Raw genomic sequence first — 45,368 nt, 5'->3', positions numbered from 1 at the left:
TAGCCGAAAAAGTGTACAAAAATAGAGTGCCGGAAATATTGGTGTGAAAGACACACCGAGAAAAACTTGACACATACATTAATAATGTAACATGTTTTCTTTTTTATCAAAAAAGGGTATACTGGTAATAGAAAATGAATACATTAAAAAAAGACCAAAGGTGCGCTAACACCTTCAGTCTATACAATAGCTAGGTTCCCCCCCCAAGGGGATCGACACGTATACGAGAATAAAACCTACCCTCTAACGAGCCGGAAACTCAAGGGTAGGTTTTATTTTTTACTGTTTTTTTCTGACATAATTGCAACTATTAACGCTCCGAAACTAATCATTAGCATTAATCCTTCTGCAACTGTCATTAGCATCACCCCCTTTCGGGAGTGTGCCAACCATCCTTGAGTTAACCTATTCAGCTATTGTCCTATAATTATAACATTTCCAATGCTTCTAAATCGACCTAGAATGAAACTACTTTTTAATAGCTTCGCCATTCTATTTCATGAATAGCGGTAAATTCCCATTGAAGATATACAACCAATAATATCCCAAACGTTGATTTACCACACTTTTTGCACCTCTTTTTAACGATATTACATACTCTCATTTCATAGGCGGCATGATGTGGATGCCCCTCAAACCCTCGTATAGAAGAATTTTATGTAAGAAGTTAATATTTTTTAGTACCCTTTTGATGTCATTCGGGCAGAGGGTCACTTGAAAACGTTCATTTCTTTATCAAGAATGCTTTTTAGTTTTTCTCCACATTCATGACTGCAGATAACAAATAGCCCGTCTTGTCCATTTTTCTTAGCTTCGGAATCGGCTGTGGTAACAATCATCGGGACGCTTCTATCAATTTCTCTTAAGTAAACAGGAATGATTTCCCCTTCTTTATTGGAAAAATCTTCATCCCCTCATTAAATTTTACTTCCAAGGCACTTAATGGATCGTTATCGCCAATTTTCTTATTACACCAGGCACAGTTGAACATGTCGTATCTCTCCTCTCCAAAATAGTTATTTTCACCATGGACACTTTTAATTTTATTTTAAAACTTATGACTATTATTACCAAGTTTTAAAGGCATAAGACCGTTCACTTGGTAGATACGGATAGAAATAATGTTATTAAAAAAGAACACTCCTGTAAACGATGACTGGTTGGTCTTTCTTAAAAAATTGACGCATAAAGTTTGTCAATAAGTATTGTATTTCATGTACATTACTGATAAAATAGTCCTAGGTAATAATGAATATTCAGAAAGGTTGCAAGTCATTGTTCACTTCGTCTATTATATTAGAAGACAAACAAACTTATACGGATCATGACCGTTTATTTAAAGAGCTCATTCAAACATTCTTTAAAGAGTTCATCGACGCATTTTTCCCCGATTTATTCCCGAAAATTGATTTTACCACTGTAAAGTTCCTAGAACAGGAGGTTTATACAGATATTTTAAAAGGTGAAAAAAGAAGAATAGATATACTTGCTGAGGTTAAATTACAAGAGGAAGAACAGCTAATCCTCATTCATATTGAGCCACAGGCAAGTTATCAAAAGGAATTCAATGAACGAATGTTTATCTACAGTTCCCGCCTCTATGAAAAATTCCGCAAAACAATCCTTCCAATTGCCGTTTTCAGTTATGATGACAAGAGAGATGTACCAGACATTTTTACTACGGAAATCTTCCATTTCCAAGTTTTCCAATTTAATTATCTTCAAATTCATTTAATTAAAATGGATTGGCGAAAGTTTATTAAGATGAACAATCCTATAGCTGCGGCTTTATTAAGTAAAATGGGGTATACTAAAGATGAACGCATTCAAGTCAAATTAGAATTCTTAAGAATGATTAGTAGAATGGAATTGAATCCGGCAAGAATGGATCTCTTATATGGTTTTTTCAATACTTACTTACATTTAAACAGTGAGGAGGAAGAGCAAATGAGCGAAGAAATTGCAAAATTTCCTAGAGAAGAAGCTAATCGGGTACTACGACTTCCGAACTCGTATTATGAGAAAGGAAAGAAAGAAGGAATTGAGGAAGGTATAGAAAAGGGTATAGAAAAAGGTATAGAAAAAGGTATAGAAAAAGTAATCTATAAGATGCTTCAAAAAGGATTACCAGAAGAATTAATTGCTGATGTGTCGAATGTACGAGTCGAAGAAATCTCAAAGATGAAAGAAAGATGGGACTTTGATTAGATTAAAGGAAGTTGGCAGACATCATAGCCAATAGATAGAGAAGGAAATTTAAAACGTCATTGCTATGGTGTCAGTCACTTAAACCGCAACCATGTAAGTGTAGTGGGGGAGAGGCATCAAAAATTTCCTTTAGCTCTTACCCACTTATAACCTAGCAAACCTGAAAACCTCATGTCCTCTGTTTTTGAACTACTTCATTCAACCTTGATTTATCACCGAGAATCCCCTTTTTTATCCATTCTGTTTCAAACAAAAACCTTTCCATAAAATAAACTTGAAAGGGGTGATATGTAAAAAATCATTTGTTACGACGCTCTAGGCTATGTATATTGTTTCTAGTTTATTAGATTTAAAATTAAAAAGGAGGACTTTTCATGGGTCATGATATTTTAGGATACAATAAAGCTGGAGAGGCAATTGCTTATGCACGTTTTAGCATGGGAAATTCTAATGCTACAATACTGTACGATTTACTTGATTCCATTGATTACCATGCAGGAGTTAGTGGGACAGGCGCCGTTACTACTTTTTCAAAGCAACAAATCGAAAAAGCTTTGCATGCTTATAAACAACAATACGGTAATGATGTTCCCAGTTCGCCGAAGGGTGATTCCTTGGATCTAAAGCAAATCCAGGATTTTCTATCAAACTGTTTAGAGGAAGCACAAAAGGAAAAGAGTGTAACCGTCTTTTTTGGTTGATGTTTTTCAAGGTTGCTTATTAAACTCCTCCATGTTCACCCTTATAACTGCTACGAATTTAAGTTCCCCAGAATAAATGGAAATAAAATACTACTCCTGTCAAAAAAGTGGATGGGATGGCCTTTCTAAAATAACTCCTTTATCCATACAAAAAATATGGAAGTTTCCTCTAGTATGGACAGGGAACACACACATAATTATTACATGAATTTAAAAAACTTTATTATAGAAGGATGTTTCCGTACAACTATTTATCTTGTCGGAAGCATCCTTTTTTAACTTACCAAAAAGTAAAAGCAGCTTCATTCGATTGAAATGAAGCTGCTTTAATAAGGAAATTCTTGTTTAGTTAGTGGGCAGCTACGTGTCCATGATGTTTGTCGCTCAGGCATTTATCCAATAATCTTTGGCTATACCCTAACGATACTTGAATAATTGGACCAAGTGCAAAAGCCATAATAACGGTACCGATTCCGAAAGGTCCACCTAATAAAAATCCAACTATCGCGACGATTACTTCCATGACAGTACGTGCAACCATAATACTACAACCAAATTTCCCCACTATTAATAACATTAAGCTATCCCGCGGGCCTGCACCTAGATTAGCAGAAATATAAATGCCTGCACCAATAGCTAACAACACAATTCCAAGAATAAAATCAACAAACTGCATGGAAAAGGTATGTGGGTTTGGTATGACCCAGTTGAAAAAGTCGATAAATAAACCAACAAAGATCATATTCATAAAGGTTCCGATTTTCGGGAACTCGTGTAAACCAATGGAAGAAATAGTAATAATGATAACTCCCATAATAATAGACCAAAGTCCAATGGATAGTCCGAAGTTTTTGAACAAACCAATGTGCAACACATCCCATGAACCTACACCAAAACGTTGCCCTTTGACCGTCAATGCAACTCCAATTCCCATAACCATAAGACCTACAAAAAAGAAAAGCCACTGAATGCTAGTTCCCTTTTTCATCAAAATCCCTCTTTCTTTTGGTAAAACAGAAAAGCCATTTTATGTATAAACATAAATGGCCTCTTAATCAACTAATCTATTATAACAGTTTTTTACTAATTTGCTAAGAAAAATAATTAGTTCAAGCAGGGAAGGCTTATAAAATATTTTCTTCCTTGAAAATGCTATAAAAGATATTTTATTAGAGTCAATTTTTGTGATTGTACAATTGAGAAGTCAAGACACTAATGAATTGGAGGACAGATGTTCATGAAACGAGTCTTGAGTTCGTTAACATTTTCCAGACTGATAGTTATAATTGTACTATGTGTAAAATAGTTCTCGGGGATTTGAAACAAAATTCTAGAAAAAAAAGAAAAGGCGCTCTATCATAAATGTATGCTGACCGGCAAATACATTTGAAAGAGGCCTTTTCATGAATACAATTATATCAAAAATTAGCGAATTATTAAAGGGTGCAAATGACTTAATGAGTTTGAAGAACAAGTTTAAATTAGTATATATGATCTCCTTACTACAATTTGAGCTTGAAATATTGGAAATAAACTGGTATCCTTTCCTTTGTATGAAAAGCAGGGGAAATCATGCGAATTTATTTATTTTGAATTTTCTGTAATATCATTCTCTTTCTATAATATAATACTCTTAGAGTAAGTTAATATTGTGGTAGACTTTTAGGGACTTCTAGTGAATATGCATAACTATTATAGTATAGCTAGTAATCTTAATTTAAATTAAAATAGTATTTTTGTAGATTATATTGGAGGATTTAATTTTTATGGCAAAAGGAAAAAAAGGACTATTTCTACGATCATTAGATAGAATTGAAGTAGTTGGAAATAAGTTGCCACATCCGGCAACATTATTTGCAATTTTGGCACTTCTCGTTATACTACTATCAGCAGCTTTGCAACCATTGGGAATTAGCGTCGAACATCCTGGTGAAGAAGGAACAATGGTAGAAATCAAAAATCTTTTAAGTGCAGAGGGAATTCAATATATTTTCACAAGCATGACAGATAACTTCATTGGCTTTGCTCCTTTGGGTGTTGTACTGTTAACAATGTTGGGGATAGGAATAGCTGAACGCACTGGACTCATTAGCGCGCTATTACGAGGTTTTGTGTTGTCTGTACCTAATAGATTCATAACGTTAGGACTAGTTTTTGCTGGTATTATGTCTAGTGTGGCGTCTGATGCAGGATATGTTGTATTACCACCACTTGGTGCACTTATTTTTGCGGCACTTGGCAGGCACCCACTTGCAGGACTAGCAGCGGCGTTTGCGGGGGTGTCTGGAGGATTTAGTGCTAACTTATTATTATCTGGTACGGATGCTATGCTAGGGGAGATGACCATTGCGGCTGCTGCAATCATTGATCCTGCATACGCAGAGACAATGAACATAGCGATGAACTGGCTGTTTATTGCCGTTTCGGTATTTGTATTAACATTTCTTGGTGCTTGGGTAACAGAACGTATCGTAGAACCTAGACTTGGTGCTTATAAAGGCGACCAAAAGGAAGAATTGGAATCCCTTCAACCAATTGAGAAAAAAGGTTTAATCTGGGCTAGTATATCGGTAGTTGTCGGCGTTGTGCTTGCATCATTGCTTGTAATACCATCCAACGCACCGATGCGCGGTACAGAAGGGGATGCAATGGCTCAGATTATTCAATCGCCATTTATGAGTTCATTAGTTCCGATTATCGCTATTTTGTTCTTTATCCCTGGCCTTACTTATGGAATTGTTACGAAATCTATTCGCAGTGATAAAGATGTTGCAAGCCAAATGTCAGACACGATGGCATCTATGGGAACATTTATCGTTTTAGCATTCACTGCTGGACAATTTGTGGCATTTTTTAATGAAACGAATATGGGATTAGTATTGGGAGTATACGGCGCGGAACTACTAGGTAGTGTTAACTTAACTGGAATTCCGTTAATATTGCTGTTCATCCTAATTGCATCTGTTATTAACTTGTTTATCGGAAGTGCTTCTGCAAAATGGGCAATGATGGCACCGGTTTTTGTACCAATTATGATGCAGCTTGGATATTCTCCAGAACTGACACAAATGGCGTATCGTATAGCAGACTCTTCTACAAACATTATTTCACCATTGATGACTTACTTTGCGATTATTATCGCTTTCGCACAGAAATATGATAAGAAGATGGGTATTGGTACCTTGGTTTCTACGATGGTTCCATATTCTATGTTTTTCCTAATAGGCTGGACAATTATGCTTATTATCTGGATGTTATTAGGTATCCCACTTGGACCAGGTGGGCCATTGTATTATCATCCATAAATTTTAAAAAGCATTGCTTCATATGAGGCAATGCTTTTTGTATAAGGAGAGCATAAGATATTGGCTAAGTGGTCTTTCAAAAGAACTTAATGCCTAGAGATCCTTTTTAAAATTTAAAGGTTATACTCCTTAAGCATTTCGTTAATCGCAAATGCAAACCCATTATCATTATTTGTTTTGGTTGTATATGTACATAGTTCCTTGATTTCCTCAGCTGCATTTCCCATTGCTACACCACGTCCAGCTTGGAGAAGCATACTTTTATCATTCAGATTATCTCCCAAAGCCATAACGTCCTTCATTTGTATACCCAACTTATTTGCTAGATCCTTCAGAGCTGTACCTTTTTGCGCTTTTGGATGATTGAATTCAAGATTCAATGGGCCTGAAGAAGTAATAACCGTTCCTGGTTCATCTTTTAGTTTCTCATAAGCTTCATTTAATTCTCCTTGTTGATTAGCAAAGCTTAGAATTTTGTACACCTTTATATCCTGGCTGGAAAGTAACTCCTCAAAATGATTAATAAATTGAACATTTTCATCTTGAAAACGTTGTTCAATGAGTTGTTGAATATCCTCTCTTTTGGAATCAGCATGAGCTGTTTGTAGAACATGGGTGATGACTTCCATGAAATTCTCACGACTAAGCGAATAGATACCATAATTTGTAAATACTTCAATATACATATCAGCCTTTTGGCAAACGGATATGATTTTCTGACAAACAGGAAATTCCATGGTTACTTCATGTATTAACTGCCCATTAACATCAAAAGTATTAGCTCCATTTAAACAAATAAATGGGCATGATAGTCCTGTAGATTGAAATGGTTTGTTAGCCGCATCATAGGATCTTCCCGTTGCTACAACAAACTGAATCCCCTTTCCCTCAATCTTTTTAATTGCTTGTAAATTATCTTCACTAATTTCCCCTTTTTCGTTTAAAAGTGTTCCATCTAAATCTGACGCAATTAGTTTCATTGTTGTGACCCCATTTATTTAGTATTGTACATTTACTATAACTTAAATTATAAGGTGTTTTCCAACTGAGCGAACTGGAAAGTGAAAAGTTATTGGACTAAGGAATTTGATATAGAATGGCTAAAAGAAGAAGTGGTAAAAAAGACTAGAAGAAATGTTTTAATTTAAAAAATGTTAAATACTATTTCTTGATATACTGTAGATAAGTAAGTATGAATCGGAGGGTATTGCCATGAAAGATGAAACTTTACGTAGTGGATTTCGAAATTAGGAAGAACTAAGTATGACCCAGGAACAATATCTTGCTTATGAATCACGTTTGAATCGTATAAAAGACGAAGAGGCTGCCCAGCGTGAGGCGGAACTTCGATTACAAGAAGCAAAAGAGAAAGCTATAAAGGAAGGTAGACAGAAAGGCCTGAAAGAAGGAAGAGAAGAGGGGAGAAAAGAAGGAATACGGAAAGGTGCGGAGGAAGAAAAAGAAGCAATAGCTCGCCGTCTTTTAAAAAAAGGGTATGACAGTTGGTGAGGTAATAGAATTTACTAAAATAAGTAAAGATAGAGTTAAGGAAATTCAACAGGCATTGGAAAAATAAGGTGCGATTCAATTGGATCGGTTTACCTATCTCCTATATTCGTGGTCCCGTTGTGAGGTAGAGCCGAAAGGAAGCTGAAAAAGGCTTTCCATAAGTTAAATCAATTTATGGAAAGCTTTTTACTTTTAGCTAGACCCAAGCTTTAATGATATTTGGGATTGAAACTATTAAAAAACCCCATACTTAATAGATTCCCCGCTTCAGCTAATGCGGGGAATCTCGTTTGGATTCATGATCGCTCTGTACTTAGTTATTAGCATTCACTTATGAGATATCGGCACTCGCTTACGGTATATTAGTATTCCTTATATTCATATTAAGATATCAGCACTCGCTTACGGTATATTAGTATTCATATTAAGATATCAGTACTCGCTCACGGAATATCAGTAATCATCACAAGATATCAGCACACACTTACGGTATATCAGTAATCATCTCAAGATATCAGCACCCGCTTACGAGATATCAGTAATCATCACAAGATATCAGCACACACTTACGGTATATCAGTATCCATCACAAGATATCAGCACACACTTACGGAATATCAGTAATCATCACAAGATATCAGCACACACTTACGGTATATCAGTAATCATCACAAGATATCAGCACACACTTACGGAATATCAGTAATCATCACAAGATATCAGCATACACTTACGGTATATCAGTAATCATCACAAGATATCAGCACACACTTACGAGATATCAGTATTCATACCAAGATATAAGCACACACTTACGAGATATCAGTAATCATCACAAGATATCAGCACTCACTTAAGGAATATCAGCATTCATACAGAAAACCATTAAATCCACTTTCACTATTAAACAAGGTCACCTAAGTTTAGTCGCTTTCATCAGTTTTATCTGATTCAACAACCGTAAATGGGCGCATCATCTCGTAATCTTCGTGCTCTAAAATGTGACAATGCCATACATAATCCCCTGTATATGGAGCGAATCTCATAATGACACGGGTTATTTCTGCTGAATGTGCTGCTACGGTATCTTTCCAACCTCGTTCATTTGGCTCTGGTGGTCTTGCTCCTCCTGTATAAACAATTTGCCCATTCGACTGATAAAGATCGAGATTGAAAGGACGGCGGTCTAAAATTTGAAATTGAATTAAATGGATATGAATGGGATGGGTGAAATTAGTAATGTTCATAAGAGACCAAATTTCTGTCGTTCCCAATAGTGGCAATTCTGTCACAGGGTCCATCCACCTCTTATTATTAAGGAGAAGCAACGGTCTTCCCCATTCATCTGTTGTTCCGTTTAATTTTAATGTTCTAATTGCCGTAATTTTATTGCCTTTTAAGGAGGGGATAGGTGCTAGATGCTTTGGAATACGATGTCGATCATCTTCTGAAAGAGGCAAACGTACCCTAAATTGCATGATGTCATCTGTTTCGTCTTCTGGATCAGCATTTGGACCTAAATCATTCTTTAAAATGATTGTTTCTCCCTCATATTTTGAAAAGTCAATAATAACATCAATACGTTCTGCAGGCTCTATAGATATCTTTTCAATTTCTATCGTTTTTGAGAGTAATCCTCCATCTGTACCAATTTGATAAAAAGGCTGCTCAGAGTCGAGGTACAATTGATAGGCACGGGTATTGGAAGCATTTAAGATACGTAGCCGATATTTTCTTGGCTCAACCTCCAAAAATGGCCATACTTTTCCATTTACAACAATTTTATCACCAAGAAAGAATGGTGTAATCGAGGGGTTTGGTAAATTTTCTGGTGGGTTATTTGGTTGGCTAGGGTAAAAGAGTGAACCATCATTCTGAAAAGAACGATCTTGAATGATGAGTGGGATTTCGTATTTTCCTGCTGGTAATGAGAAGGATTGCTCTTTCCTGTCTCGAATAATATACATACCCGCAAGTCCTGCATAAACATTCAGTCTCGTAATACCCATCGCATGGTCGTGATACCATAATGCAGCTGCCCGTTGGTGATTTGGGTATTCATAGACTTTCCTTTTAAAAAAAGGCCCCACCTCTTCAAATCCATTTGTGAACCACGCTTCCGGGTAACCATCACTATCAGAAGTGGTTTCACTACCATGCAAATGAGTTACGGTTCGGACTTCCGGTAAATTGCCTCCAAGTTCATGAAAGATAGATTGATCAATGGGAAGTAGATGTTTTTGTGGGAGATTGTTGATCCATTTGACTTGAATAGGATCATTTCGCTGAACCTCGAATGTAGGTCCTGGAAACTGGCCATTATACCCCCACAAACGAGTCGGTGGTAAGTCTCGATGTAGTTTTTGACTGAACTCTTCCATGGTTACTTCATAATAAGCACCGCTTTTATCCTTGTTAACAGGCTGTAATGTTTCAGGGATAGGAAGTGAATCAACAAATTTGGTAAGCTTAGGACTCATTTTACTATCTCCTTTCTAGTCTCCTATATCAGATTATGATAAGTGCCCCGAAATGGAATAGGCATATATAATCGGTTAACAAAGATACAGGGAATTAGATTCGACTTAAGGAAACTGGGAAAGAGGTATAAATCAAAACGCTAACTCAAATCGCATTTCGAGGTTGCCTGTCCACAGGAAAATATAAAATTTTTCTCTAACAATTTATTTAAAAAAACAACAAGATTCATCGTATCAGCCGACACGATGAATCTTGTTGTTTATACGTTATGAGTCCAATTGTTTTAGGATACTTTATTTTTCACCGCTTAATTCTACTAGAATTTTAGCTTGTGATTTATCATTTGTTAATGCTTCAAATCCCTTTTCAACAATGTCATCTAATTGAATTTGATCTGTAATAATTCCTTGTGGTTTCAATTGTCCAGTTCCCATTAAATCTACTGTTTGTTGGAAACTTGTTGGTGTGTAAGCGATAGATGATGTTACTTTCACACCTGTATTGGTTAAATGCATTGGATTCCAATCAATAGAACGGGCAAAAATGGATACGATGACCATGGTACCACGTGCTTTGGTTGCATCAATAGCTTGTTTGAAAGTTGGTGCGACCCCAGCAACCTCAAAGCTAACATCAACGCCATCAGGCACTATTGCTTTAATGGCTTGTACAGGATCTGTTTCTCCAGAATTGATAATGTGAGTTGCCCCTAATTCTTTTGCTTTTTGCAAACGAGTTTCTGATAAGTCTAAAGCAATAATCTTACTTGCACCAGCTGCTTTTGCGGCAATAATGGTTAGCAACCCGATTGGACCAGCACCAAAAACGGCTACCGTGTCACCAAGCCGCATGTCTCCTTCTTTAATCGCTTGCACTGCAACAGCTGTCGGTTCAACAAGTGCTCCATCTTGCAATGTTAGGGTTTTAGGTAGGGTATAGACAGCACTTTCTGGAACATTTACATAGGAAGCAAATCCCCCATCACCATGCAATCCAATAAAGCTAAATCCATCATACGGGTCTAAATCTTCCGGTTTGTTGCCAAAGGTTAAGGTAGGATTGATCACTACACGGTCCCCTTTTTTATAATTGGTAACATCTGATCCTACAGCTTCCACAACACCAGCAAATTCATGTCCCATTGTTAATGGCGCTTTTTCACCAGTCAAAGGATCATTTTCTTCAGTTGGGATGAATACAGGTCCTTCTTCATATTCATGTAAATCGCTACCGCAAATACCTGCCCATGCAACTCTAACCTGAATTTCATCTGATTGGAGTGCTTTCGGTTCCACATTTTCTACACGAATATCTTTTTTTCCATACCAAACTGCTGCTTTCATTTTAAAACCCCCTAAATAATCTAAGTGCATGTTAAAAAGGATTACTATCTTTCTACAACTCTATTATACCAATTTACTCACTATTTCACAAGTGAAAAACCATTTTTTTGGAAAGTGTGAGAGTAAAATATTCCCAATTATGGGGATCTGGTTAATCGCACGCTGTAAAGATTTGTATAAGTGCCACTAACCATCGACTTCTATAAACGGGGACTTTCCTCAGCCCCGGAACTATTTTTTGATTCGTAAAGTAATGGAACCGGAATGACTAATAAAAAAGCGGTCCGTGTCATGAAAAAAATTTCAAAATGGATGAATGAAAAAAATTACAGCAAGGATGATTATCAAGATTATTTTGAAGAAGTAATAGATTTATCAAAAGTTGGAAAGCATGCTCAGCTAATCCATCAACAAATTTTTCAGATTTACAATACGAAGATATCATCAATAGTTCCTTTTTAGTAAATGAGATAGAGAGAGGGAAGTTATGGCTAGAAGATGATTTTGATGGTACTGAGGTGATAGGTCCAGTCCTAGTTACAAAGGGAATTTCTGATTTATGTCAGGAAGGTTGAAGAATAAATATGGAAATCGGTAAAACGTCTAAAGGCTGGTATATTTTAAGGTGTGGAAATGTGTATCGTTATTAAAAGGTGGTATAGCGTCATCCTAATACCACCTCATCAAAATTATATATATGTGGTAACTTTGTTCTTAAACAATTGAAAGTCCGTGATAGATTTCTTTGCAAGCTGCATCATGATCATATCATCCATCGGGGGATTATGTAGACCGGCTCGAACATCGCGATAATAACGTTGTAGAGGGCTTTTCTTAGATAAACCTCGTGCACCAACTACCCTCATGGCTAAATCAACTATTTTTATTGCCTTATCCACAACAGATACTTTGGCTGCGTTAATATCTATTGCCATCTTTTGGCGAACTGCTTGACCACTTTCGTCCCATTTTCTTGATATACTGTATAGAAAATTCTCTGCTTCTAACAGATAAAGCTCTATTTCGCCTAATTTTTGCTTCACGTTCGGTAATTCTGAAATAGTTCCTTTAATACTGTTCGGAGAGTAGGTAGTGGCGAATTTCACCGCTTCTTCCTGTGCTGCTTTAGCAATCCCCAAATAACATGCCGGTATATGTAATATCCACGATGCAGGTTGATTATTGGAGTCTTCACGGTATTCTACTAAGTCATCATCATTCACTTGAACATTTTCTAAAATAAGATCATGACTACCAGTTCCACGCATGGCGATGGAATCCCATGTTTCGTCGATGGTTACTCCTGTAATGTCACGTTTGATGAGAAAATGGCCAATTTTATCTGAACCTTCAATGGAAGCAGCAACTACAAAATAATGTAGTGCAGGTGCTAAGGTTGTAAATGTCTTTCTGCCATTAATCTTCCATCCAGAAGCATTTTTTACGGCAATTGTTTCTGGTTTGCCTCCACGTTGAGGACTTCCAGTTGCAGGTTCCGTAATCGCATGGTTAATTAGTGCGCCATTAGTAATAACATCCTCCGCAAAATCTGTATATTTTTCTTTCTCCCAGCTATTATTTTCCCCATTATGTTTCGTAAGTCCCATATGCCAGCCAATAGCCAGTGCTGTTGAACCATCAGCTTTAGCGATTGTTTCTTGGTATTTTAACATTTCCGTTAAAGTGATTCCGGGTCCCCCGTATTCTTTTGGAATCGTAAGCGTGTGATAAGCAATTTTCTTTAAATCCTCTATATTTTCGAATGGAAAACTTGCTTCATTGTCATGTTTGCTTGCACGTTCTTTAAAAGGCTCCACTGTTTGTTGCAGAAGATTCTTTCTCTTTTCAAATGAATAAAGTTCTGTAAGTTTCAATTATATTCCCTCCGATATATTGTATCCTGAAATCTTGCACGCGGGCGCTGATACTGCGTGAAGTATCCTGATATTTTGCTCACGAGTGCTGACATCTCCATGGTGTTTACTGATATCTTACACACGAGTACTGATATCTCCGTGGTGTTTACCGATATCCTAAACACGAGTACTGATATCCCGTGTTTAAGATTCATAATGAAATGGTTTACTGCTGAATAGGAAAAGCCCTCGTCTCAAGAAGATGAGAGGAGGGCAGAAATGGACATCATTCCGGGCGACCTATATTTACTCATCTCTAGAATACTAAGTATTCTTCTGAAATTAGCACCATACAAAAATTTGCTGGTTGCTGAGACTTCATAGGGTCAGTCCCTCCGCCTCTCTTGATAAGAATCCTGATATGTTTACTTTGTATAATTGTAAGTATATATAGTAGATAAGTCAATGTTTTTTTAAAAGTGCATCTAATTCAATATTTATTTGTGGTTAGTTTAGGATATTTATAAGTTGCGACTAACCATCCGTGAGGGCTGAAGAAAAACCCCCACTGATGGAAGACTTCTATATAGGTGTTATTGGCGCTTGTTTATTTGTTTCAATCGTTTCGATAAATGTTCTGATTGTTGAAGTTAAGAAAGTATCGGCTCTTCTTATAAAGACTGTTTTAATCTTACTATATTGATCTGGAAGAGTATGACACTGGATGAGCCCATTTTCTTCAAAATGGGTAGTTGCTGACCTTGGAACAAATGTAACGCCAAGTCCCACGGCAACACTACGAAGGATGGTTTCTAATGTGCCGAATTCCATTACCTTTTTTGGAGTAATGTTTTGGTCTCTATACCAGGCTTCTAAGCGTGCTCGGTATCCACAGCCTTCACTAAAGCATAAGAACGGTTCCGCTTTCAAATCCTCTAACGTAGATGCACGATTATCTGAAATTAAAACAAGCTCCTCTTGAAACACTTCATGTGATATAAGATCTGGGTGAAATTCGGATTCTGTCACGAAGGCTCCGTCCAATTTATGATTTAATACTTTTTCTTCTAAGGTTTCTGTAACTCCGGTAACTACCGACAAATCAACATTTTTATATTTCTTTATATAGTTTGATAAAATTTGCGGTAAATGAATGACGGTTTCAACGGTACCGATTTCTAATTTTCCAGACGGTTCCTTTTTACTTTGAACGGCTTTCTTCATTTCATTAGTTAACAATAAAATTTGGTTACAATAATTCAATAACTTTTTTCCTTCTGGTGTTAGACTCATCCCACGCCGATGTCGGTTAAATAAAGGGGTATTCAATTCCGTTTCAAGTTTATGAATCCTCGACGTAATATTCGATTGCACATAGCTGAACTCTTTGGCTGCCGCTGTAATCGTTCCTTTTTCGGCTACTTTCTGAAAAATCTCTAAGTCCTTAAACTCCACTATTTTGCCCCTTTCCTATTTTCGTATTTTAATTGTATGATATCACGATTAATGATGGAAATCATTATTATTATTCATTTTACAAGATAACAAAAATCATAGAATATGAGAGTAGATCATTTAGTTGAAGGGAGCAAAGGGGAATTGAAAAATAGTGTGTTGTTAGGGGCTTTTTTGTGTTTTATTTCTGCAGTTTCATGGGGTGCAATGTTTCCTGTAGCACATGGAGCTTTCCAATATATGGATCCTTTCTATTTTACAATCATTCGTTATGTATCTGTTACGATTATTTTGGTACCAATACTATGGTGGAAAGAAGGAAAAAAGGCTTTTCGATTGGAAGGAAAAGGTCTTCCATTATGGTTTTTTGGCACAATGGCGTTTACGGTTTATAATCTTTTTATCTTTTGGGGGGAGGATTTATTAGGTGAATCAGGTATAATGGTAGCATCCATTATGGAATCATTGATGCCGATGATATCCATTGTGATTGTTTGGATGCTCTCTAGAAAGAGTCCCCATCGATTCACTTTATTATGTGTGCTACTGTCATTTATTGGTGCAGTATTAGTAATTACGAAAGGGGATATTCGATCCTTTCTTGGTGCAACAAGTGATTTTGTCCCATCCATAATTATTTTCATTGCAGTAATTGGTTGGGTCGTTTACACGATGGGTGGAAAGGAATTTAGCGGTTGGTCTGCTTTACGATACTCCACGTTAAGCTGTTTACTTGGAACGGTCACAGCGACTCTTATTGTCGTAATGGCGACGTTATCTGGGTATATATCCTTTCCATCGGGGGAAGCTGTGATATCAGCAAGCCCACATTTATTGTTTATGATTATATACCCTGGTGTCATTGCGCTAGTTGGCTGGAACATTGGTGTGAGTATACTATCACCATTAAATTCGTTGTTGTTCATTAACTTTGTTCCCGTTACAACACTCATCATTTCGGCATTTCAAGGTAATCAAATAACGATGTTCGATATTCTTGGTACGGTCTTTATCATCGTTTCCCTCGTGTCCAATAATATATTTATAAGGATGTTACAAAAGAAAAAATCAAATCGGCACGTTCAAACTAATTTGCGGGAAAGTTTATCTAACTAATGAACAAATTCCTTTTTCAAAAAAGCGTTTTGGAACAAAGTATGTACTTTGCTCTGAAGCGTTTTTTTGTTATTTCCACCCCAAGTCTTCTGAGAAACACAGTTTTCTCATTTGAAACTTTTCTTCCAATCTCCCGTATAAATAGGTACTATTAAATCAGTGAAAGGTGGAAACAATCATGAGCATCTTAAAACGAATACGTACGATTTTAGCAAGTCATATAAATGTAAAAATGGAAAATCTCAAAGATCCGGAAAAGGAAATAAATGCATATATAAGAGAAATGGAACGTGATGAAAGAGAAATCAAAGGACAGACTGATGCTGCAGTTGTTTTGATGAATCGGGCAAAAAGGAATCTTCACGAATGTCAAACGGAAATGAACAAAATGGAACGTTTTGCAGCTAAATCATTAAAAGCCGGGGATGAAGACAAAGCACGTCAATTTTTAGAAGAAAAGCTGAGCTTAAAGCCAAAATACCATGAATATGAAAAGCAATATGAACTAGCTTCCATTAAAGTAGAACAAATGAAGCTGGCGCAGGATAAACTTTCCGAGGATGTAGCGGAACTTTCCAATCAACGTGATGCGATTGTTGGGAAGCTAGCAATGGCAAAGAGTAAAAAACAAAGGAATGAGACTGGTCTATCTCCATCAAACGTTCGTTTAACTACGTTTGATCAACTGGAGGAAAAGGCGAATAGGGCTTTAGCCGAGGCGGAAGCACTAGAAGAGTTAAGAAATGGACTAGATGCTGACATGGATAGGCTTGTGTCACAATATGATAAAGGTATGGATATAGATAAAGAAATGGAAGAGTTAAAAAAGAAAGTAAAGTAATTTAAAGGGGGGGAGAGTCGTGTTAATTCATTATAAATGTCCTAATTGTGGAGATGATATGGCTTTTGACAGTGAATCTGGAAAACTAACTTGTGGAAGTTGTGGACGAACGGATTCGATAGAGGATTTTTCCGATGAATTTATTTCTACAAGATTCTCTGACGAGGAAGCGAAAGAGTATGTCTGTAATAACTGTGGAGCGGCCGTCATTACGGATGCTGATACTTCCGCAACAACATGTAGTTTCTGCGGAGCTGGGGTCGTTTTAGCGGATCGTGTTTCTGGAAATCTTGCACCGGATAAAGTGATCCCATTCCAAATTAGTAAGGAAGAAGCGAGGAATGCATTTAAGAAATGGTGTAAGAATGGTAGACTGACACCTAAAGGCTTTATGAGCGCTGACCGAATTAAAGGAATAACAGGAATTTATGTCCCATTTTGGCTTTATGATTTACATAGTATTGCCGATGTGAAAGCAAAGGCAACAAAGGTAAGAACCTATACACGAGGTGACTATATTTATACCGAAACAAAGTACTATGATGTTAGGCGTAAGATTGATTTAACTTTTAATAAGGTACCAGTTGATGCATCAGAGAAAATGACTGACGACTTAATGGATAAGTTAGAACCGTATGATTATGGAAGTTTAAAGGACTTTAAAACACCCTATTTAGCAGGATATTTAGCTGAAAAGTATAATTATGATAATAAAGATTTATTTCCAAGGGTGAAGTCAAAGGTAAGTGAATATATTGATAAACATATCGGTTCTACGATAAGTGGCTACTCTTCCGTACAGTATAAGGAAAAGCATGTGGACACTCGAGAGAGAAAGGCATCTTATGTCCTTCTTCCTGTATGGATGGTTTATTATGATTATGATAAACAGGAACATACTTTTGCGATGAATGGTGTTAATGGAAAGGTTGTTGGAAAACCTCCATTAAGTATGGGGAAGGTAGCGGCATGGTTTGGTAGTATTGCAGGTGCTACTTTTATGATGGCCAAGATCATCACCTTTATTATTGGGGGGGAGATTTGGTGAATAAGCGGATCTTATTACTAACTAGTATTCTTTCTCTTTTTCTTATTTTTAGTTTTATTTCCCCTGTATTCGCCGATGAATCCAAACAGAGAGTCTATGACTATGCTGATCTACTAACGGATGATGAAATAGATAGGTTAGAGAATTTAGCCAATCAACATGGGAAAAAACATGAAATAGATTTTATCATTGTAACAACAAAAGATGCGGATAATAAAGATATTATTCCTTTTGTTGAAGATTTCTATGATGAAATGGCTTTTGGTTTTGACAAGCCAAATGGTAATGCAGCAATTTTGGCTTTAGATATGAGTAAAAGAGATGTTTATATAGCCGGGTTTTATAAAGGTAAAAAATATCTAGATAATAAACGAGTGGACTTAATTAGAGAAAAAATGACGCCTGACTTGTCTAGTGGTAACTATGAAGAAGCATTTACCACATTCATTGAGACAGGCTCCCGGTATATGCGCTATATTCCTGGAGTTAATCCAGAAAGTTTCCTGCTCCAAACCTGGTTTCACATGATAGTCGCATTCGGATTAGCGGCGTTAATTGTAGGGACGATGGCGTATAACTCTGGTGGAAAAGTAACTGTCAATGAGCGGACATATACAGGAGATTTTAAAGTATTACAACGGAAAGATATTTATATAACCAAAAACGTCACCAAACGCAGAAAACCTAAGAATAATAATAGTAATAGAGGCGGTAGCGGAGGTGGTGTCACTAGAGGTGGGCATTCGCATAGTGGAAGTAGAGGGAAGTTCTAGTGCTTCCATCAAAATAACGGAATGAGAGGAAGTTTACCATGTCTTTTTTTAGAAATCAATTTGCGGACGTCATCGAATGGGATGAGTTCCGCGACGATATGATTTTTTGGAAGTGGAGTAATAAAGAAATTAAAAAAGGAAGTAGACTAATAATCCGACCAGGTCAAGATGCTATTTTTCTATATAACGGAAAGGTTGAGGGCGTCTTTAAGGATGAAGGAGATTATCATATTGAATCGGAAATTATTCCTTTTCTCTCCACGTTAAAGGGATTTAAATTTGGTTTTAATAGTGGACTAAGGGTAGAGGTGATTTTTGTTAACACAAAGATTTTTAATGTGAAATGGGGTACGAGAAATTCGATTAATATCCCAACACCTTCCCTTCCAGGCGGGCTACCAATTAGAGCAAATGGAACGTTTGAATTTAAAGTAGATGACTATATGGCACTAGTTGATAATATCGCTGGTGTGAAAGAACGGTATCTTGTCGATGATGTGAAGATTCGTATCACATCGATATTAGATCAATTGCTGATGAAATGGATTACCCAAGAAGGGAAGAATATCTTTAATCTACAAATGAATAGTATCGAAATTTCTAGAGGAATTAAAGAAGATTTGGATATGGAAATTCATGATATGGGAATGACAATCACCAACTTTAGTGTAAGGAGCTTTAATTACCCAAAACAAGTTCAGGATATGATCGACAAAAATGCTTCCCACGGAATGGTGGGAGATGTCTCGAAATATCAGCAAATTTCCGTTACAGATGCACATGCTTCTGGAAAACTTCAAGGATCCGGTACTGCAAGTGATATGGCTGGTATGATGATGGGGATGAACATGGCTAACGAAATGATGAAAAATATGAATCAAACCCCTTCTCAAAATCAGCAGCCAAATCAAGAACAAACACCACAATCACCTTCTAGTGGAACGGGGAAAGCTCCGAACTTCTGTCCAAACTGTGGAGAGAAGACAAATGGAGCTAACTTCTGTTCGAATTGTGGACAGAAGCTGGTATAAATTCTCTAAGAAGGGTCATTTTTTAAAAAAAAAATTGTTGTCATGAAATTCATGGTGTGTTATTCTAAAAATGAATAGGCCTATTATCAAAATTAAATATTATGAAAATTTTTTAGGAGGAGTCTGTCACCAAGGGGTAATTATGCCCTTTGGTAGATAGGCTCCTTTTGTGTTTTTCCGATGAAGGAGGAATGGTATTCTACAAGGGTTATTTTAACAATAGTAGAATGATACGTGGGAATATAATGCACTAATAATTAAGAAATTTTTAATTATTATTCGCAGGTAGGAAAGCGCCTTCCTACCTGCCAAAAAGAGAGGGGAGAAATATTTATGATTATTGGATTAACGATCATTTTGGTGTTAGTTCTATTACTTCCTTTTACGAAGTTGGTAGAACGTAACCTGGAAGTATTCTTGTTTATTATGGGGGTATTATCTGTACTAGTCAGCCAAGTAATGGATTGGGCTCTGATTAAAGAGGCATTGGTCCATCCAATAAATATCACGCTAGCGGTACTAGTCGCGGGGCTCCTATTCCGTTGGTTTAAAACCCCAATCGAAAAGGGAATTGTAGGTATTAGTAATGCTATGCCATATCGTTTATTTATTGCACTCCTTGTCATTGTTCTTGGATTACTTTCAAGTCTGATTACAGCAATTGTTGCCGCGGTTATTCTCGTATCGGTCATTAGTATTCTAAAACTAGATCGCAAATCTGAAATTCGGCTTGTTATATTAGCATGTTATGCGATTGGAATGGGGGCTGCATTAACTCCAATTGGTGAACCATTGTCAACAATTGTCGTGGCGAGTTTAAATGAAGGCTTTCTCTATTTATTGAATTTACTTGGTATTTATGTAATTCCAGGTGTTATTGTTTTCGGAATACTTGCCGCGCTCATAATCAAGCCAGCTAAAAATAATACTGAAATACAAACGGATACTGAAGATGATGCTCTAAGTGAAAAAGAGTCCTATGCGGAAATTATTATTCGTAGTTTAAAAATTTACATTTTCGTAATGGCCTTGACGTTTTTAGGCGCGGGATTCCAGCCTTTCATTGAAAGGTTCCTGCTTGATCTGAATCCGCTTGTACTTTATTGGATTAACATGATTTCTGCAGTACTTGACAATGCTACTCTAGCTGCGGCTGAAGTAAGTCCAGCAATGAGTGATCCAACAATTAAGGCATTATTACTTGGACTTCTTGTTAGTGGTGGGATGCTCATTCCAGGAAACATACCAAATATCATCGCTGCAGGAAAACTAAAAATTACTAGTTTACAATATGCGCGATTTGCGTTTCCTGTTGGTTTGATTGCTATGGTAGCTTATTTCGTCTTAATCCTTCTAACATTTTAATTAACATTCCGAATCACTACTAGAGGTAATTTCACTAATCCCTGGAATGTCAATTGGTTTCAGGGATTATCTGTAGCAAAATATTCTCGAAAGTAATGAAAAATAGGAGATGAATTTAGATGAAGAAGTTATTTTCTATTGCTTGTATGGTATTCGTTCTTGCATTAGTTGGCTGTAATGATAGTGCAGAAGAAGAAATGGATTCACAGGAAACAAAGGAATTGGTTCATGAGTATAGTACGGGAGATTTTGAAGATGTATCGGCCTCGATTACATCACATGAATTAATTGTAACGGACAATCAAGAAAAAGAAACTTCCTACCCACTTCCTAAGGATGAATTCTTTGTTTCGATTGCACCATTTGTTGAGACAACACATCCATGTGAAATCCACAGTTTAACGGGATGTCAGGGAGAGTTAGTGAACAAGGAATTTGATGTATATATTGAAGATGAAGAGGGTAAAGTCGTAGTGGATAAAACGATGACATCCCTAGATAATGGGTTTATTGATATTTGGTTACCAAGAGATGAAACATTTCAAGTAAAAATAGAACACGAAGGAAAAACATCTGAATCGGAAATTTCTACTTTCGAGGGCGATAATACTTGTATTACAACAATGCAATTAATTTAAATAGAACTTTGTAAGAGAGTCCTAATGTGTGATTAATCCTCTCACAAAGTTTTGAAGCAAAAAAATGAAATTCTCTCTAATCTAAACGGGAGGTTACCACAAACTGTTTGCTCTCAGGTTGCAGACAATCCAGGGAAAGTCAGGAACCTAGAGAGCGGTTTTTGGTATATATTTTAATTAAAATCCATCTAATGATTGCCCCAATCCCTAAACCAATTGGTAGGAATAAAAACCCCGACCACATCGGCCCAATCAGGTGACCGAAAATGGTAATCCGAGTAGAAAAGATGACGCCTACTGTAACAAAATAAGCTGAAAACACTAATGGAAGATAAGCAAAAGGCTTCCCTTCTTCACCACTAGCATCTTTATATGCATCCCATATTCCAAAAAAATACAAACAAGGATAAAATAAGAGCCATTGATAGTTTGTTGCTTGAATTGCTTCTTCAATTCGGAAATTAAAACTAAGAATGATAATCCGATTAAAGTTTCCCATTACATTGATTAAAAACTCTAAAAGAACTAACAAAAATCCTTTTAAAAATTGCTTACGTAATAGTTGGTAAAACCCCGGAAGTGCAATGCTCCACAGAACAGCCTCTAATTTTTTACTTTTCTTTTGTAAATTAACATCCATAATCAAACCTTATTTCGCTATGTTTTCATAGTTAGGTGCTATTGGCGGCTGCTCCATCCATCCGTTTTCAACTAACAGTTTTGCACTATCTTTTGCAAAGTTGGCTATTTCCGTGGCTAATTGAATATAACGAGGACGTAGGGTTTTTATTTTTTTACCATGTTGTAACATATACGTTAAACCACAAGTTTCATTGCATATGGAAGCTATTTCTGGTTCAGTAAGTTCCATGTTTCCATTCATTTATTTTCCGCCTTTCGTTTTAATAAGTTCCGCTCTATCCACCATTCTTGGTGGCTCTTCCAACCATTCATGTTTAATCAGCAAATTTGCCCCGTCTTCCAAGTATAAACCGATTTCTCCACTTAAACGGACATAATGACTAGCGATATCCCTTCTCGTACTGGTAGAAATACTTAACCCATAAAACCCTATACCTAATGCAATCATTCCAGTAGTATGAAGCAGCATCAATTTATCCGACAATACTCCGGTTTCAGCTAAATCGGTTACAAGGGCATCTGATCCCATCGGTACAGGTATATCATTGCTCTCGAGTACCTCTGAAAATATTTCTACATGTTTTTTGGCAATTTCAACGCCTCTAAGGAAATAATCCCTTACTTCTTTCCTCTCAGCAACTTGACTGAAACCCAATAAAGTGGCAGCACCTAAGGAGTTCCTTTGTATGTTTCCGAATAAATGAGAAATCTCTATAGAAAGCAATGGCCTTTTTTCACCCAACCAACCGGTTAAGAAATTTTGTTTTTTTACAAAAGTCAATTTCTTTCGGTGCAGGAATGGTTGGGGGCTCTAATAATACACCTTTAGCTTTGGTTACGACTAATGCTTTATGATGAAGCTGATTATAATCATGAAAAACTTTAGAGAAATAGTTGTAAAGGTCTTCCCTTGTTGTCATGGAAAGGGCAATTGTTGCAGCGTGCATACCTAGCCTTCCAAGTTGTAAACAATATTGCAGCATATAATTGTCTGTATATAATCTTCCTTTGGTTATATCAACATCTTCCTTCGTTATTCCGATTGGGAGTGGTCGTTTTTCTTCATGAAAAAATGTCTTAACGGAATCAAAGTGCTTCTTAGTTAGTTGCAATCCATCCGAAATAACCTCCTTTATTTCAGGATCTTCCGCTTTTTGATTAAAATAACTTAGAACTGCCAAAGATAAACTATCGTTTTGATATTTTCCCCATATCCCTCCAAGTTCTGATGCTGTTAAAGGTTTCTTTTGTTCCATAATGATTGTTTCCTCCACTTGATTCAAATTAGTAACCATAGTTTGCCTTTATCTGAAAAGGATATACTTTTTCTGTAAAATCCGCTCGACACTAAAATACGGAGCTTCCAAAGTGAGAATCCTTTAAAAGAGGCGGAAGTTTGTCTCACGAAAGTACCTTGTGATGAGAGGTTCAGATCTAGATAAAGCTGGTCTTTTCAGAAAAAAAATAATTCATTGTATAAGTTAAAAGAATAAAAAAATCAAAGGTAATTATCGATGGATTGGTTGCTTTCCTATTGATTTCTAAACTATGATAGAGTGGATGTGAAATTCTACCAAATGGGGTGTACATATGAATATTGAAACGTTTTTATCACTTGATGCAACAGAAATGGCAACCCTTATTCAAAAAAAGGAAGTATCAGCCAAGGAATTAATGGAAATGGCCTTTGAGCGGTTGGAAGAAGTGCAACCAATATTAAATGTTGCGACACATACTAGAAAAGAAAAGGCATTAAAAGAAGCGGAGAGCCTATCTATTGAAAATGCACCATTTAATGGCGTGCCAATTTTAATGAAAAATATTAGTCAGTCGATAGAAGGGGAGCCTTTGACAGCCGGATCGGAGCTTTTGCAAGGAATTATATCTACAAATGAGTCCTATTTTGTGAAGAAATTTCGTGATGCAGGTTTTCGTTTTATGGGACATACGAATACTCCAGAATTTGCTTTGAAAAACATAACAGAGCCGAGAGTTTATGGGCCAACACGAAATCCGTGGAATAAGGAGTTTTCACCAGGTGGATCAAGTGGCGGTGCCGCTGCTGCCATTGCTTCTGGAATCGTTCCACTTGCTGGCGCGAGCGATGGTGGTGGTTCGATTCGAATTCCTGCATCGTTTACCAGTCTTTTTGGATTAAAACCAACTAGAGGTCGTACTCCTGTTGGGCCAGGGGTTGGAAGACAATGGCAAGGGGCATCCATTGATTTTGTTTTAAGTAGAAGTGTAAGAGATAGTGCTGCAATGCTTGACATATTGCAAGTAGTTCAACCAGAGGCAGCTTACCAAACACCATTATTTTCGGGAAGTTATAGGGAAACAATGGTTCAAGATTTTAATAAGTCATTGCGTATTGCGTTTTCAACGAAGTCACCAGTTGGAACACCAGTCTCGGAGGATGCGAAATTAGCAGTCGAGAAATTAGTGAAAAGCTTAGAATCAGAGGGGCACCATGTAGAAGAAGTTGATGGTCCTGTCGATGGTGTGCAGCTAATGAAGGACTATTACTTGATGAATAGTGGGGAAATGAATGCAACAATCATTGAATTGGAGCATGCACTTGGTAGGGAGTTGACTGCAGAAGATATGGAAATGGAATCTTGGGTGTTACATGATGCTGGTAAATCGGTATCAGCGGCAATGTACACGGAAAGCTTATCGTCTTGGGATAAAGCGGCAGGACAAATGGCGAACTTCCATCGAGTGTATGATTTCTATATTACCCCAGCAACAGCTTTTACCGCTCCAAGAATCGGAGAGCTTACACCAAGTAAAGAAAAACATGAGAGATTTGTAGAAGAAGTAGCATTAGCGAAAAATGTAGAAGAACAACAACAAATCGTCTACGATATGTTTTTACCAAGCCTAACATATACACCATTTACACAATTAGCAAACCTTACTGGACAACCTGCCATGTCTGTACCAATTTATTTATCAGAGGATGGCCTGCCTCTTGGAGTACAAGTTATGGCACAAAAAGGAGAAGAACATCGTCTATTACAATTAGCCTATCAATTGGAACAGTCTGATTTATGGGTAGGAATGAAGGGAAATCCGTATTTTGGCAGATAGTAAGTTCTAATATTTGGTTTCGTCATAATAATTGGCGAAACTTTTTTGTTATATTTAACTTGATGAAGGACAAAGCAAGGCGGGGGAGAGTGGAAACGTCCGTGAGAAAGGAGATCACGGCCAAAGCTTCTATTAAACCCCGAAGAAACGTCCGTGAGAGAGGCTATCACGGACAAAGTTTTAATCGAAACCCGAGGAAACGTCCATGAGAGAGGCTATCACGGACAAAGTTTTAATCGAAACCCGAGGAAACGTCCGTGAGAGAGGTAATCACGGACAAAGTTTTAATCGAAACCCGAGGAAACGTCCATGAGAGAGGCTATCACGGACAAACCTCCTATCAAACCCCGAAGAAACGTCCGTGGGAAAGAAGATCACGGCCAAAGCTCCAATCAAAACCCCAAGAAACGTCCATGAGAAGAAAATCACGGACAAACCTCCAATTAAATCACTAGGAAGCGTCCGTGAAATCTTTTGAAAAAAAATTATTCTACAATTTTTTTGGCAGGCGAATTCTTTTCTAATTCAAAATCAAATGTATTTGCATTTTTATATTTTGGATCTAAATAACTAGATTCCGCATCACTTTTTGAAACCATTTTAAACTCCGGAAAATTAGTATATTCTTCCGCTTTCCATACCCATATACCAGCTTTTCCCTTTTCTTTATGAAAGATATTCTTTTGTAGTTTATTTCCTTGATTGGTTATAAAATCGTTGGCGATAAATATGCGTGAAGGCCCAGCAGTCAATATGTTTTTTTCAATCACATTGTTTTTGGTATCATGCTGTAATAAAAGCTGTCCCCCATCTAGTCCTTTCGTGTCATTTCGAAAAATGATATTTTGAGAGATTGTAGAGTTAATCGTGCCTCCCCGATTTTCGTCATACCCACCAATCGATATCCCAGTATAAAAGTTGTTATAAATAATATTATTTAAAATGTTTATATGATCGGCATATTTGTCAGCGTGTTCAGAGGTAGCCTCAATTCCAATATCACATTGATAAATGGTATTCTTTTCGATGGTTATATTTTTTCCACCATCAATGTAAATACCTCCAGCATTATAATCATCTCCATAAGCAGGATTGCCGTACGAAGAATTTTCATAAACGGTATTATTTTTTACTACTCCATTTCGCACGTAGTCAGCTTTTTTATTATGATAGGTGCCTTCATAACCAATTAAATCAATACCTATATTATTGTTTCGGCGAACGAGATTATTTTCCACCTTAAAATCGTTAATATTTCCATTAAGTACAATAGATTCACTTGAACCAAGTTTTAAGTTTTCCACAGTGTTATTTGCAATATGTATGTCTTTCATTGGGCGAGTTCCGTATATTGCAATCCCATGACCATTCCCGTCATCTGCATGGGTTTCAATGCGCTGCACGTGGTTATTTTCTAGTGTAATATGACTGCTAGATCCTGTTACATGAATACCCATTACTGTTTCATTTGCTAAATCGGTTGTTAAATCCTGTATTGTTAATCCACTAATGGTAATATAGTTTTTATTGTTTATCATAACCAAGGATGTATCCCCTTCAACATCCTTCATACCCTCTCCGCTAAGGATAACCTTTTCGTTTTTATAGGGTTTGAAAGTAATTGGCTTCGATTTTGTCCCACTATGTTTAACGACGAGATTTTCGTTATAAGTACCTTTTCGAATGAATACGGTGGATCCCGCTTTTGCTTCTGAAGCAGCTTTTTTTAGTGTGCGAAATGGTTTTGATTTTGTACCGTTATTTTGATCCTTACCATTTAAAGCTACGTATATATAATTAGCGTTTTCCTGTTTTGCATTTGTATGATTTAAAACAAAAAATATGGTGATAACAGCTATTGCCAAGAGGATAAGGATCGTTTTTTTCATATAATCATTCCCTGTATAAAAATAAATGAATTTCTTTCTTCGTTCTGGAAAATTCCTAAATGCTACAGGATTGATTATATCATTATTTCGTTCTGGAGCAGTCAACTGAACAGCTACTAGATTTTATTCTCCATCATTAGTTTTGGTATCAATACCATGTTTTTTGAGTCTTCTCATAAAAGTAGATTGGGGAATCCCTAAAAATTGCGCTGTTTTCCTTGTGGACTTGTGTTGTTTATATGCTTCCTTGATAATATCCCTTTCTACATTATTCAAAATTTCAGGTAAGGTATCGCCTTGCAACTGTAAATGTAGATCTTTATTTTCCGTTTCAGTTTTGTGGAATCGTTCTGGAAGGTCAGATAAAGAAATTTCATCTTGTTTGACCATAATGACAAGTTGCTCCACAAAGTTTTCCAATTCTCTTATATTTCCCGGCCATGTATAATTTTGAAGTATTTCAATCACTTCCATCGTGAAAAAACAATTTTTTTATGTCGTGTATTAAAAGTATTTAAATAATACTGCAGAAGCGGAAAAATATCTTCTTTACGTTCGCGTAGAGGTAATATCGTAATTGGTAAAACATTAAGACGATAAAATAGATCCCTACGAAACGTACCTTCGTCTATCATCATTTCTAAATCACGATTTGTCGCTGCGATAATCCGAATGTTTGCATTTTTTGTTTGTAAAGCGCCGATTGGCTTATATGTTTTATTTTGTAGTAATTGAAGAAGTTTAGATTGCAATTGAAGCGGAAGTTCACCGATTTCATCAAGAAACAGAGTGCCGGATTCTGCCAATTGTATCAAACCAACCTTTCCTCCGGTATTTGCCCCTGTAAAAGCCCCTTTACTATAGCCAAAAAGCTCAGATTCGATAAGGGTTTTAGGTATGGATGCACAATTAACATGGATAAAAGGTTTATCATGCCTTTCGCTTAAGTTATGAATTTGTTGGGCGACAATATTTTTTCCAACACCAGTTTCTCCAGTTATTAAAACAGTTGTATCTACACTTGCGACGGTCTCAATTATTTCGGCAAGTCTTACAAATGACTGGCTTTGTCCAACAAATGTAGTTCCATTTTTATTAAGCAGGTTATGCTTGTTTAAATTCCTGAATTCTTGAATATAGCGTTGGAGAAGAGCGTTAATTTCACCGAGTTCAAGCTGGGGAGCACTGGAGGCAATTTTATTCATATTCCTGCCATGCGCGACCACATATTCGATATCTCCATCGTCACTCAAAATAAGATGGCCCGTGGTCATATATTTTTCTCCGTTTACCAGTGTTTGTACTTTTGTAATGGTTTTTCCTGTTTCAATCACCTTTTTTATAATAGAAGGATTAAATACTCCCTCATTTTCTAGTTCTGCTACACTTTTTCCGATCATTCTTGATTTATGACTTTCGAATATTTTTTTATTTATTTCGTTCATCCACAAGGTTTTCCCTGTCTTGTCAGTTATATAAATGGCATCATCAAGCGAATTAAGAATTTTAAGGAAATAAATTTGCTCAATTTCAATATTTTTTTCTATCATCATAGCCCACCTTAAAACGTTTTATGTGTATTAATGAATCATTTTTGGATCGTTATTATATTTTAGCACAAAGTACCCATAAAAAATGAACCAAATATAAATCAGTGTTGAGGGAAATGAGCTGATTTTGGTTCACCTTTTACTTTTATCCCGCAAAAATAAGTTGTATTCTATTTGAATTTATCCATTATTTTGGTAATTAGGACATTTAATATTGGCATGAAAATTGCATATATAGTTGTAGATGCCGAGCAATGATAAATGGATGCATCATCAAAAATTAAGATATCGGAAAGGAGAAATGGTAATGAGAGCAATACTAGATGATATAGCAGGCTTTGTCGAACAAAATAAGGAAGAAATGGTGAAATGGAGACGTCATTTACATCAGAATCCCGAATTGTCTTTCCATGAAGAGGAGACTTCCCAGTTTGTTTATGAAACGCTGCAATCGTTTGGGAACCTTGAGGTTACACGCCCAACAACAACAACAAGTGTAATGGTCCGCTTAGTTGGCGAACATCCCGGGGAAACGATCGCATTCCGTGCCGATATGGATGCTTTACCAATCCAGGAGGAAAATACATTTGAATTCGTTTCTAAAAATCCGGGTGTCATGCACGCTTGTGGACATGACGGGCATACGGCCATGTTGTTATGTACGGCTAAAATTTTATCCGGTCTAAAGGATCAAATAAATGGGGAGATTCGATTTTTATTCCAACATGCAGAAGAGCTACCTCCTGGAGGAGCAATACAAATGGTTGAGGCTGGCGTGATGGATGGTGTTGATAAAGTTATCGGTTTACACCTTTTGCCTACAATGGAGACTGGCACATTGGCTGTAGATTCAGGACCCATGCAATCCGCAGTTGATAATTTCGATATTAAAATTATCGGAAAAGGCGGACATGGCGTTTCCCCCCACGAAACCATTGACAGCTTGGCCATTGCTTCCCAAGTCGTTTCTAATCTGCAGCACATTGTATCAAGAAATACTGATCCTTTTGATGTACTAGCGTTATCAGTGACCAAAATTAATAGCGGTGCAGTTGATAGTACTGCAGCTTATAATGTCATTCCTGAGACAATTGAATTAGGTGGAACGGTTCGAAGTTTTAATACGGAGCTTCTAGGCACTATTCCAAATGTAATGGAACGAATCATCAAAGGAATTACAGACGCGCACGGAGCGACTTACGAATTCCAATACAAAAAAGGGTACCTTCCAGTAATAAATGATGAACAAGTATCGGGTCAAGTCCGTGAATCACTCATTGAAGTATTTGGTGAGGAAAATGTACAAAAAGCAAAAGCGATTATGCCAGGTGAAGATTTTTCTGTATTTTTACAGAAAGCTCCAGGGACCTATTTTTATGTAGGTGATGGTAACAAGGAAAAAGGTATGGTGTATCCGATTCACCACCCGCGTTATACCATCGATGAAGATGCATTAGAAATAGGTGTAAAGGCATTTATCAATATAGCATTTAAATTACTGAAATAAACTTATCACGTCTTAACTGGCTGTAAGACCACACTTCAAGAAGTCGATTTAAACAAGAAGTCTAAGTGTGGGCGGGCGGCCAGTAGCGCCTTGATAAGTTCAAATAACATTCAGTGGGGGATGAAGGAAAACCCCCACTGATGTGTTTTGACTGCCTTCAAACATACTCAATTCAAACAACCCACATCATTTCCGATTGGGATGGTGCGAGTTAGGTTATGCAAAGAAGTATTCCTTTAAGATCAAAGTTGAGGGAATACGGAATTTAAACGCTATATCTTTTATGGCTTATATCAATATGTTAGTTAAGTGAAAGTTACGGACAGAAACAACATGTTTAAATCCTGGAGCATATCATTTAAAACCTATTAAAAGGAGAAATAAACGATGCTAATTAATGAATCAGCAAAACCAATATTAATAATACCATTAACTGTATACGCTTTCAGTATTATTGGGTACTCATACTATTTTTATAGAAAAGCAAGAACGTATGAATCTTATAATATGGGTGGGCGAGCGATGCCGCTTACACCGATGATTTTAACAATAGTCGGTGGAGCTGTAGGAGGATCTACTTTACTTGGGTTTATGACGGATGCCTACCTACTTGGTATGGGACGAATATGGTTAGTTATTTCCCTTGCATTTTCACTAGCAATCTTCACATTATTTTTTGTGAAGCGCGTTCGAAAAGTTGGAGATGAACAACAATTATTTTCTGTTGGAGATTATGCTGCCTATCGATATGGAAATGCAGCGCGATACCCTGCATTTATTGGGAATATCGCTGCTTTAGGTGCTCTTACTGGTATGCAATTTGTAGCAATGGCAACCGTATTTAATCTTGTTTTTGGTTTGGATATGACGATTGGTATTTTAATATCTTGTGTATTTATCACGTTGAAAACCTATTTAGGGGGACTTACAGCTGTTATTTGGACGGACGCCATTCAGGGAACCGTTCAAACCATTGGAATCATTGCCCTGGGTGTCTGTGTTTATTTTTTAACTGGTGGATGGGAAAATGTCTCCGTGAATGTTAATTCTCTGGGAATGACTGATTTTTTAAGTCCAACTAATGCTGGGGTGGCAGAGATTCTTATACCATTTTTGACCATTGGAGCAGCTACATTAGTAAGGCAAGATACATGGCAAAGAGTATGGGCAGCGAAAAATATTAAAGTATCTGTCATGTCCAACTGGTTAGCTTGTTTCTTTGTACTTCTTACTGGAGTGGTTATCATCTTTATAGGAGTCTTTGCTAAAGCTGGTCTGAACATTGTAACGGACAAGCCAGAACTTATTTATTATGATGTCATATTCGGTTCTATTCCATTTTGGTTTGGAGCTATCATGTTTATCGTATTAATTGCTACGATTCTTTCTTGCGCAGATTCATTCTTTATTGCTGGTTCTACAACTATTGTTAGTGATGTTATTAAGCCACTAATGAAGCGGTGGAACATTTGGCTACAATCCAACTAGCTGGAAGGCAGTCATTTGGAGTACGATTAAAGGAACAAATTCCGCGTATGAACCATGGAGATATGGTGTTTGTGATGACGACCTATATGGATGATATATTCAAACAAACGATGGAACAATTGAGTAAGCGAATGAAACAGGTTGTGGTCATTTTTATACAATCATCCACGTTCATTTCTGAGGCTGATCGATTAACGTTACAACGATTTAAAACGGAAGGAATAGGGATCCAAATCATTACGGAAGAAAAATTAGTAAAAAGGCCAATTGAGGTGGATATAAGATGAAAGCTTTATTAAAAAGTAAATCAACTATGATCTATACCCCGTTCTTATATCTCTGTGGCTGTTTTTTATTTTGGGAATGGTTATATCCTTTACATGATATGACAGATACGGAAAGTATACGTGTGTTTATCTTCTATGCTTACTTCTGTTTTCTTATCACGTTCCTACAAATAAAGTGGTGGTTGTCATTTCCGGTTAAAGGAATTGTCCTTCTTTTTCTGATACATTGGCTATATTTTGATCAATCATTCCTTTTCAGTCTCACTTGGATAGCGCAATTGATTCAGGAGTTTTCGTTTAATGTGGATGCCCTTATTTCTCAAAATTACGATACATTGACTTCGACTTTTCGTAGTTTCTTATTTTTTATTTTAATCGCTTTAATGAGTTATTTACTTCATTATTGGTTTGTCCAAACGAAGCGAATCTTTCTGTTTGTTTTATTAACCTTCATTTATATTACCGTACTTGATACTTTTACCATGTATGATGCAACGACATCGATTGTACGAGCATTTATTATTTCTTTAATTGCCTTAGCGATTTGTAATTTGTTAAAGGAATTTGCCCATGTTTCGATTGGGTTCGAGTGGATGAAGAAGGTAAAATCTTGGTTGCTTCCACTTTTGGCCATCATCGGCTTTGCTACTTTGATTGGATTTGTTGCGCCGAAAATCGATCCACAATGGCCGGATCCGGTTCCTTTTATTTCTAGTGCAGCTGAAGAGGCGGGGGAAAGTTTTGGTAACACGGTTAAAAAAGTAGGTTATGGAGAGGATGACTCTAGACTTGGAGGGTCATTTGTCCCAGATAAAAGCCCTGTTTTTACAGCTTATGTCGATGACCAACATTACTGGCGAATCGAAATAAAGGATTTATATACAGGAAAAGGCTGGGAGTTATCGGAGAATCCAACGTTTGTGGAACAAGTAAATGGTCAGATAGATTTAGAAACATTTACAGATCAAGTCCAAACGGAAAAATTAACTGGAACCGTGGAAATTCATAACCAATCGATTGAAAAATTAATGTATCCATATGGAATCGAACAAGTTAAAGACGTAAAAGACGCGCAAACTGTATTTTCATTAGATGCTAATTCTGGTGCCGTTCAAACCACAAATGATACGAATTCCGGCTTGATTTATCAAATTCAATATGACAAACCAGCCTTTGCAATGAATCAATTGAAAAGTAGTTCAGAAGAAGACCCTATAGATATTTTGGATAAATATACACAATTGCCATCTACCTTACCAAATAGAGTAGTGGATTTAGCAGAAGAAATAACGGCAAATGAATCGAATCGTTATGACAAAGCCAGGGCGATTGAACAGTATTTTAACCAAAATGGATATGAATACAAGACGGAGGATATTCCAGTACCTCAGAGAAATGAAGATTATGTGGATCAATTTTTATTTGATTCAAAAATAGGGTACTGTGATAATTTTTCAACATCGATGGTCGTGATGCTTAGAACCCTTGATATACCTGCAAGATGGGTAAAAGGTTTTACAAGTGGTGATTTAGTAGAAAGCAACTCTGGCAATGAACCGGATCAGTACCAAATTACGAATGCCAATGCACACTCTTGGGTAGAGGTATATTTTCCTGAATATGGTTGGGTGCCATTTGAACCAACTCAGGGATTTTCTAATTCAGCAGATTTTTACTTAGGAGAGTCTCAAGTAGTCACGGAAGCGGACGAAGAGGCATTAGACGCGTCGGCAGATTCCGTAGAAGAAGAGGAGCAAGTAACGGAAGAGCAGGAAGAGGAAGAAGCGGAAACAGCTCTTAACCTTTTACCGGAAAGTCATGATACGAACGGCTTAGGTAATTGGGGTTGGCTTATTCTAATTATTGTTGTTATAGCAGTAGTGTTTCTTTATTTATTTAGAAATCAGTTGCGAACGAAGCGGGTTACGTATAAAATGGATAAAACCCCAGACCTAGAGACATTCCAAGAAGCGTACCACCATGTCATGAAGCTTTTACAACGTAAAGGTCATATAAAGGCGCCAGATCAGACGTTAAGAGAATTTGCAAGAATGGTAGATGACCATTACGGAACAAGTGAAATGGGTAAACTAACGAATTACTATGAACAGCTTCTTTATAGAAATGAGTTTCCTGAGAAACATTCTATGGAACTAACGAAATTATGGAAAGATTTAATCAATCACATAATGGGTTGACCTAGTCAACGTTGATTAGTAGAATAAAAGAAATTGTATTTGGCCTTTCGTATATCCTCGATAATATGGTTCGAAAGTTTCTACCGGAGTACCGTAAATACTCTGACTATGAAGGCAGAAAATCTAAATGGTTTGGTGAAAACTTGGATTTCTGCCTTTTTCTAGTTTTTTACTATGAAAAGGGGAAATTCAAGTTTTTTTTTACTTAATTTTTATTTTCGTGGAATAATAATTGTAGAATTGGTGCTTAAGATTACTTTTTTAAATAGATAGGAGCAAATTTTATGGGAAATGAAGAAATGATTTTGGTGCTTGATTTTGGTAGTCAGTACAATCAATTAATTACTCGTCGAATTAGGGAGTTTGGGGTATACAGTGAACTACACTCTCATAAAATGACAGCAGAAGAAATTAAAAAATTAAATCCTAAGGGAATTATTCTTTCTGGTGGACCGCATAGTGTATATGGGGAAAATAGTTTCCGTCCAGATGAAGGAATTTTTGATTTAGATATTCCTATTTTAGGCATCTGCTACGGAATGCAATTGATGGCACTTCATTATGGTGGAAAGGTAGAAAGATCGAAGAACCGTGAATATGGAAAAGCACTTATTGATTTAGAAAGACAACCTGTTCTTTTCAAAGACACTCCAGCTAGTCAAACGGTTTGGATGAGTCACGGGGATAAAGTAACTGCTGTTCCTGAGGGATTCCAAGTGGATGCAACAAGCTCCTCCACCCCGATTGCCTCAATGAGTAATACGAATAAAAAATTATACGGAGTGCAGTTCCATCCAGAAGTAAGACATTCGGAATACGGAAATGATGTTTTAAGAAACTTTGTATTTAATGTATGTGAGAGTGCTGGGGACTGGACGATTGAAAACTTTATCGAACAAGAAATGGCGAACATTAGGAGCAAAGTTGGCGATAAAAAAGTGTTATGTGCGCTAAGTGGTGGGGTTGACTCCTCTGTTGTTGCTGCGCTTATTCACAAAGCGATTGGGGATCAACTAACTTGTATTTTCGTTGACCATGGTTTGCTTCGTAAAAATGAAGCGGATGATGTAATGAAAGTATTTGCAGATGATTTCCATATGAATATTATTAAAATCGATGCAAAAGATCGCTTCCTATCTAAACTTAAAGGTGTAGACGATCCTGAGAAGAAACGTAAGATTATCGGTAACGAATTTATTTATGTATTTGATGATGAAGCAGCTAAGCTAAAAGATATGGACTTTTTAGCACAAGGTACGCTTTATACAGACATTATTGAAAGTGGTACAGAAACAGCTCAAACGATTAAATCACACCATAATGTTGGTGGACTTCCAGAAGATATGCAATTTGAATTGATTGAACCATTGAATACTTTATTCAAAGATGAAGTTCGTGAACTTGGAACTCAATTAGGAATTCCGGATCATATCGTATGGCGTCAGCCTTTCCCAGGTCCAGGACTTGCCATTCGTGTTCTAGGAGAAGTAACGGAAGAAAAATTAGAAATGGTTCGTGAATCAGATGCTATTTTACGTGAAGAAATTGCTTTAGCAGGACTAGATCGTGATATCTGGCAATACTTCACCGTTCTTCCTAATATTAGAAGTGTTGGCGTAATGGGAGACGCAAGAACATATGATTACACCATTGGTATCCGTGCCGTTACATCGATTGATGGAATGACTTCAGACTGGGCACGTATCCCTTGGGACGTTTTGGAAAAAATCTCTACACGTATTGTGAATGAAGTGGATCATATTAATCGAGTGGTTTATGATGTGACGAGTAAGCCGCCTGCTACGATTGAGTGGGAGTAGTAGAAGGAGAGCTGAAACCCCTTTGTTTACAAGGGTTTCGGCTCTTTACTCTATTTTCATTGCATTGTTATTGCATTATTTGTTTTTAAACCTTTACGTAGGTAACGAGCAGTGAATTGATTCTTGGGTGAAGTATCTTCATTTTCTGTTGCTGTTTGGTAAGACATAATACCTTCTAATTTATAGGCTACTTCAAAGTTACTGTTTGGATACAAATGTCCGTAGGTGCCAAGTGTCGTTTCAATATCTTCATGCCCTAGGCGGTCTTTAATGATTAATGGGTTTTCGCCCATACTAATAAGCAAAGAAGCGTGAGAATGTCTTAAAGCATGTAATCTAATTCGATGAACCCCAGCTTTTTTTGAAAAACGTGTAATGGCATTCGCTAACGTATGCTTTTGTGTGGGGACACCATTATAGCTCATTACAAAATTGGTTTGAACGACAGATTGCTGCACGTCCTTCCATTCGCGGAGTAACGTTAATGTATCTCCATCTAATGCAATATGACGAACACTAGCCTTTGTTTTTGGTTCTACAAAAGAATAATTATCCAAATTCTTATAGTAAAGTGTTTTATCGATATATAACAGACCTTTGTCAAAGTCAATATCTTCCCATTGAACCGCAGTGGCTTCTCCAATTCGCATGCCTGTCATAAATAAAAACCACAATGAAATAAATAAAAAATATTGATAATAATCTTCTTTATAGAAAAGAGAGATGACTTTTTCAAATTCCTCTTTTGTCCAAAAGTCTATTTTTGTCTTTGTTTTCTTCACATTACCTACAATTTTTGATGGATTATTTTCAGCTAACCCTAAAACAACAGCTCGATCCATTGCCATAGAAAACAACCCTTGAACATTTCTAATATAAGAAGAACGATACTTCTTTTTAGATAACGCTAATTGCCATTTTTGAACATGAATCGGGGTAATTTCTGTTGTGATTAAGTTATTAAAAAAAGTGAAATGTTTTCTTACAGTTGGTAATCGATTATCGTACGTTCTTCCTTTTACTTGTGTTTTATACCAAGGTAAGAAAATATCTTCAATAAAATGTTGGAATAAAACGTCATCTTGCTTTTCTTCTAATGCGTCTGACTTTGTAAGCAGTAACCTCGAATATTCTTCCCTTGCTTCTTTTTTTGTCTTAAAACCACTGCGGTACTTCTGAATTTGCTTGCCAGTGATGGGGTGATATCCTAAATTTGCCCTAAAATAATAAGTTCCGTTCTTTGCCTTTTTGACGATATCTTTAGTCATGATTTCACTCCTTACGCAATTAGTGCAAGAAGTACAAATCACACATCTAAAGTTATCCCTAATACTTCCTCTACAGCTTCTTTAGGAACACGATCTAACTTTTTAGATTGATAATACGTATGCCCTTTTGAAATCATTAGTTTTTTACACTCTCTAATGATATCAGCTGAAAAAGAGGGACCATAACCTAGTGCTATCAAGTCTTTTTTAGTGACTGTGACCATATGAACTCCTTTCCATAGACTAGGATATGCTATTTGATATCTGTCTATTATTATATCGCGTCTATAAAACTAATTCTAATACGTTGCGTGAATTTGGCTCTTGCACTAAAATTAAAAGGATTTAATGTCATAACTTGATAGTTACTTTAACCTATCTTGCTAAATTGAATATCAAAAATCAGACGGCTGCTGGTGCAGCTCCACGGGAATTTCACCCCTGCAAGTATTTCTTCCAGCCCTACTCATAGCTTGCGACGGTTCAAACGCTCGAACCATGACGATAGGGGAGTATCATTATCCTAACTGATGGGTTATCGCCAGCAATCCACCACGATTACATTAGATTCATAGATTATCGCTCGTTTCTAACGAAAGTCATGGCGTATGAATCAAGTGGCTCATCATCAGTAGAACGTATCTGATTTTTTGCTTATACTGCACGGCGTAATCTTCCGTGCTTTCTTTGTCAAAGAACAAATATATGATTAATGAAAGGGAAAACCTAACCGTTCTGTATTCAAATTTTGAAAGCTAAAACAGATTGCATAAGCTTCGTTCGTAAGCGTTCGCGTGTATCTTCATCGATGCCCCAATAAGTGTTTCCTTGTTCATCACGGAGCTTACACATGTATAAACTTGTCATATAGCTTCTATAATGTAGAACAACTACTTTCATTGCTTCTAGCTCACCCTTATTTGCAGCTAAAATGATTGGATACGGCAACAAGCCACGCTCATTTCTTTCCGTATTAGTATTAATCATCCCATTCATCTGCATGTTCCTCCAAAAAACGTCTTAACGGTTTAAAGAACTCGTTCGCCTATACTGTACAGTACTAACGTGGAATGTTGAACAATTGATCAATTTTTACATCAGAAAGATTAAAAAAGTAGTATAGTAGGATGATAGTACGCTTCTCAACTGGCAAGCTATGCATCGCTTTTGCAAGAAGTGTAGGAGTAATTCTCTTACCAGCTACTTGAAGTCCTTCTATTTCTTCTCCCTTTTAGTGTTTGTCTAAGGTATAGAGCTGTTTTTCTTCTAACGGTGTTAAATTTGAAAATGTTATCTCCGTTTCTGCCTTTCTTTGTATATGTTGATTGCTTCATTTTTCAGTACTCGCTTACAAAAAGCGTTAAATGCACAACGCACCTGCCGTTCGGTACCATACACTCAACTCTCTTCGAAACTGCAAAGATGGGTGATGATTTCCCCTTTCATTACCTTCAACAAGTTTTTTTGTAAAATGCCAAAAATCAGAGAAAAATTTTTAAAAAAACAATAACACGAGTTAATTTCATAATCCCGAGCCCTTGGGGCTCAAGGCTTTCAAAACGTAAAAAAATAGGCACCTCCCCAAATCCTGTATAATGTAAGTTACCACACAAACATAACAGACTGGAGAGATGCCCTATGTCCATTATACGTCAACCAAGCCTATTTGACATGCATGAATTATATGAGTTGGAACCTACCCACCACTTTGAGGCTGTTTTTTCGACAATCGATCTGAATCCTTTTTGGAATCTTTTCGATAAACCAAAAAAAGTAGGTGCCCCAAGAGAACTGAATTATGGTGCCATGGTCTATTCACTTATCGCTCGTGTGGTGGAGCGTATCGTGACAATCAAGGACCTAATCAAACGGTTAAAACGTGACCCGGTTTTTCGATATGACTGTGGGTTTCTTCACTCGGACCAAATTCCATCTGAAGCCTCCTATTCAAGGATGATTACTGTCATCAGCGAATCAAATGTGATGACACATATCCATGATGAACTGATTCTACTTGCCATCAACGAGGGGCATATCAGCGATGAAAACATCGCCTTCGATGCCACGCATTTTGAGGCAAGAGATCGTGCGCAAGCCTCCAAAAAGAAAGAAAAGCAGACACCGAAAAAGCGCGGACGCAAGCCGAAGGTGGAACGAGAGCAATGGTTAAAGGAAAAACAGGCTGCCGAAAACGCACGCCCGATTTATGAGAAAGAGATTGTTCACCAGCTATCCGAATCAGTGGAAACGTTGTATAAAGAAGCTCCCATCGAACCAAAATGGGGAATCAAGAAAAACAGTGATGGGAAAAATACCTTCTGGTTTGGTTATAAAGGACATTTAGCCGTCAGCACAAAGAGTCAATACATTCTAACGGGTATAATGACGTCAGGAAATCTCAATGATGGGAAGGCAGCCATCCCATTATTGAAGAAAATTGATCGGGATCTTCCAGCTTTATTTACCGCCGGTCTTTTCGATGCAGGTTATGATTATGAGCCCATATATCAGCAATTAATCAATCAGAATCTACAGGCTGTCATCCCATATAACCAGCGCAATGAAAGGGAAGTAGTTGGATACGATGAACATTTCGCACCTACATGCGTCCGGGAACATTCTTATCGTTACGACAGCTTCGACCAGAAGTACAAGACACTGAAATACACACGTCCAAAAGAATGTACAGTTTGCCCATTGCGACTCGATTCCCTTTGTCAAATGACCTTTAAGATCAGGCAATCGACGGATATCCGCAAGTACACACATCCAGCTAGAGGTTCGAAAAAGTGGAATGAACTTTACAAGGAACGCACAGCTGTTGAACGGGTTAATGCGTACTTAAAGGAATTCTTTGGACTCAATAATGTCCGTCATCGGACCGGTAAGAAAGCCAGGCTTCACTTCCAATTGGTGACGCTTGTTTACAATGCCTCAAAATTAGCCGCAGACCGGATCAGACTAGAAATGGAGCAACATTCGTTAAAAACAGCGTGATTAAATCGCAATACCTTTTTAAAAAAACATTAAAAAACATCGTAGGGTAACTCAACCCATTTTCAAAAACGTCAATTATGAAATCGATTCACACAACTGAATATTAACAGTTGGGTAGAATCATTTATAATATTTAATATAAAGGACCAAAAGAAGAAATACTTTAAATGTCAAACTCTATTTTATTACAATTCCATAAAAACTGATCGAACAAAATAATGAATAATACAAAAATAAAGTTTTTTAAAGTCATTTCTTATCTGTTAAACGTAATTAAACATGAAAGGTCCAGCTAAATAAAATAGTAAGAACATAAAAAGGGAGGCTTGGGAACATGTTAGACAAAACATAGATCAAGGAGTTGTAGTAGACTTAAAGCTTGACAGTTATTACTTCACTAATAAGGTACAATTTGCTGGTCATTATGTGGCAATGTATGGATATGACGACAGTTTTGCCTACCTGATTGATACAAAGCAACAGGGGGGAATGGTAAAAACAAGTCTTGAAAATTTGGCATTGGCAAGAAACGAAAAAGGTCCAATGTCTCAAAAAATCTGTCTTATACCATTAAGAAAAAAGAGGATATGCCAAATTTAAAGGATGTGATTATAACAGCAATCAAAAATAACGCTTTAGATTATAAGAATCCTCCTATCAAAAATTTGGGCTATAAAGGTATTAAGAAAACAATTGTAGAGATTAAGAAGTGGTTTGAGAGAAGTGAAAATATTGAGGATGATTTAGTTTTAGCAGCCACACTAATGGAGCGAGGGGGAACTGGAGAATCCCTATTTAGAAATATGTATAGAGATTTCTTAAAAGAATGTTTGAGTATAGTTGATTATACTCCTTTACAAAATGGATATATTCTATTTACTAAAATCGCACCTATGTGGGAGGAGGTATCTAAGCTTATTAATAAGGCTGGAGAGACTCATGAATTACTATTCCTAAATCAGGCTTCTGATATTCTTTTAGAGTTATCAAACAAAGAATATGAAGCAATGAATCAACTATCAAGAATCTGTTGACTGCGATGCTTTCAAAAAATGAGTTTTAGAAAAGTGGATTCATGATTCTTGTTCCATTGGGGGGGATTGGGAACGGCTTCATACTGCCTTTGTTGCACCTCCTTTGGGCTCCCGTACATCTTTCGCAGCGGCCGGATGCGGCTTCTTACCGTATTTTCCCCAACTTCAATTTCCGGATCGTGCTCCTTTAGCCAGTCCCATATTTGAGTAGCGGAGAGGTCGGGGTATTCCCTCTGATTCTGGCAATGTATTGTTAAGGTATGAGTTGAAAAAAAGATATAGAAAATATCGACTACTTGCTGTGCTAACAGGTTATGAAAATTGACTAATTCGTTTGGTTTATGTTGGTATGATTTATTACGTAAAGGCAACTGTCTGGATCGAGCGCAAAATGACAGGATTTAGAGAAGTTAATAAGGTAACATGCCATTAAAGGAGTGAACCATATGGCACTGGTAGAATCATTACAAAAGACAATCGAATACATGGAAGCCCATCTGCTGGATGACATCACGATCAAAGACATTGCTGAACAAGCTCATCTATCTCCCGAGCACTGTACTAGAACTGGTGCAGTCAGGGCGTTTTCAAAGAGGCAAATGGTTTAAAAGGTTAGATAAAGAAGATAAAGGGCATGTTCGTCGTTCCCTTGAATCAGTGGGAATGTGGGAGATGCGTCATAAAAAGATAGGGGAATTATCAGGTGGATAAAAGCAGCGGATATCAATTGCTCGTGTGTTCTCAACAGATCCAGATTTGTTTATATTAGATGAACCTACAATTGGAATGGATGTACGTTCACGTAATGAATTTTATAAATTATTGAAGCACCAATAGTACAGAGCATGACAAGGGTATCTTAATGGTTACACACGATCATGAAGAGATTCGTCACTACGCTAATAAACACATTGAGTTGATACGGAAGGAGGACTCACCTTGGAGATGTTTTTCTATGGATTGATGCAAAGAGCTTTCCAAGCTTCATTTTTAATCTCATTAATCACTCCAATATTAGGATTGTTTTTGGTATTGCGTAGGCAATCACTAATGGCAGATACTTTATCCCATGTCTCGTTATCAGGGGTAGCGCTTGGTCTGTTAATTGGCATCAATCCGACATGGACCAATATTCTCGTGGTAATCATTATCGCAACTCTGCTTGCATTTTTGCGTCAAATTTATCGCACATATTCTGAAATTTCGATTGCCATATTAATGTCTGTCGAAATGGCAGTAGCGCTTGTCCTGATGGAAATAAGTGCTGGTGGAATTACATTAAGTGTAACGCAATTTCTATTCGGTTCTATTGTTGCTATTCACAAAGAACAAATATGGATGTTACTAGGATTAACGATAATTATCGGATTATTATATTTAATATATCGAAAACCTATGTATGTTCTTACATTTGATGAGGAAACAGCTTTTAAAGCTGGCCTGCCTATTAAAACGATGTCGATTTTGTTTAATGTGTTAACAGGGGTCACAATAGCAGTAATAATGCCGATTGTCGGGGCTTTACTTGTCTCAGCCATTATCATTTTACCTGCAGCTATATCGCTTCGTTTAAGCAAAAGCTTCTACGGTGTCAATTAAATGAAATGGTCATTGCACTTGTCGGCATGTTAAGTGGTTTAGTCACTTCTTATGAATTGGGTACACCACCAGGCGCTTCCATCACAATAATTTTAATGTTGATTTTTGCAATCATAACACTTGCAAAGTACATGTTACATTACTTGAAATTTGATAGACTATTTAATAAAAGTCAAGGCTAGAATGAAATAAGCAGAAAAGACAAATCGAGTTTACATCGTAGAATTGTTATTTCAAATAATAAATTCCAAAACTCTACTTAATTCACAATGTATGAAAATCATTGAAGCCTTCAAACCAAATATATAAATAATTATAAAAAAGAACTAAAAGAATATTTCTACAAGCTATTATTAGAAAGAAGGATAGGTTATAAGCTGTTATATTAAGTTGGGGGCATAGATTGACAATATCGTAGTAATGTGTCTGCATAATAATATATAAGAGAAGCATTACCATTCATAACGAGAGAAATGGGGTTTTATAGTCATGATTAGAGCATTTTCAAGAAGTTCGACTAGCTGTTATAATATAATAGCCCATGCATTATACTTGGAGTTTAACAACATTCAAGTTATTATAGATAAATAAAATCCTTAATTAGGGTGATGATGAATGAAGTTTTCAAAGGCTACAGATTATGCTCTACATACGATGCTTTTTCTTACTGCAGCGACTCCGGATAAACCTGTGGGCGTTCAGCTGCTTGCTGAGAAGCAAAAGGTGTCACCAACTTATCTGTCCAAGATACTGACCAAGCTAGTAAAGGCTGGTATGATTGAATCCATAACAGGAGTGAATGGTGGATACAGACTGAAACGAAATTGGGAGGATATTTCGTTTCTTGACATTATTCATGCGATTGAGGGATCTGCCTCTTTGTTTGATTGTAGTTTCGATCACGGACCAGATTGTCCGATTCAAAGAGTAGTATTGGAAGCAGAGGAAAAAATGGAAGAGCATTTGAGAAATAAAAAAATGTCCGATCTTGTGCGGGAAATGAACATCGTTTTCTAGCACATATTCTTTCAACCAATTATAGATAATAAATATCTCTATAGTCTTTAATGAAATTATAATAAAAAATTAGGAGAATCCAAAAATGAACATGTATAAAAGGACCGTATAAGTTGATTCAAGATACAGCGATTTTTAATCCGGTATTGTGAAACGATGTCCCCGGAAGATTATAGGAAAGAGATCGAAAGTTAAGGAAGAGTTTCTGTACGTAGTCTGCATATTCATATCGCTGACTGTCATCGAATTTTACTAGGGATTTATGACTGAAAAATCTATATACAGAGTAAAATCAGCGCCTATCGATGATGTTTCAAAGATGTGCAAATTATTTAAAAGTCGAATGAGCTAGTGGATAAGTTCTTATGTAAGGAGGTGATGCCAACATGTAACATCGTAGCAGAGTGAGAATACAGTATTTCAGTAGTACTGGTTAGGTCTTAACTACATATGAGATGTACAGAGTAATTATTGGGCGTATACACATTTGGAAAGTTAAACTAATAAGAGGAAGGGAGTTAATCATGAAGGAAGTTGATGTTGTTATTATTGGAGGAGGTCCTGCTGGTTTAAGCGCTGGACTTATACTAGGACGGGCTAGGAAGAAGACGTTGATTATCGATGAGGGGCAACCGCGTAATGCAGTGACTAGAGAGGCTCATGCCTTTTTAACACGTGATGGCATTAGCCCACATGAATTTAGAAATATTGCTAAATCGCAGCTTCACACTTATCCGTCAGTTTCACATTTGGAAGATACTATCGAGTTGATAGAAGGTGAAGATGGTCAATTTTTGTTGGAAACTGCTTCAGGGTTGAAGATAGCCACTAGAAAACTGTTGTTTGCTATCGGAATGAAGGATCGCGATCTTGGCATACCAGGGTTGGCGGAGGTCTATGGTAAGAGCGCATTTGTATGCCCGTATTGTGATGGCTGGGAACTAAGAGATCAGCAATTAGTTGTCATAAACAGAGGAGCAGCGCTAATGCATTTTGTCCCATTGATTTACGGGTGGACAAAGCAGTTTGTAGTTTGTACAAATGGTCCCAATGAATTAAGTGAAGCAGAACGTGAAGAATTGCGTGCGCATAATATCCCGTTATTTCATTCACCAATTCATTCCATCCAATCAAATCAAGGCATGGTAAGGCATGTTAAGCTTGAGGATGGAACAGAAATTCCATGCACAGGAATTTTCTTCAAGGCAGAATTGGTACTTGGATCGGAATTACCTGTCGCACTTGGTTGCCGGATGTTGGATACTGGAATAATTGAAGTCGATGAGTTTGGAAAAACAAGTGTACCTGG

The 45,368-nt window shown here is 36.9% G+C and carries 41 protein-coding genes, 2 pseudogenes and 2 riboswitches (1 of these 45 cut by a window edge); of the genes and pseudogenes, 26 read left to right on the top strand and 17 right to left on the bottom strand.

The window, feature by feature from the left end:
* Positions 1 to 272: 272 nt before the first annotated feature.
* Positions 273 to 365: a putative holin-like toxin gene (locus ACFQ18_RS06930; protein WP_222115735.1), complete on the bottom strand. Its 93-nt coding sequence runs from the start codon at positions 363 to 365 to the stop codon at positions 273 to 275.
* Positions 366 to 1,248: 883 nt separating this feature from the next.
* On the opposite strand from ACFQ18_RS06930, the gene ACFQ18_RS06925 reads away from it, so the two are divergent.
* Complete coding sequence (locus ACFQ18_RS06925; protein ID WP_379566030.1) at positions 1,249 to 2,208, top strand: Rpn family recombination-promoting nuclease/putative transposase; 960 nt, start codon at positions 1,249 to 1,251, stop codon at positions 2,206 to 2,208.
* A 374-nt stretch (positions 2,209 to 2,582) separates the two neighbouring features.
* A complete protein-coding gene (locus ACFQ18_RS06920) occupies positions 2,583 to 2,909 on the top strand; it encodes a hypothetical protein (RefSeq protein WP_047185546.1) in 327 nt (108 codons plus the stop codon).
* Positions 2,910 to 3,258: 349 nt separating this feature from the next.
* On the opposite strand, the gene ACFQ18_RS06915 is transcribed toward ACFQ18_RS06920, so the two are convergent.
* Positions 3,259 to 3,897 (bottom strand): YczE/YyaS/YitT family protein, encoded by a 639-nt coding sequence (locus ACFQ18_RS06915; RefSeq protein WP_145523819.1) that lies wholly within the window; start codon positions 3,895 to 3,897, stop codon positions 3,259 to 3,261.
* A gap of 778 nt (positions 3,898 to 4,675) precedes the next feature.
* Between ACFQ18_RS06915 and ACFQ18_RS06910 the strand changes: the two genes are divergently transcribed.
* Positions 4,676 to 6,214 (top strand): AbgT family transporter, encoded by a 1,539-nt coding sequence (locus ACFQ18_RS06910; protein WP_060668798.1) that lies wholly within the window; start codon positions 4,676 to 4,678, stop codon positions 6,212 to 6,214.
* Between the two features lie 113 nt (positions 6,215 to 6,327).
* Here ACFQ18_RS06910 and ACFQ18_RS06905 read toward each other — a convergent pair whose 3' ends face one another.
* Complete coding sequence (locus ACFQ18_RS06905) at positions 6,328 to 7,194, bottom strand: Cof-type HAD-IIB family hydrolase (RefSeq protein ID WP_204797956.1); 867 nt, start codon at positions 7,192 to 7,194, stop codon at positions 6,328 to 6,330.
* A gap of 283 nt (positions 7,195 to 7,477) precedes the next feature.
* Here ACFQ18_RS06905 and ACFQ18_RS06900 point away from each other — a divergent pair, with 283 nt between their 5' ends.
* The gene (locus ACFQ18_RS06900) at positions 7,478 to 7,723 is read left to right on the top strand and encodes a hypothetical protein (RefSeq protein ID WP_204797955.1); all 246 of its coding nucleotides are present in this window, start codon (positions 7,478 to 7,480) and stop codon (positions 7,721 to 7,723) included.
* 923 nt (positions 7,724 to 8,646) lie between these two features.
* Here ACFQ18_RS06900 and ACFQ18_RS06895 read toward each other — a convergent pair.
* Together ACFQ18_RS06895 and ACFQ18_RS06890 are read right to left on the bottom strand one after the other, a co-directional pair.
* On the bottom strand, positions 8,647 to 10,203 hold the full coding sequence (locus tag ACFQ18_RS06895) for a multicopper oxidase family protein (RefSeq protein ID WP_047185541.1): 1,557 nt from the start codon (positions 10,201 to 10,203) through the stop codon (positions 8,647 to 8,649).
* Positions 10,204 to 10,497: 294 nt separating this feature from the next.
* Positions 10,498 to 11,547: a 2,3-butanediol dehydrogenase gene (locus ACFQ18_RS06890; RefSeq protein WP_047185540.1), complete on the bottom strand. Its 1,050-nt coding sequence runs from the start codon at positions 11,545 to 11,547 to the stop codon at positions 10,498 to 10,500.
* A 264-nt stretch (positions 11,548 to 11,811) separates the two neighbouring features.
* On the opposite strand from ACFQ18_RS06890, the gene ACFQ18_RS06885 reads away from it, so the two are divergent.
* A complete protein-coding gene (locus ACFQ18_RS06885) occupies positions 11,812 to 12,009 on the top strand; it encodes a hypothetical protein (protein ID WP_257455664.1) in 198 nt (65 codons plus the stop codon).
* A gap of 227 nt (positions 12,010 to 12,236) precedes the next feature.
* Here the strand turns inward: ACFQ18_RS06885 and ACFQ18_RS06880 are convergent, their stop codons facing one another.
* On the bottom strand, positions 12,237 to 13,421 hold the full coding sequence (locus ACFQ18_RS06880; protein ID WP_204797953.1) for an acyl-CoA dehydrogenase family protein: 1,185 nt from the start codon (positions 13,419 to 13,421) through the stop codon (positions 12,237 to 12,239).
* 289 nt (positions 13,422 to 13,710) lie between these two features.
* Positions 13,711 to 13,817: riboswitch (SAM riboswitch) on the bottom strand.
* 168 nt (positions 13,818 to 13,985) lie between these two features.
* A complete protein-coding gene (locus tag ACFQ18_RS06875; RefSeq protein ID WP_204797952.1) occupies positions 13,986 to 14,858 on the bottom strand; it encodes a LysR substrate-binding domain-containing protein in 873 nt (290 codons plus the stop codon).
* A gap of 144 nt (positions 14,859 to 15,002) precedes the next feature.
* On the opposite strand from ACFQ18_RS06875, the gene ACFQ18_RS06870 reads away from it, so the two are divergent.
* From ACFQ18_RS06870 to ACFQ18_RS06840, 7 genes are all read left to right on the top strand, one after another.
* Complete coding sequence (locus ACFQ18_RS06870; protein ID WP_047185536.1) at positions 15,003 to 15,974, top strand: DMT family transporter; 972 nt, start codon at positions 15,003 to 15,005, stop codon at positions 15,972 to 15,974.
* 178 nt (positions 15,975 to 16,152) lie between these two features.
* The gene (locus ACFQ18_RS06865; protein WP_145523816.1) at positions 16,153 to 16,815 is read left to right on the top strand and encodes a PspA/IM30 family protein; all 663 of its coding nucleotides are present in this window, start codon (positions 16,153 to 16,155) and stop codon (positions 16,813 to 16,815) included.
* 19 nt (positions 16,816 to 16,834) lie between these two features.
* Positions 16,835 to 17,863, top strand: a complete 1,029-nt coding sequence (locus tag ACFQ18_RS06860; RefSeq protein ID WP_204797951.1) for a TFIIB-type zinc ribbon-containing protein — start codon at positions 16,835 to 16,837, stop codon at positions 17,861 to 17,863.
* Positions 17,860 to 18,636, top strand: coding sequence for a TPM domain-containing protein (locus ACFQ18_RS06855; protein WP_084824087.1), 777 nt, complete (start codon positions 17,860 to 17,862; stop codon positions 18,634 to 18,636). Before ACFQ18_RS06860 ends, ACFQ18_RS06855 begins: the two co-directional genes overlap by 4 nt.
* A gap of 38 nt (positions 18,637 to 18,674) precedes the next feature.
* On the top strand, positions 18,675 to 19,667 hold the full coding sequence (locus tag ACFQ18_RS06850) for an SPFH domain-containing protein (RefSeq protein WP_047185533.1): 993 nt from the start codon (positions 18,675 to 18,677) through the stop codon (positions 19,665 to 19,667).
* A gap of 333 nt (positions 19,668 to 20,000) precedes the next feature.
* Positions 20,001 to 21,032: a DUF1646 family protein gene (locus tag ACFQ18_RS06845; protein ID WP_047185532.1), complete on the top strand. Its 1,032-nt coding sequence runs from the start codon at positions 20,001 to 20,003 to the stop codon at positions 21,030 to 21,032.
* Between the two features lie 119 nt (positions 21,033 to 21,151).
* Positions 21,152 to 21,670: a CueP family metal-binding protein gene (locus tag ACFQ18_RS06840; protein WP_047185531.1), complete on the top strand. Its 519-nt coding sequence runs from the start codon at positions 21,152 to 21,154 to the stop codon at positions 21,668 to 21,670.
* Between the two features lie 139 nt (positions 21,671 to 21,809).
* Here ACFQ18_RS06840 and ACFQ18_RS06835 read toward each other — a convergent pair whose 3' ends face one another.
* The 4 genes from ACFQ18_RS06835 to ACFQ18_RS06820 are packed head-to-tail and all read right to left on the bottom strand — an operon-like array spanning position 21,810 to position 23,568.
* Complete coding sequence (locus ACFQ18_RS06835; protein ID WP_047185530.1) at positions 21,810 to 22,310, bottom strand: hypothetical protein; 501 nt, start codon at positions 22,308 to 22,310, stop codon at positions 21,810 to 21,812.
* Positions 22,311 to 22,319: 9 nt separating this feature from the next.
* On the bottom strand, positions 22,320 to 22,553 hold the full coding sequence (locus ACFQ18_RS06830; RefSeq protein ID WP_204797950.1) for a hypothetical protein: 234 nt from the start codon (positions 22,551 to 22,553) through the stop codon (positions 22,320 to 22,322).
* Positions 22,554 to 23,036 (bottom strand): DUF3231 family protein, encoded by a 483-nt coding sequence (locus ACFQ18_RS06825; protein ID WP_204797949.1) that lies wholly within the window; start codon positions 23,034 to 23,036, stop codon positions 22,554 to 22,556. It abuts the gene before it with no gap.
* Between the two features lie 10 nt (positions 23,037 to 23,046).
* Entirely contained in the window at positions 23,047 to 23,568 is a 522-nt protein-coding gene (locus ACFQ18_RS06820; protein WP_204797948.1) for a DUF3231 family protein, read from the bottom strand.
* Between the two features lie 334 nt (positions 23,569 to 23,902).
* Here ACFQ18_RS06820 and ACFQ18_RS06815 point away from each other — a divergent pair, with 334 nt between their 5' ends.
* Positions 23,903 to 25,405: an amidase gene (locus tag ACFQ18_RS06815; RefSeq protein ID WP_047185528.1), complete on the top strand. Its 1,503-nt coding sequence runs from the start codon at positions 23,903 to 23,905 to the stop codon at positions 25,403 to 25,405.
* A gap of 485 nt (positions 25,406 to 25,890) precedes the next feature.
* Here ACFQ18_RS06815 and ACFQ18_RS06810 read toward each other — a convergent pair whose 3' ends face one another.
* The 3 genes from ACFQ18_RS06810 to ACFQ18_RS06800 form a co-directional block, all read right to left on the bottom strand.
* On the bottom strand, positions 25,891 to 27,294 hold the full coding sequence (locus ACFQ18_RS06810; RefSeq protein ID WP_204797947.1) for a right-handed parallel beta-helix repeat-containing protein: 1,404 nt from the start codon (positions 27,292 to 27,294) through the stop codon (positions 25,891 to 25,893).
* A gap of 123 nt (positions 27,295 to 27,417) precedes the next feature.
* A complete protein-coding gene (locus ACFQ18_RS06805) occupies positions 27,418 to 27,768 on the bottom strand; it encodes a TyrR/PhhR family helix-turn-helix DNA-binding protein (RefSeq protein ID WP_379566020.1) in 351 nt (116 codons plus the stop codon).
* The gene (locus ACFQ18_RS06800) at positions 27,759 to 28,844 is read right to left on the bottom strand and encodes a sigma 54-interacting transcriptional regulator (protein WP_379566018.1); all 1,086 of its coding nucleotides are present in this window, start codon (positions 28,842 to 28,844) and stop codon (positions 27,759 to 27,761) included. Before ACFQ18_RS06800 ends, ACFQ18_RS06805 begins: the two co-directional genes overlap by 10 nt.
* Before the next feature lie 307 nt (positions 28,845 to 29,151).
* On the opposite strand from ACFQ18_RS06800, the gene ACFQ18_RS06795 reads away from it, so the two are divergent.
* From ACFQ18_RS06795 to guaA, 5 genes are all read left to right on the top strand, one after another.
* Positions 29,152 to 30,351, top strand: a complete 1,200-nt coding sequence (locus ACFQ18_RS06795) for an amidohydrolase (RefSeq protein WP_204797946.1) — start codon at positions 29,152 to 29,154, stop codon at positions 30,349 to 30,351.
* A gap of 387 nt (positions 30,352 to 30,738) precedes the next feature.
* Entirely contained in the window at positions 30,739 to 31,839 is a 1,101-nt protein-coding gene (locus ACFQ18_RS06790; RefSeq protein ID WP_052771734.1) for a sodium:solute symporter family protein, read from the top strand.
* Positions 31,821 to 32,126, top strand: a complete 306-nt coding sequence (locus tag ACFQ18_RS06785; protein ID WP_047185524.1) for a hypothetical protein — start codon at positions 31,821 to 31,823, stop codon at positions 32,124 to 32,126. The genes ACFQ18_RS06790 and ACFQ18_RS06785 overlap by 19 nt, the downstream gene beginning before the upstream one ends.
* Positions 32,123 to 34,324, top strand: coding sequence for a transglutaminase TgpA family protein (locus ACFQ18_RS06780; RefSeq protein ID WP_204797945.1), 2,202 nt, complete (start codon positions 32,123 to 32,125; stop codon positions 34,322 to 34,324). The genes ACFQ18_RS06785 and ACFQ18_RS06780 overlap by 4 nt, the downstream gene beginning before the upstream one ends.
* A 27-nt stretch (positions 34,325 to 34,351) precedes the next feature.
* A riboswitch (purine riboswitch) is annotated at positions 34,352 to 34,453 on the top strand.
* Between the two features lie 155 nt (positions 34,454 to 34,608).
* Positions 34,609 to 36,144: a glutamine-hydrolyzing GMP synthase gene (guaA, locus tag ACFQ18_RS06775; RefSeq protein WP_204797944.1), complete on the top strand. Its 1,536-nt coding sequence runs from the start codon at positions 34,609 to 34,611 to the stop codon at positions 36,142 to 36,144.
* 56 nt (positions 36,145 to 36,200) lie between these two features.
* Here the strand turns inward: guaA and ACFQ18_RS06770 are convergent, their stop codons facing one another.
* The 3 genes from ACFQ18_RS06770 to ACFQ18_RS06760 form a co-directional block, all read right to left on the bottom strand.
* Positions 36,201 to 37,412, bottom strand: a complete 1,212-nt coding sequence (locus ACFQ18_RS06770) for a tyrosine-type recombinase/integrase (RefSeq protein WP_077113175.1) — start codon at positions 37,410 to 37,412, stop codon at positions 36,201 to 36,203.
* Positions 37,413 to 37,450: 38 nt separating this feature from the next.
* Positions 37,451 to 37,636 carry a DUF3173 domain-containing protein gene (locus ACFQ18_RS06765; protein ID WP_018709270.1) on the bottom strand — a complete coding sequence of 62 codons (186 nt, stop codon included), beginning with the start codon at positions 37,634 to 37,636 and terminating at the stop codon, positions 37,451 to 37,453.
* Between the two features lie 517 nt (positions 37,637 to 38,153).
* On the bottom strand, positions 38,154 to 38,408 hold the full coding sequence (locus ACFQ18_RS06760; RefSeq protein WP_018709271.1) for a helix-turn-helix domain-containing protein: 255 nt from the start codon (positions 38,406 to 38,408) through the stop codon (positions 38,154 to 38,156).
* 642 nt (positions 38,409 to 39,050) lie between these two features.
* Between ACFQ18_RS06760 and ACFQ18_RS06755 the strand changes: the two genes are divergently transcribed.
* From ACFQ18_RS06755 to ACFQ18_RS06720, 8 genes and pseudogenes are all read left to right on the top strand, one after another.
* The gene (locus ACFQ18_RS06755) at positions 39,051 to 40,409 is read left to right on the top strand and encodes an IS1182 family transposase (RefSeq protein WP_018705594.1); all 1,359 of its coding nucleotides are present in this window, start codon (positions 39,051 to 39,053) and stop codon (positions 40,407 to 40,409) included.
* Positions 40,410 to 40,721: 312 nt separating this feature from the next.
* On the top strand, positions 40,722 to 41,009 hold the full coding sequence (locus ACFQ18_RS06750) for a BtrH N-terminal domain-containing protein (RefSeq protein WP_077735397.1): 288 nt from the start codon (positions 40,722 to 40,724) through the stop codon (positions 41,007 to 41,009).
* Entirely contained in the window at positions 40,928 to 41,443 is a 516-nt protein-coding gene (locus tag ACFQ18_RS06745) for a DUF4872 domain-containing protein (protein WP_306291998.1), read from the top strand. The genes ACFQ18_RS06750 and ACFQ18_RS06745 overlap by 82 nt, the downstream gene beginning before the upstream one ends.
* A gap of 446 nt (positions 41,444 to 41,889) precedes the next feature.
* Positions 41,890 to 42,051 (top strand): helix-turn-helix transcriptional regulator, encoded by a 162-nt coding sequence (locus tag ACFQ18_RS06740; RefSeq protein WP_018705595.1) that lies wholly within the window; start codon positions 41,890 to 41,892, stop codon positions 42,049 to 42,051.
* Positions 41,993 to 42,407, top strand: a pseudogene (locus ACFQ18_RS06735) (metal ABC transporter ATP-binding protein); the annotation flags it as partial. The gene ACFQ18_RS06740 and the pseudogene ACFQ18_RS06735, both read left to right, overlap by 59 nt.
* Positions 42,383 to 43,224 (top strand): annotated as a pseudogene (locus ACFQ18_RS06730) (metal ABC transporter permease). The pseudogenes ACFQ18_RS06735 and ACFQ18_RS06730, both read left to right, overlap by 25 nt.
* Before the next feature lie 433 nt (positions 43,225 to 43,657).
* Positions 43,658 to 44,059: an RrF2 family transcriptional regulator gene (locus tag ACFQ18_RS06725; protein ID WP_018705597.1), complete on the top strand. Its 402-nt coding sequence runs from the start codon at positions 43,658 to 43,660 to the stop codon at positions 44,057 to 44,059.
* Positions 44,060 to 44,583: 524 nt separating this feature from the next.
* Positions 44,584 to 45,368: the 5' portion of an NAD(P)/FAD-dependent oxidoreductase gene (locus tag ACFQ18_RS06720; protein ID WP_018705598.1), read on the top strand. It continues 130 nt past the right edge of the window; 785 of the gene's 915 nt are visible here — the first part of the coding sequence; its start codon is at positions 44,584 to 44,586; its stop codon lies off the right edge, out of view.

Source organism: Oceanobacillus caeni (genome assembly GCF_042678465.1).
Lineage (GTDB): Bacteria > Bacillota > Bacilli > Bacillales > Amphibacillaceae > Oceanobacillus > Oceanobacillus caeni.
The sequence above is the reverse complement of the archived record's forward strand: the minus strand, read 5'-3'. Positions and strand labels throughout refer to the sequence as shown.

What these genes read in the sequence shown, in the direction of transcription:
- ACFQ18_RS06725 (WP_018705597.1), top strand. Translation starts at nt 43,658, where the DNA reads ATGAAGTTTTCAAAGGCTACAGATTATGCTCTACATACGATGCTTTTT.
- ACFQ18_RS06890 (WP_047185540.1), bottom strand. Translation starts at nt 11,547, where the DNA reads ATGAAAGCAGCAGTTTGGTATGGAAAAAAAGATATTCGTGTAGAAAAT.
- ACFQ18_RS06755 (WP_018705594.1), top strand. Translation starts at nt 39,051, where the DNA reads ATGTCCATTATACGTCAACCAAGCCTATTTGACATGCATGAATTATAT.
- ACFQ18_RS06900 (WP_204797955.1), top strand. Translation starts at nt 7,478, where the DNA reads ATGACCCAGGAACAATATCTTGCTTATGAATCACGTTTGAATCGTATA.
- ACFQ18_RS06830 (WP_204797950.1), bottom strand. Translation starts at nt 22,553, where the DNA reads ATGAATGGAAACATGGAACTTACTGAACCAGAAATAGCTTCCATATGC.
- guaA (WP_204797944.1), top strand. Translation starts at nt 34,609, where the DNA reads ATGGGAAATGAAGAAATGATTTTGGTGCTTGATTTTGGTAGTCAGTAC.
- ACFQ18_RS06895 (WP_047185541.1), bottom strand. Translation starts at nt 10,203, where the DNA reads ATGAGTCCTAAGCTTACCAAATTTGTTGATTCACTTCCTATCCCTGAA.
- ACFQ18_RS06850 (WP_047185533.1), top strand. Translation starts at nt 18,675, where the DNA reads ATGTCTTTTTTTAGAAATCAATTTGCGGACGTCATCGAATGGGATGAG.
- ACFQ18_RS06920 (WP_047185546.1), top strand. Translation starts at nt 2,583, where the DNA reads ATGGGTCATGATATTTTAGGATACAATAAAGCTGGAGAGGCAATTGCT.
- ACFQ18_RS06780 (WP_204797945.1), top strand. Translation starts at nt 32,123, where the DNA reads ATGAAAGCTTTATTAAAAAGTAAATCAACTATGATCTATACCCCGTTC.
- ACFQ18_RS06915 (WP_145523819.1), bottom strand. Translation starts at nt 3,897, where the DNA reads ATGAAAAAGGGAACTAGCATTCAGTGGCTTTTCTTTTTTGTAGGTCTT.
- ACFQ18_RS06815 (WP_047185528.1), top strand. Translation starts at nt 23,903, where the DNA reads ATGAATATTGAAACGTTTTTATCACTTGATGCAACAGAAATGGCAACC.
- ACFQ18_RS06800 (WP_379566018.1), bottom strand. Translation starts at nt 28,844, where the DNA reads ATGATAGAAAAAAATATTGAAATTGAGCAAATTTATTTCCTTAAAATT.
- ACFQ18_RS06820 (WP_204797948.1), bottom strand. Translation starts at nt 23,568, where the DNA reads ATGGAACAAAAGAAACCTTTAACAGCATCAGAACTTGGAGGGATATGG.
- ACFQ18_RS06765 (WP_018709270.1), bottom strand. Translation starts at nt 37,636, where the DNA reads ATGGTCACAGTCACTAAAAAAGACTTGATAGCACTAGGTTATGGTCCC.
- ACFQ18_RS06910 (WP_060668798.1), top strand. Translation starts at nt 4,676, where the DNA reads ATGGCAAAAGGAAAAAAAGGACTATTTCTACGATCATTAGATAGAATT.
- ACFQ18_RS06845 (WP_047185532.1), top strand. Translation starts at nt 20,001, where the DNA reads ATGATTATTGGATTAACGATCATTTTGGTGTTAGTTCTATTACTTCCT.
- ACFQ18_RS06770 (WP_077113175.1), bottom strand. Translation starts at nt 37,412, where the DNA reads ATGACTAAAGATATCGTCAAAAAGGCAAAGAACGGAACTTATTATTTT.
- ACFQ18_RS06740 (WP_018705595.1), top strand. Translation starts at nt 41,890, where the DNA reads ATGGCACTGGTAGAATCATTACAAAAGACAATCGAATACATGGAAGCC.
- ACFQ18_RS06790 (WP_052771734.1), top strand. Translation starts at nt 30,739, where the DNA reads ATGCTAATTAATGAATCAGCAAAACCAATATTAATAATACCATTAACT.
- ACFQ18_RS06760 (WP_018709271.1), bottom strand. Translation starts at nt 38,408, where the DNA reads ATGAATGGGATGATTAATACTAATACGGAAAGAAATGAGCGTGGCTTG.
- ACFQ18_RS06810 (WP_204797947.1), bottom strand. Translation starts at nt 27,294, where the DNA reads ATGAAAAAAACGATCCTTATCCTCTTGGCAATAGCTGTTATCACCATA.
- ACFQ18_RS06840 (WP_047185531.1), top strand. Translation starts at nt 21,152, where the DNA reads ATGAAGAAGTTATTTTCTATTGCTTGTATGGTATTCGTTCTTGCATTA.
- ACFQ18_RS06905 (WP_204797956.1), bottom strand. Translation starts at nt 7,194, where the DNA reads ATGAAACTAATTGCGTCAGATTTAGATGGAACACTTTTAAACGAAAAA.
- ACFQ18_RS06795 (WP_204797946.1), top strand. Translation starts at nt 29,152, where the DNA reads ATGAGAGCAATACTAGATGATATAGCAGGCTTTGTCGAACAAAATAAG.
- ACFQ18_RS06925 (WP_379566030.1), top strand. Translation starts at nt 1,249, where the DNA reads ATGAATATTCAGAAAGGTTGCAAGTCATTGTTCACTTCGTCTATTATA.
- ACFQ18_RS06805 (WP_379566020.1), bottom strand. Translation starts at nt 27,768, where the DNA reads ATGGAAGTGATTGAAATACTTCAAAATTATACATGGCCGGGAAATATA.
- ACFQ18_RS06835 (WP_047185530.1), bottom strand. Translation starts at nt 22,310, where the DNA reads ATGGATGTTAATTTACAAAAGAAAAGTAAAAAATTAGAGGCTGTTCTG.
- ACFQ18_RS06930 (WP_222115735.1), bottom strand. Translation starts at nt 365, where the DNA reads ATGCTAATGACAGTTGCAGAAGGATTAATGCTAATGATTAGTTTCGGA.
- ACFQ18_RS06865 (WP_145523816.1), top strand. Translation starts at nt 16,153, where the DNA reads ATGAGCATCTTAAAACGAATACGTACGATTTTAGCAAGTCATATAAAT.
- ACFQ18_RS06885 (WP_257455664.1), top strand. Translation starts at nt 11,812, where the DNA reads ATGACTAATAAAAAAGCGGTCCGTGTCATGAAAAAAATTTCAAAATGG.